The sequence below is a fragment of the Streptomyces sp. NPDC013317 genome (assembly GCF_055563155.1).
In genome coordinates this window covers 107,037-154,589 of sequence record NZ_JBVHDX010000009.1, presented here as the reverse complement: position 1 = coordinate 154,589, position 47,553 = coordinate 107,037, and the positions used below count along the sequence as shown (strand labels likewise).

At 72.8% G+C, this 47,553-nt stretch carries 40 protein-coding genes and 3 tRNA genes; 18 read left to right on the top strand and 25 right to left on the bottom strand.

Annotated elements, in window-relative coordinates; all coding sequences use genetic code 11:
• Nucleotides 1-188 precede the first annotated feature (188 nt).
• Nucleotides 189-683: a DUF3145 domain-containing protein gene (locus tag ACZ3IJ_RS23445; protein WP_391797472.1), complete on the bottom strand. Its 495-nt coding sequence runs from the start codon at nucleotides 681-683 to the stop codon at nucleotides 189-191.
• 270 nt (nucleotides 684-953) lie between these two features.
• Between ACZ3IJ_RS23445 and ACZ3IJ_RS23440 the strand changes: the two genes are divergently transcribed.
• A complete protein-coding gene (locus ACZ3IJ_RS23440; protein ID WP_467471111.1) occupies nucleotides 954-1,841 on the top strand; it encodes an SGNH/GDSL hydrolase family protein in 888 nt (295 codons plus the stop codon).
• Between the two features lie 11 nt (nucleotides 1,842-1,852).
• Nucleotides 1,853-2,788 carry an aldose epimerase family protein gene (locus ACZ3IJ_RS23435; RefSeq protein WP_467471109.1) on the top strand — a complete coding sequence of 312 codons (936 nt, stop codon included), beginning with the start codon at nucleotides 1,853-1,855 and terminating at the stop codon, nucleotides 2,786-2,788.
• Nucleotides 2,789-2,861: 73 nt separating this feature from the next.
• Here the strand turns inward: ACZ3IJ_RS23435 and ACZ3IJ_RS23430 are convergent, their stop codons facing one another.
• Nucleotides 2,862-5,306, bottom strand: coding sequence for a glycoside hydrolase family 3 protein (locus tag ACZ3IJ_RS23430; RefSeq protein WP_467471107.1), 2,445 nt, complete (start codon nucleotides 5,304-5,306; stop codon nucleotides 2,862-2,864).
• 157 nt (nucleotides 5,307-5,463) lie between these two features.
• On the opposite strand from ACZ3IJ_RS23430, the gene ACZ3IJ_RS23425 reads away from it, so the two are divergent.
• The 3 genes from ACZ3IJ_RS23425 (at nucleotide 5,464) to ACZ3IJ_RS23415 (ending at nucleotide 8,151) form a co-directional block, all read left to right on the top strand.
• Nucleotides 5,464-6,033 carry a TetR/AcrR family transcriptional regulator gene (locus ACZ3IJ_RS23425; protein WP_467471106.1) on the top strand — a complete coding sequence of 190 codons (570 nt, stop codon included), beginning with the start codon at nucleotides 5,464-5,466 and terminating at the stop codon, nucleotides 6,031-6,033.
• A gap of 104 nt (nucleotides 6,034-6,137) precedes the next feature.
• A complete protein-coding gene (locus ACZ3IJ_RS23420; RefSeq protein ID WP_467471398.1) occupies nucleotides 6,138-7,382 on the top strand; it encodes a pyroglutamyl-peptidase I in 1,245 nt (414 codons plus the stop codon).
• A 52-nt stretch (nucleotides 7,383-7,434) separates the two neighbouring features.
• On the top strand, nucleotides 7,435-8,151 hold the full coding sequence (locus ACZ3IJ_RS23415; protein ID WP_467471104.1) for a carbon-nitrogen hydrolase family protein: 717 nt from the start codon (nucleotides 7,435-7,437) through the stop codon (nucleotides 8,149-8,151).
• A 92-nt stretch (nucleotides 8,152-8,243) separates the two neighbouring features.
• Here ACZ3IJ_RS23415 and ACZ3IJ_RS23410 read toward each other — a convergent pair whose 3' ends face one another.
• The 3 genes from ACZ3IJ_RS23410 to ACZ3IJ_RS23400 form a co-directional block, all read right to left on the bottom strand.
• Complete coding sequence (locus tag ACZ3IJ_RS23410) at nucleotides 8,244-9,053, bottom strand: EI24 domain-containing protein (RefSeq protein WP_467471102.1); 810 nt, start codon at nucleotides 9,051-9,053, stop codon at nucleotides 8,244-8,246.
• Nucleotides 9,054-9,148: 95 nt separating this feature from the next.
• Nucleotides 9,149-9,571: an organic hydroperoxide resistance protein gene (locus ACZ3IJ_RS23405; RefSeq protein WP_352189301.1), complete on the bottom strand. Its 423-nt coding sequence runs from the start codon at nucleotides 9,569-9,571 to the stop codon at nucleotides 9,149-9,151.
• A gap of 63 nt (nucleotides 9,572-9,634) precedes the next feature.
• Nucleotides 9,635-10,654, bottom strand: coding sequence for an NADP-dependent oxidoreductase (locus ACZ3IJ_RS23400; protein ID WP_467471100.1), 1,020 nt, complete (start codon nucleotides 10,652-10,654; stop codon nucleotides 9,635-9,637).
• 97 nt (nucleotides 10,655-10,751) lie between these two features.
• Here ACZ3IJ_RS23400 and ACZ3IJ_RS23395 point away from each other — a divergent pair, with 97 nt between their 5' ends.
• Entirely contained in the window at nucleotides 10,752-11,183 is a 432-nt protein-coding gene (locus tag ACZ3IJ_RS23395) for a MarR family winged helix-turn-helix transcriptional regulator (RefSeq protein ID WP_391797464.1), read from the top strand.
• A gap of 92 nt (nucleotides 11,184-11,275) precedes the next feature.
• Here the strand turns inward: ACZ3IJ_RS23395 and ACZ3IJ_RS23390 are convergent, their stop codons facing one another.
• Nucleotides 11,276-12,124, bottom strand: a complete 849-nt coding sequence (locus tag ACZ3IJ_RS23390) for an SCO2400 family protein (protein WP_467471098.1) — start codon at nucleotides 12,122-12,124, stop codon at nucleotides 11,276-11,278.
• Between the two features lie 122 nt (nucleotides 12,125-12,246).
• Here ACZ3IJ_RS23390 and ACZ3IJ_RS23385 point away from each other — a divergent pair, with 122 nt between their 5' ends.
• From ACZ3IJ_RS23385 to ACZ3IJ_RS23360, 6 genes are all read left to right on the top strand, one after another.
• On the top strand, nucleotides 12,247-12,798 hold the full coding sequence (locus tag ACZ3IJ_RS23385) for a hypothetical protein (protein ID WP_467471096.1): 552 nt from the start codon (nucleotides 12,247-12,249) through the stop codon (nucleotides 12,796-12,798).
• A 363-nt stretch (nucleotides 12,799-13,161) separates the two neighbouring features.
• Entirely contained in the window at nucleotides 13,162-14,205 is a 1,044-nt protein-coding gene (locus ACZ3IJ_RS23380; protein ID WP_467471094.1) for a rod shape-determining protein, read from the top strand.
• Between the two features lie 36 nt (nucleotides 14,206-14,241).
• Nucleotides 14,242-15,906 (top strand): GAF domain-containing protein, encoded by a 1,665-nt coding sequence (locus tag ACZ3IJ_RS23375; protein ID WP_467471092.1) that lies wholly within the window; start codon nucleotides 14,242-14,244, stop codon nucleotides 15,904-15,906.
• A 147-nt stretch (nucleotides 15,907-16,053) separates the two neighbouring features.
• The gene (locus ACZ3IJ_RS23370; protein ID WP_467471396.1) at nucleotides 16,054-17,241 is read left to right on the top strand and encodes an MFS transporter; all 1,188 of its coding nucleotides are present in this window, start codon (nucleotides 16,054-16,056) and stop codon (nucleotides 17,239-17,241) included.
• 49 nt (nucleotides 17,242-17,290) lie between these two features.
• Nucleotides 17,291-18,859 (top strand): acyl-CoA synthetase, encoded by a 1,569-nt coding sequence (locus ACZ3IJ_RS23365; RefSeq protein ID WP_467471090.1) that lies wholly within the window; start codon nucleotides 17,291-17,293, stop codon nucleotides 18,857-18,859.
• Nucleotides 18,852-20,261: a carboxyl transferase domain-containing protein gene (locus ACZ3IJ_RS23360; RefSeq protein WP_467471088.1), complete on the top strand. Its 1,410-nt coding sequence runs from the start codon at nucleotides 18,852-18,854 to the stop codon at nucleotides 20,259-20,261. The genes ACZ3IJ_RS23365 and ACZ3IJ_RS23360 overlap by 8 nt, the downstream gene beginning before the upstream one ends.
• 66 nt (nucleotides 20,262-20,327) lie before the next feature.
• Here the strand turns inward: ACZ3IJ_RS23360 and ACZ3IJ_RS23355 are convergent, their stop codons facing one another.
• The 4 genes from ACZ3IJ_RS23355 to ACZ3IJ_RS23340 all read right to left on the bottom strand — a co-directional run bounded on the left by ACZ3IJ_RS23355 (nucleotide 20,328) and on the right by ACZ3IJ_RS23340 (nucleotide 26,490).
• On the bottom strand, nucleotides 20,328-23,996 hold the full coding sequence (locus ACZ3IJ_RS23355; RefSeq protein WP_467471086.1) for a S8 family serine peptidase: 3,669 nt from the start codon (nucleotides 23,994-23,996) through the stop codon (nucleotides 20,328-20,330).
• 124 nt (nucleotides 23,997-24,120) lie between these two features.
• A complete protein-coding gene (locus tag ACZ3IJ_RS23350) occupies nucleotides 24,121-25,380 on the bottom strand; it encodes an MFS transporter (protein ID WP_467471084.1) in 1,260 nt (419 codons plus the stop codon).
• The gene (locus tag ACZ3IJ_RS23345; protein WP_467471082.1) at nucleotides 25,377-25,823 is read right to left on the bottom strand and encodes a GNAT family N-acetyltransferase; all 447 of its coding nucleotides are present in this window, start codon (nucleotides 25,821-25,823) and stop codon (nucleotides 25,377-25,379) included. Before ACZ3IJ_RS23345 ends, ACZ3IJ_RS23350 begins: the two co-directional genes overlap by 4 nt.
• Nucleotides 25,824-26,007: 184 nt before the next feature.
• A complete protein-coding gene (locus ACZ3IJ_RS23340; protein WP_467471080.1) occupies nucleotides 26,008-26,490 on the bottom strand; it encodes a MarR family winged helix-turn-helix transcriptional regulator in 483 nt (160 codons plus the stop codon).
• A 107-nt stretch (nucleotides 26,491-26,597) separates the two neighbouring features.
• Between ACZ3IJ_RS23340 and ACZ3IJ_RS23335 the strand changes: the two genes are divergently transcribed.
• A complete protein-coding gene (locus tag ACZ3IJ_RS23335) occupies nucleotides 26,598-27,014 on the top strand; it encodes an organic hydroperoxide resistance protein (protein WP_352190772.1) in 417 nt (138 codons plus the stop codon).
• Nucleotides 27,015-27,109: 95 nt separating this feature from the next.
• Here ACZ3IJ_RS23335 and ACZ3IJ_RS23330 read toward each other — a convergent pair whose 3' ends face one another.
• The 5 genes from ACZ3IJ_RS23330 to ACZ3IJ_RS23310 all read right to left on the bottom strand — a co-directional run bounded on the left by ACZ3IJ_RS23330 (nucleotide 27,110) and on the right by ACZ3IJ_RS23310 (nucleotide 30,680).
• The gene (locus tag ACZ3IJ_RS23330; RefSeq protein ID WP_467471078.1) at nucleotides 27,110-27,616 is read right to left on the bottom strand and encodes a hypothetical protein; all 507 of its coding nucleotides are present in this window, start codon (nucleotides 27,614-27,616) and stop codon (nucleotides 27,110-27,112) included.
• A complete protein-coding gene (locus ACZ3IJ_RS23325) occupies nucleotides 27,613-29,178 on the bottom strand; it encodes a hypothetical protein (protein ID WP_467471076.1) in 1,566 nt (521 codons plus the stop codon). The genes ACZ3IJ_RS23330 and ACZ3IJ_RS23325 overlap by 4 nt, the downstream gene beginning before the upstream one ends.
• Nucleotides 29,175-30,014 (bottom strand): ABC transporter ATP-binding protein, encoded by an 840-nt coding sequence (locus tag ACZ3IJ_RS23320; RefSeq protein ID WP_467471074.1) that lies wholly within the window; start codon nucleotides 30,012-30,014, stop codon nucleotides 29,175-29,177. Before ACZ3IJ_RS23320 ends, ACZ3IJ_RS23325 begins: the two co-directional genes overlap by 4 nt.
• Nucleotides 30,001-30,273, bottom strand: a complete 273-nt coding sequence (locus ACZ3IJ_RS23315) for a hypothetical protein (protein WP_361434901.1) — start codon at nucleotides 30,271-30,273, stop codon at nucleotides 30,001-30,003. Before ACZ3IJ_RS23315 ends, ACZ3IJ_RS23320 begins: the two co-directional genes overlap by 14 nt.
• A gap of 83 nt (nucleotides 30,274-30,356) precedes the next feature.
• Nucleotides 30,357-30,680 carry a hypothetical protein gene (locus ACZ3IJ_RS23310; RefSeq protein ID WP_467471072.1) on the bottom strand — a complete coding sequence of 108 codons (324 nt, stop codon included), beginning with the start codon at nucleotides 30,678-30,680 and terminating at the stop codon, nucleotides 30,357-30,359.
• Nucleotides 30,681-31,013: 333 nt separating this feature from the next.
• On the opposite strand from ACZ3IJ_RS23310, the gene ACZ3IJ_RS23305 reads away from it, so the two are divergent.
• Nucleotides 31,014-31,676, top strand: coding sequence for a response regulator transcription factor (locus ACZ3IJ_RS23305; RefSeq protein WP_361434902.1), 663 nt, complete (start codon nucleotides 31,014-31,016; stop codon nucleotides 31,674-31,676).
• A gap of 157 nt (nucleotides 31,677-31,833) precedes the next feature.
• Here the strand turns inward: ACZ3IJ_RS23305 and ACZ3IJ_RS23300 are convergent, their stop codons facing one another.
• The 5 genes from ACZ3IJ_RS23300 to ACZ3IJ_RS23280 all read right to left on the bottom strand — a co-directional run bounded on the left by ACZ3IJ_RS23300 (nucleotide 31,834) and on the right by ACZ3IJ_RS23280 (nucleotide 34,727).
• Complete coding sequence (locus ACZ3IJ_RS23300) at nucleotides 31,834-32,772, bottom strand: sigma-70 family RNA polymerase sigma factor (RefSeq protein ID WP_467471070.1); 939 nt, start codon at nucleotides 32,770-32,772, stop codon at nucleotides 31,834-31,836.
• Between the two features lie 74 nt (nucleotides 32,773-32,846).
• A complete protein-coding gene (locus ACZ3IJ_RS23295) occupies nucleotides 32,847-34,037 on the bottom strand; it encodes an NAD(P)/FAD-dependent oxidoreductase (RefSeq protein ID WP_467471068.1) in 1,191 nt (396 codons plus the stop codon).
• A 286-nt stretch (nucleotides 34,038-34,323) separates the two neighbouring features.
• Nucleotides 34,324-34,400, bottom strand: a tRNA-Ile gene (locus ACZ3IJ_RS23290).
• A 176-nt stretch (nucleotides 34,401-34,576) separates the two neighbouring features.
• Nucleotides 34,577-34,649 (bottom strand) — tRNA-Asn (locus tag ACZ3IJ_RS23285).
• Between the two features lie 5 nt (nucleotides 34,650-34,654).
• Nucleotides 34,655-34,727, bottom strand: a tRNA-Asn gene (locus ACZ3IJ_RS23280).
• 169 nt (nucleotides 34,728-34,896) lie between these two features.
• On the opposite strand from ACZ3IJ_RS23280, the gene ACZ3IJ_RS23275 reads away from it, so the two are divergent.
• From ACZ3IJ_RS23275 to ACZ3IJ_RS23260, 4 genes are all read left to right on the top strand, one after another.
• Nucleotides 34,897-35,199 carry a YtxH domain-containing protein gene (locus ACZ3IJ_RS23275; protein ID WP_391797450.1) on the top strand — a complete coding sequence of 101 codons (303 nt, stop codon included), beginning with the start codon at nucleotides 34,897-34,899 and terminating at the stop codon, nucleotides 35,197-35,199.
• Nucleotides 35,200-35,325: 126 nt separating this feature from the next.
• A complete protein-coding gene (locus ACZ3IJ_RS23270) occupies nucleotides 35,326-36,765 on the top strand; it encodes an FGGY family carbohydrate kinase (protein ID WP_467471066.1) in 1,440 nt (479 codons plus the stop codon).
• Nucleotides 36,766-36,855: 90 nt separating this feature from the next.
• Nucleotides 36,856-38,589: an ABC transporter ATP-binding protein gene (locus ACZ3IJ_RS23265; protein ID WP_467471064.1), complete on the top strand. Its 1,734-nt coding sequence runs from the start codon at nucleotides 36,856-36,858 to the stop codon at nucleotides 38,587-38,589.
• Complete coding sequence (locus tag ACZ3IJ_RS23260) at nucleotides 38,589-40,517, top strand: ABC transporter ATP-binding protein (RefSeq protein WP_467471061.1); 1,929 nt, start codon at nucleotides 38,589-38,591, stop codon at nucleotides 40,515-40,517. The genes ACZ3IJ_RS23265 and ACZ3IJ_RS23260 overlap by 1 nt, the downstream gene beginning before the upstream one ends.
• Nucleotides 40,518-40,523: 6 nt before the next feature.
• Here the strand turns inward: ACZ3IJ_RS23260 and ACZ3IJ_RS23255 are convergent, their stop codons facing one another.
• The 5 genes from ACZ3IJ_RS23255 to ACZ3IJ_RS23235 form a co-directional block, all read right to left on the bottom strand.
• Nucleotides 40,524-41,639: an RNA polymerase sigma factor gene (locus tag ACZ3IJ_RS23255; RefSeq protein WP_467471394.1), complete on the bottom strand. Its 1,116-nt coding sequence runs from the start codon at nucleotides 41,637-41,639 to the stop codon at nucleotides 40,524-40,526.
• Between the two features lie 109 nt (nucleotides 41,640-41,748).
• Nucleotides 41,749-43,671 carry a DNA primase gene (dnaG, locus tag ACZ3IJ_RS23250; protein WP_467471059.1) on the bottom strand — a complete coding sequence of 641 codons (1,923 nt, stop codon included), beginning with the start codon at nucleotides 43,669-43,671 and terminating at the stop codon, nucleotides 41,749-41,751.
• A 67-nt stretch (nucleotides 43,672-43,738) separates the two neighbouring features.
• On the bottom strand, nucleotides 43,739-44,998 hold the full coding sequence (locus ACZ3IJ_RS23245) for an NAD(P)/FAD-dependent oxidoreductase (RefSeq protein WP_383225507.1): 1,260 nt from the start codon (nucleotides 44,996-44,998) through the stop codon (nucleotides 43,739-43,741).
• A 142-nt stretch (nucleotides 44,999-45,140) separates the two neighbouring features.
• Nucleotides 45,141-46,454 carry a deoxyguanosinetriphosphate triphosphohydrolase gene (locus tag ACZ3IJ_RS23240; RefSeq protein ID WP_467471057.1) on the bottom strand — a complete coding sequence of 438 codons (1,314 nt, stop codon included), beginning with the start codon at nucleotides 46,452-46,454 and terminating at the stop codon, nucleotides 45,141-45,143.
• 106 nt (nucleotides 46,455-46,560) lie between these two features.
• The gene (locus ACZ3IJ_RS23235) at nucleotides 46,561-47,529 is read right to left on the bottom strand and encodes a sirohydrochlorin chelatase (protein ID WP_467471054.1); all 969 of its coding nucleotides are present in this window, start codon (nucleotides 47,527-47,529) and stop codon (nucleotides 46,561-46,563) included.
• Nucleotides 47,530-47,553: the final 24 nt, after the last annotated feature.

Below are 47,553 nucleotides of genomic sequence, written 5' to 3'. Positions count from 1 at the left end.
GTGTGACGCGAAGCCACCAGCGAGGCCCACTCCGTGCCCGGGGTGGGCCTTCGCCACATCCGCCGGACGGAGTCCGGCACAGCGCTGCGAAGCCCGTTCCGCACGGTCTGACTCACCCCGACACGCCGAAGGCCCCACCCCACGGCGGGGTGGGCCTTCGGCGTGTCGGGTTCCGGGGGAGGCGAGGGTCAGACGACCTGGTGGAGCCAGCGGACCGGGGCGCCTTCGCCGGCGTAGCGGAAGGGTTCCAGTTCGTCGTCCCAGGGCTTGCCCAGGAGCTTGGCGATCTCCGACTCCAGCTCCGTCTCGCCGCGCACCGAGCGGGCCAGCGCGGCCCGCAGGCGGTCCTCCGGGATGAGGATGTCGCCGTGCATGCCGGTGACGGCGTGGAAGATGCCCAGATCGGGCGTGGCGCTGTAGCGCTCACCCTCGGCGGTCGGGCAGGGTTCCGCGGTGACTTCGAAGCGGAGCATCTGCCATCCGCGCAGCGCGGACGCGAGCTTGGAGGCGGTGCCGGTCTGGCCCTGCCAGGAGAACTCGGCTCTCCAGGTGCCGGGGGACGCCGGCTGGCGGATCCAGTCGAGCTGGACCCTCGCACCGAGGACACCCGCCACCGCCCATTCGACGTGCGGGCACAGCGCGCGCGGTGCGGAGTGAACGTACAGGACTCCACGTGTCGTCACCGGGACCTCCAGTGTGGGACGAGGTTCGCCTTTCCCAGCGGCCTCAGTAAACAGCATCGGGAGTGAAACTCCGTAAACCCCCGAAAAGGGGACAGCATGTGACGTGATGTAATTTACCGGAGCCGATTGGCAAAGGTGCCTCTGGTTCGACGGGGGAAAAGCTACCGTGCCGCACCGCCCTTGGGGTGACGTACGGTCGGTCCGGGGTGGGGTGGACACCAAGCTTTCACCCGCCAGGACGCCGAACGGACGCCGAGGAGGGGCCGAGAGATGCGCGGCAGAGGCCGTTTCCGTACCAACGTCGCCGCCGGTGCCGCCCTGCTGCTGTGCGCGGGCGCCCTGACGGGGTGTGAGACGGCCGGACCGGCCGCGACGGCGCCGAAGCCGACCCCGCGGCCCACACCCGTCTGGGACCGCACGCCCGCCTCCGTCGCCGCCGTCGGCGACTCCATCACCCGCGCGTTCGACGCCTGCTCGGTCCTGGCGGACTGCCCCGAGGTGTCCTGGGCGACCGGCACGGACACCACCGTCAACAGCCTGGCCCTGCGGCTCCTCGGCGCCGAGGGCGTCGCGGACCGCAGCTGGAACCTGGCGCGGACCGGCGCGCGGATGGCGGAGCTGCCCGGCCAGATGACGCGGGCGGCCGCGCGGAAGCCGGAGCTGGTGACGGTGATGATGGGTGCCAACGACGCCTGCCGTGACCGGGTCGAGCTGATGACGCCGGTCGAGGAGTTCCGCGCGGACTTCGAGGCGTCGCTGACCGCGCTGCGCAGGACCGCGCCCAAGGCACAGGTGTACGTGACGAGCGTGCCGGACCTGAAGCGGCTCTGGTCGCAGGGCAAGGACAGCCCGATGGGCCGCCAGGTGTGGAAGCTGGGGATCTGCGCCTCGATGCTGGCCGACGCCGAGGACCTGAGCGCCTCGGCCGAACGGCGCAGGTCACTCGTGCGGGACCGGGTGGTGGCGTACAACACGGTCCTGGAGGAGGTCTGCGCGAAGGACCGGCGCTGCCGGTACGACGGCGGCGCCGTGTTCGGCTTCCGCTTCGACGGCCGGCAGCTCAGCCCGTGGGACTGGTTCCACCCCAGCAGGAACGGACAGGCGCGGCTCGCGGAGATCGCCCACCGGCAGGTGACGGCGCCGGAGCCGCCCGCGTAGGGTTCCGGATCATGAGGATCACGGGTGAACCCTTCGGTTCGGTCGACGGTACGGACGTCTCGCGCTGGACGCTCCAGCACGGCGCGGTGCGGGTACGGGTGCTGACGTACGGCGGCGTCGTGCAGTCGGTCGAGACCCCCGACCGGGACGGTGTCCCGGACGACGTGGTCCTCGGCTTCCCCGGTCTGGAGGGATATCTGAAGCACCCGGAGCCGTACTTCGGCGCTCTGGTGGGCCGTTACGCGAACCGGATCGCGGGCGGGGCGTTCACCCTGGACGGCACGGCGTACCGCCTCGCCCGCAACGGCGGTCCGCACTCGCTGCACGGCGGGGAGCGGGGTTTCGACAAGCGGGTGTGGGACGCGCAGGAGGTCGAGGGCGGGGTACGACTCTCCCGGGTGAGCCCGGACGGCGAGGAGGGCTTCCCGGGGCGCCTGGAGGTCTCGGCGACGTACACGCTCGACGACGAGGGGGCGCTGCGGATCGCCTACCGGGCGGAGACCGACGCGCCGACGGTGGTGGCACTGACCAACCACACGTACTGGGACCTGGGCGGCGGGGCGCACGAGTTGCGGATCGCCGCCGGGCGGTACACACCGACCGACGCGACGGGCGTGCCGACCGGGGAGTTCGCCGAGGTCGCGGGGACGGAGCTGGACTTCCGTGCCGGCAGGCCGCTCGGGATCCCGCTGGACCACAACTTCGTGCTGGACGGTGGCGGCCCTGCAACGGCCGCTGAGCTGTACGCGCCGGCGACCGGCCGGACGGTGACGGTGGAGACCACCGAGCCGGGGCTGCAGGTCTACGCCGACAGGAACATCGGCGGGGTCGCCCTGGAGACCCAGCACTTCCCGGACTCGCCGAACCGGCCGGAGTTCCCGTCGACGGTGCTGCGGCCGGGCGATGTGTACGCCTCGGCCACCGTCTTCCGCTTCGGAACGCGCTGACGGAGGCCGGGGACGACCGGGTCGAGCCCCGGGGCGGTTGTCAGGTTCCGCCCCGGGGCCGGTCATGGGGAGGTCAGACCTCCAGTTCCAGCGCGGCCGTGAGGCGCGTGTCGCCGAGCGAGTGCGCGGCCCTGACCTCGTAGGCGCCGGGGACGAAGGTCCAGTCGTTCTTCTCCTCGTCCCAGATCTCGAAGGCCCGGCGCGGCAGCGGGATCTCGACGTCGACGGACTCGCCGGCGCCCGCCTCGACGGAGGCGAAGCCCGCCAGCCAGCGCTCCGGGCGCTCCACGCCGTCCGCGGTCGGCGCCAGGTAGATCTGGACGACCTCGCGGCCGGAGCGGGTGCCGGTGTTGGTGACGCGGACCTTCGCCGCCGTCGGGGTGGCTTCGAGGGAGTCGTACCCCCAGGTGGTGTAGCCGAGGCCGTGGCCGAAGGGGTAGGCGGGGGTGACACCGGCCTTGTCCCAGGCGCGGTAGCCGATGAACACGCCCTCGGTGTAGACGAGTTCACCGCCCTTCGGGGTGACGTCGGCGACGGGGACGTCGGCGAGGGCGACGGGCCAGGTGGTGGGGAGACGGCCGCCGGGCTCGGCGGCGCCGGTGAGCACGTCGGCGAGGGCGGCGCCGCCCTCCTGGCCGGGGAACCAGCCGAGGAGCACCGCGGCGACGTCCTCGCGCCAGGGCATCTCGACCGGGGAGCCTGCGTTGACGACGACCACGGTGTTCGGGTTGGCGGCGGCCACGGCCCGTACGAGGTCGTCCTGGCGGCCCGGCAGGGCGAGGTCCTTGCGGTCGAAGCCCTCGGACTCGACGCGCTCGGTGGTGGCGACGACCACGACGGCGGCGTCGGCGGCGCGGGCGGCCTCGACGGCTTCGGCGATCAGTTCGTCGGGGTCACGGCGCGGCCCCAGGTGGACGAACGAGAACATGACCGCCGGGAGCGGGGCCGCGAACTCCTTGTCGAGCGGGTGGAGCAGCGACACCTCGACGGTCTCGCCCGCGGTGAGGGCGACCGTGGCGCGTTCGACGGGGGCGCCGAAGAAGGCCTCGAAGGGGTCGGTCTCGGCGCCCATCGCCTGGACGCCGTCGAAGACGGTCTCGCCCGCGACGCGGAGCGTGAAGGCGCCGAGGCCGCGGGTGCCGAAGGAGTGCTCGCCGGACTCGCGCGGGGTGAACGTGCCGGTGACCTCGATGGAGTGCAGGTTCTCGTGGGTGACGCCGGCCGGGAGGTCGTCGCCGATCCACTGGACCTGGCCGTTGGGCAGGGTGCCCTCGCCCAGCACGGTGCCGTCGGCGCTGCGGCAGACCGCGCGGAGGGTGAAGCCCTGGTCGGCCGGGGTGAGTTCGTCGCTGGGGTCGGCACCGACGGAGAAGGTGAGCGCACCGTCGGGCAGTGCGGCGGTGAGTCCGGCGAGCGGGGAGACGGTGTGGTCGGGGAAGACCTGGGCGGAGCCGCCGCCGAGGATGCGGGCGTCGCGGGCGGCGGCGCCGGAGAGGGCGACGGTGCCGCTCGCGTCCAGCGGAAGGGCGGCGTTCTCGTTCCGTACGAGGACGAAGCCGCGGTGGGCGATCTCGCGGGCGAGCGCGTCGCCGTCGATGGTCTCCGGAACTTCGGTGACGACCGGCGGGGCGCCGTCGAGCGCGCCGACGCGGGCGGCGAGCCGCAGGACGTTCCGTACGGCCGCGTCGACGGCCGACTCCTCGACCTCCCCGGCGCGGACGGCGGCGGCGAGCGCTTCGCCGTAGACGGTCTGCGGGCCGGGCATGACGATGTCGAGGCCGCCCTCGATGTCGCCCTTGGTGGAGCGGGCGGCCATCCAGTCGGAGACGTTGGCGCCGTCGAAGCCCCACTCGCCGCGCAGGACCTCGTTGACGAGTTCGTGGTGCTCGCTCATGGTCACGCCGTTGACCTGGTTGTAGGCGGTCATGATGCCCCAGGGGTGGGCGTTCTTGACGATGGCCTCGAAGGGGGCGAGGTAGAGCTCGCGCAGCGGGCGCGGGGCGACCTTGTTGTCGACGGTGAAGCGGTCGGTCTCGGCGTCGTTGGCGACGAAGTGCTTGACCGTGGTACCGACGCCGCCGTCCTGGACGCCCTGGACGTAGCCGGTGCCGATGACGCCGGTGAGGTACGGGTCCTCGCTGTAGGCCTCGAAGTGGCGGCCGCCGAGCGGTGAACGGTGCAGGTTGACGGTGGGTGCGAGGACGACGTGGACGCCCTTGCGGCGGGCCTCCTGGGCGAGGAGCCGGCCCGCGCGGCGGGCGAGGGCGGGGTCCCATGCGGCGGCGAGCGCGGTCGGGGACGGCAGGGCGACCGAGGGATCGTCGGCGGTCCAGCGGACGCCGCGGACGCCGATCGGGCCGTCCGACATCACGACCGACCGCAGCCCGATCCCGGGCACGGCCGGCAGCGACCACATGTCCTGGCCGGCGAGGAGCCGTGCCTTGGTGTCCAGGTCGAGCTTGGCGAGCGCCGCCTCGACGGCCTGCTCCCGGACGGACTCCGCACTGATCTCCGACACGGCCGTACCTCCTTGTTGACGTCGTTGTGGCGCCCATGGTGGACCGGATGCCTGTAGAGCGGTAGGTTATGTTACCGCTTCGTGACCTTGAGATGTCGTACGGTCTCCCCCGGGACGGATCGTTCCGGCGGACGGCGGCAAGGAGGGGGCCACGGCGATGGTGCGGGCCAGGAGCGAGGAGCGGCGCTCGGACATCGTGCGCGCGGCTCTCGAGGTGATCGCCGAGCGCGGCTACCGGGGCGCGTCGCTCGGCGCCGTCGCCGAGCGCGTCGGGCTGACGCAGCAGGGGCTGCTGCACTACTTCCCCACGAAGGAGGCCCTGCTCGTGGCGGTCCTCGCAGAGCGCGACAAGTGGGACACCAGCGGGGCGGGCTCGCGCGAGGGCTGGCGGCTCGACCTGATCGACTCGCTCGTCGAGTACAACGCGATGCGGCCGGGGATCGTACAGACCTTCTCCGCCCTGCTCGGCGAGAGCGTGACCGACGACCATCCGGCCCGGACCTTCTTCACCGAGCGCTACACCCAGGTCCGCGCCGAGATGGCGAACGTGCTGCGCCTGGAGTTCGGCGAGCGGCTGCCGAGCGGGCTGACCCCGGAGCGGGCGGCGCCGATCCTGACGGCCGTGATGGACGGGCTGCAGTACCAGTGGCTGCTCGACCCGTCGGCTGTGGACATGCCGCAGGCGTTCCGGGACTTTCTCCGCCTCCTGCACGGAAGCGACAAGTGAGGGCACCGTAGCGGGAGTTGCGGGTGAGTGGGGATACTGCGCGGGCCGGTCGCCGACCTGTGCTCCCGGCCCGTGTTCCCGACCCGACGGAGGGCTCGCCCGTGCTGTCCCGGATACGCCATGCCTCGCTCGGTCTCGCCCTGATCACCGCGACGCTGGTTGCGGCCGCACCACCCGCCTCGGCCGACGACGTCACGGAGATCGCCTCCGGGACCGTCGAGGAGGCGCGGCTCGACCGGGCCGCACCGCAGGAGATCCTGCGGCGAGGCGGTTTCGCCTCCGCGGCACCGGAGTTCGCCCGCGCGCTCGCGGGCGCCACGTCGTACGGGGAGGCCGAGCGGGCGGTCGTACGGCACGGGGCGGGGCTCTGGCGGGACGCCGTGGACCGGGCGCAGGGGCGTCGCGTGCGCGGCGACCTGAGCCGCGACGACGACCGGCCGCTCTACTGGGCGCGGCTCGCCATGACCCGTGAACTGCGCTCCTGGGAACCGGGGTTCGGCCTCACCCCGGAGGGACGGGCCCGGCTGGTCGACCGGCTGGAGCGCACGTCGCGCGGTCAGGACGCGATCCGGTTCCCGCTCGGCACGGGCGTGAAGCGGATTGTGATGACCGGCTTCGATCCGTTCACGCTCGACCGGGACGCCCGGATCTCCAACCCCTCGGGAGCCACGGCGCTGGCCCTGGACGGCACATGGATCCGGACGGCCGACGGCGGCCTCGCCCGGGTCGAGACGGCCGTCTTCCCCGTCCGCTGGCAGGACTTCGCCGACGGCACGGTCGAGCGCACGCTGCGCGAGCAGTTGCCGCAGGTGGACCTCTTCACCACGGTCAGCCAGGGCCGTATCGGCCGCTTCGACGTCGAGCGGTTCAACGGGTCCTGGCGGGGCGGGTTCCCCGACAACGAGAACCTCTCGCACACCGGGACCGTCCCGGTGGCCGACCCGGCCACGCAGCCCCAGTGGACGGCGACGACCCTCCCCCACGCCGCGATCGTGGCGGCGGACACCGGGCGCTTCCCGGTCCGCGACAACACGGCCGTCACGGAGATCCCGGCGGGCGGGACCGGTCCCGTGGTCAGCCCGGAGGGGCCGACGGCGGGCTCGACGGCCCGGGCGGGCGGTGGCGGGGACTACCTCTCCAACGAGATCGCCTACCGAGCGACCCTGCTGCGCGACCGGCTCGGCCTGCGGGAGCTGCCGGGCGGCCACGTCCACACCCCGGTACTGCAGTTCGGGGCCGGCAACACGGACCCGGCCACGGGCGCGGTCACCGACCCCGAGTTCGTACGCAACCGGCTGGACATCATCGGCCAGGTGCGGGCGATCATCGCCGTGGCGGCGGCCTCCTGACCGGTACCCCGCCGGGGTTCCCGCGCCCGTCGGCGGAGGGGAGGATGAGGCCATGATCGTCGCAGCAGCGCAGTTCGCCCCGGTCGCCGGGGACATCGACGCCAACGTCCGTACGACGGCCGGTCTGGTCCGGCGGGCCGGCGCGGAGGGCGCGCGGGTCGTCGTCCTCCCCGAACTGGCCCTCACCGGCTACGAGCCGACCCTCATCCACCGGAACCCCGCCCTGCAGCTCACCGAGGACGACGGACGGCTCGATCCGGTACGGGAGGCCTGCCGGGCGGTGGGCGCGGCGGTAGTCGTCAACGGACCGGTGCGCACGTCCGGGGGCCGGCCGCCGGGCCTCACCTCGCTCGTCCTCGGCCCGGACGGCGGCCTTCTGACCCGCTACGACAAGACGCGTCTGTACGGCCTGGAGAACGAGGTCTTCACGGCGGGCACCGCCGACGGCCGCTTCACGCTCGACGGCACCCGGTTCGCGCTCGCCACCTGCTACGACAACCGGTTCCCCGAGTTCGCGGAGCGGGCTGCGGCCGACGGCTGCACGGTCTATCTGGCGAGCTCGGTGCTCACGGCCGGCAACGACGCGTTCGAGACGGTCTATCCGGCCCGGGCCAGGGACTTCGGGCTGTACGTCGCCATGGCCAACCTCTTCGGCGAGAGCGAGGAGGGCACGTGCGAGGGCCACAGCGGTGTCTGGGGCCCGGACGGCGAACTGATCGCCGACGCGGGCGCCGGCGTCGAGGGCTTCGCCCTCGCCGAGGTGGGCTGAGCGGCCGCGGGAGCCGGAGCGGGCGCGCGGGCACCGACCCGGGCGCGGGGGGGGCGGGCGCCCAGGGGCTTGGCCCGAGGAGCCGGGGCGGGTCAGCCGCCCGGGTGGTAGGGGTGCGGGGCGCCCGAGGGGACGGGGGCGTGCTTGGCGTCCTCGGCGGCTGCCGACTCGCCGTTCAGGTCGCGGGCCATCAGCGTGGCGCCCGCGACCGCGCCCGGCATCAGGAACACGGCGACGAACGGGACCAGGAAGGAGAGGGTCAGCGGGACGCCGAAGCCCAGGGCGAGCATCCGGCGGCCGCGGAGCATGCCGAGGCGCTCCTTCAGCTCGATGCCGCGGCGCTGGAGGGCCACGGCCGTCAGCTCCTGGGCGAGGAAGAAGCCGGAGACGCAGAAGCCCAGGACCGGGACGACCGTCTGTCCGACGACCGGGATGAAGCCGCAGGCGAAGAGCAGGATGCCGAACAGCACGACCCGCAGCAGGACGCGCAGGCTGTCGCGCGCCGAGATCCACAGCTCGCGCCAGAGCGGCAGGCCGGACTCGGGGACGTCGCCGCCCTCGGTGCGGTCGACCTGTTCGGAGAGCGACTCGTAGAACGGCTGGCCGACCAGCAGCGTCACGGCGGTGAACGTGATGACGGCGACGAAGAGCCCGAAGGCGAAGACGAGGCCGGTGAGGAAGCCGCGGAGGATCCCCTGCCAGGGAGAGGTCCAGTCGTCGGCGAACGGTGTCGCCCAGGCGGTCAGGTCGTCGGCGCCGTAACCGAGACCGACGATCGCGCCGACGTACAGCAGGAGGGTCACGAGCCCGGGCAGCAGCCCGAAGCCGAACCACCGGCCGTGCCGGGCCACCCACTTCTGTCCCTGTACCAGATAACCGAACCCGGACCCGAAATCGCGCATGTCGATCACCCTATCGGGCGTCCCGCGCGGGCCGGGACGCAGAAGACCGCACCCCGGTCGGTCGGGGTGCGGTCCTCTTCAGCCTACGCGCAAAATCAGACGGCCAGTTCGACCGTGATGTTTCCGCGGGTCGCCTTGGAGTACGGGCAGACCTGGTGGGCCTTCTCGATCAGGCTCTTCGCGGTCTCCACGTCCACGTTCGGGATGGTCGCCGAGATCTTGACGATGATGCCGAAGCCGTCGTCGTTCTTGCCGATGCCGACCTCGGCGGTGACCGTCGAGCCCGAGATGTCGGCGTTCTCGTTGCGGGCGACGACGCCCAGCGCGCCCTGGAAGCAGGCGCTGTACCCGGCGGCGAAGAGCTGCTCGGGGTTGGTGCCCGCACCGGAGCCGCCCATGGCCTTCGGCGGGTTCACGACGACATCGAGCTGACCGTCGTCGGTCGCCACACGGCCGTCCCGCCCGTTCTCGGCGGTCGCGACGGCGGTGTACAGGACGTCAGACTGCTGGATGGACATCTGGGTCTTCCTTCTGCTGGTTCGCCGCGACTCGCGCCCACGATCGCGACGGCTGAGGGAAGACTAACGGGTCGGCGAAACGATCATCTTTCCGGTGTTCTCGCCGCGGAGCAGTCCGAGGAAGGCGTCCACGCCGTTCTCGATGCCCTCGACGACGGTCTCGCCGTACTTCAGCTCGCCGGAGCGCAGCCAGCCGCCGACCTCCTGGACGAACTGCTGCTGCAGGCCGTAGTGGTCGCCGACGAGGACGCCCTGGAGGCGCAGCCGCTTGCCGATGATCATGGCCATGTTGCGCGGACCGGGCACCGGCTCCGTGTCGTTGTACTGCGCGATCATGCCGCAGATGGTGGCGCGGCCGTGCACGTTGAGCGAGGAGATCGCGGCTTCGAGGTGGTCACCGCCGACGTTGTCGAAGTAGACGTCGATGCCGTCCGGGGCGGCCTCGCGCAGCTGGTCCTTGACGGGCCCGTTCTTGTAGTTGAACGCGGCGTCGAAGCCGTACTCCTCGACGAGGAGCTTGACCTTCTCGTCGGAGCCGGCGGAGCCGATGACCCGCGAGGCGCCCTTGAGCTTCGCCATCTGGCCGACCTGGCTGCCGACGGCACCTGCCGCGCCGGAGACGAAGACCGCGTCGCCCTCCTTGAAGGAGGCGACCTCGAAGAGTCCGGCGTAGGCCGTCAGGCCCGTCATGCCGAGGACGCCGAGGTACGTGGAGAGGGGCGCGAGGTCGGGGTCGACCTTGGTGGCGTGCTGGGCGGGGACGTCGGCGTACTCACGCCAGCCGAGACCGTGCAGGACGTGGTCGCCGACGGCGAAGCCCTCGGCGTTCGACGCGATGACCTCGCCGACCGCGCCGCCGTCCATGGGGTGGTCCAGCTTGAACGGGGGGATGTACGACTTCACGTCGTTCATCCGGCCGCGCATGTACGGGTCGACGGAGAAGTGCAGGTTCTTGACCAGGATCCGGCCTTCGGCGGGCTCGGTGACGGGGGTCTCACGGAGCGCGAAGTCCGCGGGGGTGGGCCAGCCGTGCGGACGGGCGACGAGGTGCCACTCACGGTTGGACGCGGGAAGAACGGACATCAGCACTGCCTCCTGAAACGGAAAATTACTTCACTACCTGAAACAACCATGCTCCTGGATATTTCATGTTGTCAAGTATCTGGGTACGATGAACCCCATGGCCACCTCACGCACAGACCCCCTGACCCTCGAAGTCGTCGAGCTGATCGGCGCGGTCGTGGCGCGGTACCACCAGGAGTACGAGCAGGCGGCCTCGGAGCACTCGCTCACCGGCGCCCAGGCCCGTGTCCTCGGGCTTCTCTCCCTGGAGCCGGTACCGATGCGCAAGATCGCCCAGAAGCTCCAGTGCGAGCCGTCGAACGTCACCGGGATCGTCGACCGCCTCGAATCGCGCGGCCTGGTCGAGCGGCGCCCCGACCCGGCCGACCGTCGCGTCAAGCTGGCCGCGCCGACTCCGGAGGGGGTGGACACCGCCCGCCGGCTCGGGGAGTCGCTGGACTTCGCCCGCGAGCCGCTGGGGCAGCTCACGGACGTCGAGCGGACGCTGCTGCGGGATCTGCTGAGGCGGATGCTGGGCGAGGACGTCTAGGGGCGGCCACGGAGGCGGCCGGCTCCGGCAACCGCCCGCCCGCCCCGGGAGTCGTACGCCCATGGAGTCGTACGCGCCGGCAGCCGTCGGCCCTAGAAGCAGAAGATGAACCAGCAGCTCTTCTCGGGGCTGGGTGTGGCGGTCGGGGTCGTCGGCGCCGGGGGTTCACCCGGCGGCGTGGCCGTGGCACTGCCGCTGCCGGTGGGGGCCGGCGTGGTGCCGGGCTGCGGCTCCGACGCGGTGGGCGAGGTGCTCGGCGCGGCGGTCCCGCCCTGACCTCCGTCGCTTCCGGCGCCGGTGCCGCCGACCGCACCCCCGCCGCCCCCGCTTCCGGAGCCGGACCCGCCGGACCCGCCGGACCCGGCGCCGGGTATGCCGGTGTGGCCGGGCGCGGGCGTGTCCGTGTCCCGGGGCTCGGCGGACTTCGTGACGTGGACCGGAGTCGTACCGCCCGTCGGCGGGGCGGTCTGGGAGGGCAGCGGCGGGAGCGAGGTCTCGACGGCCTCCTCCTCCTGTACGGCGGTGGCGGCGCCGCCCTCGGCCGGGGGTTCGAGCGCCATCCTGGCCATGCTCAGCGCGCCCGCCGCGAGGACGATGCCGAGGGTGCCCACCACGACGTTGCGCCCCTTGCGGCTGCGCGCACGGCGGCTGCGGCGGGCACCGGCCCGCCCGGCCTGCACGGCGCCACGGCGGGCTGCGGCCCGGCCGCCCTGCGAGGCCACGCGGGGCGGTTCGAGCGGGTCCAGTTCGTAGACGTGCTCGGCCCGGCCCTCGCGCTCCGCGCGCGCACCGTGCTCGACGTGTTCGACACGCTCGGCCGCGACCGCGCGGGGCGCGGCCGCTTGCGGGGTCTCGTACCGCAGCTCCTCGACGGGGGTCCCGCATCCGGCGCAGGCGAGTGCGCCGTTGAGGTGCCGTCGGCACTGGTGGCAGTAGTCCATGGCTGCCGCAGAGTATGTGTCGACGGGACACCTGAGGTAGGCGAGTACGTGAGGATCCTGTGAGGAAACCCCAGGTCGGCGGCGTGTCGTCGTGAATCTCCCGCTTCGGGCAGGATGGGCTCATGACACCGTCCGAGCCGTTCGGGCCACGCGAGTTCCAGCTCGTCCTGCTGCGCCGTATGGCCGACCACCAGCCGGACCTGGCCGAGGACGCGCTCCGGGACCTGAGGGCGACCAGGGCCGAGTCGCGTGAGGCGAACCGCCGCTGGCAGGCGTGGGCGCACGGCCGCCGGGGCCCGGGCGAACTGTCCCGCTACCGGTCCGCCCTGGGTGAGCCCGTGGCGCGGCGCCCGGTTCCCGACCTGACGGCGGAGCTGCTGGAGTGGGAGCTGCCGCTCTGGCCGGAGCTGCGGTGGCAGCTGATCGTGGGGGCGCGGGCGGCGGTCTGGGGCAGCGGGCTGGTCCGCGCGCCGGGCGCGCCGGTACCGGAGCTGCGCGACGAGGCCGACCTGCGTCCGTGGAGCTGCACCCTCGCCGAGGTCGGCAACGCCTTCCCGCCGGCCCGGGCCCGGGACGGCAGCGCGCCCACGCGCCTCCGCCTGGACTTCACCCTCCCGGACGGCACGCCCCGCGCGGCGGAGTTCACCTGGGGCCTGCTCCAACGCCTCCTCTGACCCGAGGCGACGCGCCCCCGGGCCGGGGAGCTCAGGAGGCCGCCGCCGCAAGCACGCAGCCGGCGGCCCGCGGCAGGCAGCCGTCGCGGGCGCCTGCCGCCGCGGTCACCCGTCGCCACGGGAACCCGCTCCGACGGCGCCCGTCGCCACGAGCACCCTCAGCCGCCCCCGCGACACCCCTCGGCGCGTCCGCCCGGGACGTCCCTCCCCCGCGCTCCCGCTGAGCCGCCGTCAGGCGGAGGCGCACCCCCGGGCGGCTCAGCCCAGCGCGCGCCGGGGGTGCGTCGGTCGCACGATGCGAACAAGAGCGCCTCAGCGCTCATGCCTCGCTCCGTGCCAGCACCGCACTCCGGAGGATCTGCCGTGACCGTCAGCCTTGAGCAGCTGCGCCGTTGCCATGTCGCCGTCGACCTGGGGGCCGCCCGGACCCGGGTCTTCGTCAAGGGCGCCGGGCTCGTCGTCGACGAACCCAGTGTCGCCGCCGTGAACACCCGTACCGGCGCCCTGATCGCCGTCGGCGCCCTCGCCGAGAAGATGACCGGCCGCACCCCCGACTACATCCGCGTCGTACGGCCCGTCTCCGGCGGCACCGTCGTCGACATCGAGATGGCCCAGCGGATGCTCCGTCACCTCCTCGGCGAGAAGCTCCGCCGCCAGCTGCGCCGCAAGCCCCGGCTGCGCGCCGCCGCCAGCACCCCGCACGACAGCGACCCGCTCGCCCAGCGCGCCACCGTGGAGACCCTCGTCGGGCTCGGCGCCCGGCGGGTCGAGCTGGTGGACACTCTGATCGCGGCGGCCGTGGGCTGCGGGCTCCCCGTCGAGCAGCCCACCGCGACCATGATCATGGTCTGCGGGGCGGCGACCACCCAGGTCGCCGTGCTCTCGCTCGGCTCCATCGTGACCGCCGAGCGGATCCCGGTGGGCGGTGACGCCATCGACCACGCCGTCATCCAGCACCTGCGCCACCAGCACGAGCTGATGCTGCCCAGCCAGTCGGTCCGCCCCCTGCAACTCGCTCTCAGCGGCAACGGCCTGACGCTCCAGGGCCCGAGCTACACCGAGATCCACGGCCGCGACGTGGCCACCGGGCTCGCCCGGTCGGTGACCGTCGACACCGCCGCCGTGCGGCAGGCGATCCACACCCCGCTGACCGCCGTCCTCGACGGCATCGGCAAGATCCTGCGCGACTGCCCGCCCGACCTCGTCGCCGACCTGGCCGAGCGCGGCGTGATGATGGTGGGCGGCAGCGCGCTGCTCCCCGGCCTCGACCAGATGCTGCGCGAGGCGACCGGCATGCCCGTGCACATCGCCGAACGCCCCGACGTGTGCGCGATCCTCGGGCTCGGCGCGATGCTGGAGGCCAAGATCCAGCCGATGGTCCTCGACCCGCTGGCCAAGGCCGACTGACGGTCGTGATCTGCCGGTCTGCTGGACAATGACCCCATGTCACTCATGGACAAGGACGACGAACCGGCTCCCCGTCTGCCCCTCCTCCTCCAGGCTGTCCTGAGTGTCGGCACCGAACTCGAACTGCGGGCCACACTCCAGCACATCGTGGATTCGGCGATCGAACTCATCGGAGCGCGCTACGGAGCGCTCGGGGTCGTCGACCCCGAGCGCGGCCGGCTCACCGAGCTGTTCACCGCCGGGATGACGGAGGCGGAGCGGCAGCGGATCCCACGGCCGCCCGACGGGCACAGCGGACTCATCGGCGCGCTCGTCCAGGACCCCCGGCCGCTGCGGCTCGACGATCTGACGACCGACCCGCGCTCCGGAGGGGTACCCGAGGGACATCCCGAGATGCACTCCTTCCTCGGTGTCCCCATCCGCGTCCACACCGAGGTCTTCGGCAACCTCTACCTCGCCGAGAAGCACGTCGGCCGCTTCACCGACGAGGACCTGGCCATGCTGCGCGTCCTCGCCTCGCAGGCCGGGATCGCCATCGGCAACGCCCGGCTGTACGAGACGGTGCGCCAGCGCGAGCGGTGGATCGAGGGCGCGGCGGCGGTGACGACGGCGCTGCTCACCGGGGAGCCGGCGGCGGACGCGCTGATGACGGTCGCCGAGCGGGCACGGCTGCTCGCCGACGCCTCGGCGGGAGTCGTCCTCCAGCCCACCGAGGAGGGCGGGATGGAGATCGTGGCGGCGTCGACGGTGGACGACCCGGGCGATCTGGTCGGTACGACGATCGCGGCGGGCTCGCCCGTCCTGGAGCAACTGCTGGGCGGGGAACCGGTCTTCGTCGACGACTCGGCGACCGACCCGCGGATGACGACGCACGTACGGTCGCGGTTCGGGCCGTCGATGATGCTGCCGCTGCAGAGCGGCGGCCGGCTCATCGGCACCCTTGCCCTCCCCCGGCGGCGCGGCGGGCGCCCGTACACGGCGGTGGAGCGGCTGCTCGCCTCGCAGTTCGCCTCCCAGGCGGCGCTCGCGCTGGTCCTGGCGGACGCGCAGCACAACCGGGAGCAGCTCGCGGTCTACGAGGACCGCGACCGGATCGCGCGTGACCTGCACGACCTCGTGGTCCAGCGGCTCTTCGCGACCGAGATGATGCTGGAGTCGACCCGGCGGCGCGCGGCCGACGCCCCGGCTGCCGGCCCGGGTGCTGCGGGCACCGACCGCGATGCGGCGGGCACCGGCCCGGATGCGGCGGACGTCCCGGACGGCCCGGATGCGGCGGACGTCCCGGACGGCCCGGATGCGGCGGACGTCCCGGACGGCCCGGACGAGGAGGGCCTCCTGCTCGCTCGGGCCGTGGACGAGCTCGACTCCACCATCCAGGAGGTACGGACGGCCATCTTCGCGCTCCAGCAGCCGCCGGCCGACGCACCGGCGACGTTCCGGGGGCGGGTCCTGCGCGAGACGGGCGGCGCGGCGGCGCTGCTCGGCTTCCAGCCCTCGGTGCACTTCTCCGGCGCGGTCGACACCCTCGTCGGACCCGTCGACGCCGACCGGCTCCTGTCCGCTCTGCGCGGCGCTCTCGCGGCCGCCCACCGCCGGCCGGGCGTCACGGCGATCACGGTCGAGGTGGCGGCGACCCGGGAGGGCCCGCACCTGGTGGTGGTGGACGACGGCCGCCCGCCGACGACGGTCGCCTGGCCGTAGCGGGGCCGTCGGAGGTCCCCGCCCCGCCCCCCGTACGGCCCCGCCTCGTACGGCCCAGTCAGGCGCGCCCCGCCCAGGCCCGCGAACTTGACTGATCACGTGGACACCCTCGAGAAGCCCTCCGGCGCCGCCTACCGGAACCTCGTCATGGCCACGATCGGGTTCGCGCTCACCTTCTGGGCGTGGGACCTGATCGCGCCGCTGGCCGCCGACTACGGGGACCGGCTGAACCTCAGCTCGTTCCAGCAGTCGCTGCTGGTCGCCATCCCGGTCCTGGTGGGCTCGCTGGGCCGGATCCCCGCCGGGGCCCTCACCGACCGCTACGGCGCCAAGGTGATGTTCCCCCTGGTGTCGGCGCTCACGATCGTGCCCGTGCTGCTGCTCATCCCGGCGAGGAACTCGTACGGCGCGATGCTCGCCGCCGGTTTCCTCCTCGGCCTCGGCGGAACGACCTTCGCCATCGGCATCCCCCTGGTCAACTCCTGGTTCCCGCCCGCGAAGAGGGGCCTGGCGCTCGGTGTCTTCGGCATGGGCATGGGCGGTGTGGCACTCTCCGGGTACTTCACCCCGCGCATCGCCGAGCACGGTGACAACCTGCCGTTCCTCGTCGTCGCCGTCGCCCTCGCCGCGTACGCCGTCCTCGCCGTGTTCCTGATCACCGACCGCCCCGACCGGCCGGTCCCCACGGCGTCCCTCGCGACCCGGCTCGGCTCGGCGGGCCGGCTGCGGGTGACGTGGGAGCTGTCCGCGCTGTACGCGATCGGCTTCGGCGGCATCGTCGCGTTCGGGGTCTACCTGCCGACGTATCTGAAGACCTGGTACGACCTCGACGCGACCGACGCCGGCACCAAGGCCGCCGGTTTCGCCCTGGTGACGGTCGTCTTCCGGCCGTTCGGCGGCTGGCTCTCGGACCGGATCCACCCCGCCGTCGTCACCGCCGCCGCGCTCGGCCTCGTCGCGCTCCTCGCCATCGTGCAGGCCTTCGACCCGCCCCTGAACCCCGGCGGCACGATCGCCCTGCTCTGCATGGCCGCCGGGCTCGGCACGGCGAGCGGCTCGGTCTTCGCGCTGGTCTCGCAGGTCACCCCGCAGCCGCAGGTGGGCAGCGTCACCGGCATCGTGGGCGCGATGGGCGGACTCGGCGGGTTCGTCCCGCCGCTGGTGATGGGGGCGATCTACAGCGCCAAGGACTCCTACTCGATCGGCTTCATGCTCCTCTCCGACCTGGCGCTCGCGGGCTGCGTGTACGCGTACGGGCGGATGCGGACGCTCCGGCCGACCGGGGACGGCGGCGACAGACCCGAGGTGAGCAAGGTCGCAGCGCGCGGCTCCTGAGGCGGGGGAAGAATGCCTCTCGCATCCCGCTACGCGAGGAGGACGACCGTTGAGCGCGCTCTTCCCGGCCCTGGTGGCCGGCTCGGACCGGCCCGCGCTGCGCTTCGGCGCGGACGCCCTGACGTACGAGGAACTGGCCGAGGCCGCCGGGGCCCTGGCCGCCCGGATCGGGGGCGCGGGACGGGTCGCCGTCTGGGCCACGCCGACCGCCGGGACGGCGGTCGCGGTGGTGGCCGCGCTCCTGGCCGGCGTTCCGGCGGTCCCGCTCAACCCGCGCACCGGGGAGCGGGAGCTGGCCCACATCCTCGCCGACAGCGCTCCGAGCGTGGTCCTGGCGGGTGCGGAGGACGAACTGCCGTCAGGGTTGGCGGGGGTGCGGCGCGTCGACGTGGACGTGCGTGGGGGGCGTGAGGCAGGGCGGCCCGACGGGCCCGGCGCCGGGGCGGCAGGTGCCCCGGACGCGGGCCGGCGGCCGGGCGGGCAGGGCACACACGCGGACCGGCGGCCGGGCGGGCGGGCCCCGGAGGCCGCCGGGGGCGGCGCCGCCGGGCCCGAGTCGCCCGCTCTCGTCGTCTACACCTCCGGCACCACCGGGCCTCCCAAGGGCGTCGTCCTCTCCCACCGGGCGATCGCCGCCTCCCTCGACGCGCTGGCGGAGGCCTGGGCGTGGACCGAGGACGACGTGCTCGTGCACGCGCTGCCCCTCTTCCACGTCCACGGGCTGATCCTGGGGATCCTCGGGCCGCTGCGGCACGGCGGATCGGTACGGCACCTCGGCGCGTTCTCCGTGGAGGGCGTGGCACGGGAACTGGGCGCGGGCGGCGGCACGATGCTGTTCGGCGTACCGACGATGTACCACCGGATCGCGGACGCGCTCGGGGACGATCCGGGACTGGTGCGGGCGCTGGCCGGCGCGCGGCTGCTGGTCTCGGGTTCGGCGGCGCTCCCGGTCCACGACCACGAGCGGATCACGGCGGCGACGGGCCGGACGGTGATCGAGCGGTACGGCATGACCGAGACCCTGATGAACACCGGCGTCCCCGTGGGCTCCCGCCCGCGCCCCGGCTCCGTCGGGCTCCCCCTCAGGGGCGTGGAGCTGCGGCTCGTGGAGGAGGACGGCACGGAGCTGACGGCGTACGACGGGGAGAGCGTCGGCGAGATCCAGGTCAGGGGCCCGAACCTGTTCACGGCGTACCTGAACCGGCCGGACGCGACGGCCGCCGCATTCGACGGGGACTGGTTCCGCACCGGCGACATGGCGGTCCGTGAACGCGACGGGTACGTACGGATCGTGGGGCGCAAGGCCACGGACCTGATCAAGAGCGGCGGATACAAGATAGGCGCCGGCGAGATAGAGAACGCGCTCCTGGACCATCCGGCGGTCCTGGAGGCCGCGGTGACCGGTGCGCCGGACCCCGATCTCGGCGAGCGGATCGTGGCCTGGGTGGTGCCGGTCGACGCGGAGAGGCCGCCGACGGCCGGGGAGCTGGCGGACCATGTCGCGGGGCTCCTCGCCCCGCACAAGCGCCCGCGCACGGTCCACTTCCTGCGGGCGCTGCCCCGCAACGACATGGGCAAACTGCTGAAGAAGGAGCTCCCGGAGGCCCTCCGTGGGTGAGCGGCTCACGGCCCGCGAGGTCGTCGCGCTGGTCACCGGCGACTTCACCGCGCTGCGGCCCCCGGCGTCCGAGGCGGCGCCGCCCGAGGGTCCGATCGGCTGGGCCGGGTACGCCGCCGCACGCGCGCGTGCGGCGGCGAGGACCGGCGAGGAGGAGTCCGTCCTGTACGGCAGGGCGACGGTCGGCGGGCGCCCGGTGGTCCTGGTCGCCTTCGAGTTCGGCTTCCTCGGCGGCTCGCTCGGGCAGGCGGCCGGGGACCGGCTCGTCGCCGCGTACCGGACCGCGCGCACGGACCGGGTCCCGCTGGTGTCGCTGGTGGCGACGGGCGGGAGCCGGATGCAGGAGGGCATGGTCGCCCTCGCCCAGCTGCAGCGTGTGGCCGAGGCGACGGTACGGCTGCGGGAGGCCGGGGTCCCCCACGTCACGGTGTTGCGGGACCCGTCCACGGGCGGTGGCTGGGCGACCGTGGGCGCGGGCGCGGACGTGGTCCTCGCCCTCCCCTCGGCGCAGGTGGCCTTCGCCGGCTCCCGGGTCCGCCCGAGGGACGCCGACCCGGCGGCGTACACGGCCGAGAGTCAGTGGGAGCACGGCCATGTGGACGCGCTCGTCGCACCGGAGGACCTGCGGACGACGCTCGCGCTCTGGCTCCGCCTGCTGACGCCCGCCGAGCCCCAGGCCGAGCCCCACGCCGAGTCCGAGGCCGGGCCCGGCGAGCCGGCCGGCGGCGCCCCCCGCGCGCCCTCCGCACCCGCTCCCCCGCCGCGGGCGCTCGCCGAGGCCGCGCCGCCCGGGAGCGGGTGGGAGGCCGTCGTGCGGGCCCGGGACGCCGGCCGGCCTCGTGCCGGGGCCTATCTGGACGCCTACTTCACGGCGCGGGCCTCCCTGCGCGGGGACCGGGCGGGCGGGGTGGACCCCGGGGTGGAGTGCGGCTTCGGGCTCCACGAGGGGCGGCCGGTCGCGTACGCCGCGCAGGACGGCTCGGCGACGCGCCCCGCGGGCTTCCGGACCGTCGCACGGCTCATCCGGCTCGCGGACCGGCTCGGGATCCCCGTGCTGACGCTGATCGACACCCCGGGAGCCGCCAACGACGCCGAGGCCGAGCGGGCCGGAGCGGGACCGGCCATCGCGGAGGCGTTCACCGCCGTCGCCGAGGCGCGGGTCCCCGTGACCTCGCTCCTGGTCGGCGAGGGAGGCTCGGGCGGGGCGCTGGCGCTGGCCGCGCCGGGCAACACCTGGGCCACGCCGGACGGTTACTTCTCCGTCATCGCCCCCGAGCTCGCCTCGGCCATCCTCAAGAGGCCGGAGGACCAGGCCCCTGCCACCGCCGATCAGCTCGGCCTGCGGCCCCAGGACCTGGTGGAGCTGGGCATCGTGCGCGGGATCGTCACGCGCGAGGCATGAGACGAAGGGAGTCCCGGCACGGCTCGGCGCCGCGCCGGGACTCCTCCATGTCCGGTGGGAACGGGGCTACTTCACCCCGACCGCCCGGATGATCTCCTGCCCGACCGAGCCGCCCCGGTCGTCGGACGCGCCCGCGCGGAAGGAGACGAACCGCGCGCCGTCCGGCACCCGCAGCTCACCCGTCCAGGACACGCCGCTCCACGACTTCTTCAGCGTGACCTTCTGCCAGGTCGCGCCGTCGTCGTACGAGACCTCCAGCGTGCCGCCGCCGATCCGGCCGGTGTCGGCCGCTCCCTTCACGTACTCGGCGTAGATCCCGACCGGCACCCGGCTTCCGCCGCGTACGTCGCCCTTGAGGTCGGTGTCGATGTCGAAGCCGAGGTTGATCAGGGGGAGGTGGGTGAGACGGTCGGAGGGGGTCTCCTTGGAGCGGAAGGTCCACTCCGCGTGGCCCTTGGTCGACAGCCGCCAGCGCTCCGGGTCCATCGTGGTGTCGGTGACGACCTTGTAGGTCGCCTCCTCCGCCGGGGCGTCCCAGGCGTAGGCGCCGGAGCTCATCTTGCGGTCGACCCGGGTCCCGTTGACGTACACCTCGGTGAACTGCGTCTGTGTGTCGTCGCTCCACACGTTGCCGAAGCCGGTGTGGTCGGGGCCGGAGTCGCCCCAGCCGGGGGTGTTGAACTTCAGGTCGTTCCCGATCCGCTCCTGGCCCCAGCCGAGGCCGGTGCCGAGCCAGGGGTGCCAGACCGGCTCGAACCAGTCGAGCGAGCGGGTGGTGCCGCCCCGGTAGGAGTTGATGCCACCGCGCTGCTCCAGGGAGTCGGCGAGGTCGACCGACTCGTGCCAGCCCTGGCCGGTGCCGGTGGAGACGTACTCGGTGCGCTCGGCCGGGAAGGCGATGTACTCCTTGAAGCCGAACCCGACGGGGAAGGCGTCGGTGATCGAGTAGCGGAACTCGCCGCCCAGCTCCTTCCTGCCGGTGGGCATGTGGAACGCCGAGCGGATGGTGGCCAGTTCGTCCCGGTCGGGCCGGAAGACGAGGTCCTTGCCGATCGCGCCCGGGTGGCCCTCGGAGAGGTCGTAGGTGTACGGGGTGAAGCGGGTGCCGGTCAGGTCGATCCGCTTGCCGCGCTTCGCGGCCTGGGAGAGGTGTGCCGCGTCGGCGGCGTTGACGGTGGCGACGGCGAGCGGCCGGGCCTCGTACTCGGCGGTGCCGAACCAGGACATCAGGCGTCCGGGCCGGTCGTCGGTGACGAACAGCGCCGTGGCGCCGGCGTCCTGGGCGTTCTGGGCCAGCTCCGTGTTCGGGACCGCGCCCGCTCGGACGAGGACGGCCTTGCCCTTGACGTTCCTGCCCGCGTACTCGGCGGCCGTGCCGGTGCCCGCGTCGACGACGTCGAGCCGGTGGCGGCCTTCGAGCATGGTGGTGCCGGCCTGCACGGTGGCGTCCGACAGCCGGTCGCCGTCGGCGCTCGCCTCCAGGAGCGGCTTGCCGAGCCGCCAGACCGTGCGGTACTCGAAGGTGCCGTGGGCGGGCTTGCGGGTGGGGGCGGCGAAGATCGAGTCGTACGTCAGCGGCACCTGCACCGCGCCGCCGTAGGAGGCGCCGTGGGCGTCACGGTCGAACTCCATGAGGAGCTGGCGGGTCTCCGTCCGCTGCTCGACCTCCGCCCGGATCTCCCGTAGCTGCCGTCCGTCGAGGGTGATCTCACGGTCGCGGTCGAGGACGATCTCCGGGTCGGTGAGGAAGCCGAGACCGAGGGAGTCCTCGCCCTTGGAACCGCGCACGTCGAGGAAGGTGTCGACGGTGTACGTGTCGGGCTTCAGCCGCAGCTGCACGGTGCCCGAGTCTCCGACGGCGACCGGGAACGGGTCGTACCGGCCCTCGGCGAGCTGCTTGACGATCACGGTGGCGGGGGCGGGGGCGCCGTCACGGTCCTTGACGTGGATCGTGAGGTTGTAGCGCTCCTCCTCCTTCACCAGGCCGAGCGCGGTGTGCGCGACGGGCGTGCCGGCGGCGGAGGCGACGATCCGTCCGGAGGCGTGGCCGACGGGGGCCTTGGCGCCGTCGCCGGTGACCGAGGTCTGCGCGGTGCCGTGGGCCGGGACGGTGAGGGTGGTGTCGGCGAGGGTCGCGACGCCCGCGGGCATCCCCTCGACGGCGAGGTTCAACTCGACCGCTGAGTCCGAGTGGTTGGTGTACGTGACGGTCTTCGTGACCGGCTTGTTCCCCTCGTACGGCCAGGCGAAGAAGCCGAGGTCGGCGGAGCCGGTGGCGGTGACGTTCGCGGCGACGGCGGCGGCCACGTCGACCCGGCCGGCGCCGAGCGCGTAGGCGGAGTCGGTGAGCGTCTTCGACGTGGACATCAGGGCGTTCTTGAGCTGCGCGCCGGTCCAGTCGGGGTGCTTCTCGGCGAGCAGGGCGGCGACGCCGGCGACGTGCGGGGTCGCCATCGACGTGCCGCTCATCGTCGTGTAGAGGCCGGTGCCGGGGGCCAGCTGGGAGCGGGCGGCGAGGATGTCCACGCCGGGCGCGGAGAGGTCGGGCTTGAGGGCCTGGTCGCCGAAGCGCGGTCCCTGGCTGGTGAAGTAGGCGGCCTGGTCGGCCGCGTCGACCGCGCCGATGGTGAGCGCGGAGTCGGCGGCGCCGGGCGAGCCGATGGAGCCGGGGGCACCGCTGTTTCCGGCGGCGATGACGAAGAGGGCGCCGGTCTCGGCGCTCAGCGTGTTCACGGCCTGGGCCATCGGGTCGGTGCCGTCGCTTGCCTCGCGCGAACCGAGGCTCATCGAGACGATCTTGGCGTCGATGTCCTTGGCGGCCCACTCCATGCCGGCGATGATCTGCGACTCGGTGCCGGAGCCCTCGTCACTGAGCACCTTGCCGACGGCGAGGGTCGCGCCCGGCGCGACACCCTTCTCCAGGCCGTCCGAACCGGCGCCGCTGCCACCGACGGTGGAGGCGACGTGGGTGCCGTGGCCGTCGCGGTCGGCGACCTCCTGGCCTTCGATGAACGACTTGGACTCGGTGACCCGGCCGGCCAGGTCGGGGTGGCCGAGGTCGGCGCCGGTGTCGAGGACGGCGACCTTCACGCCCTTGCCGGTGAGCCCGGCCTCCCAGGCCTTCGGGGTGCCTATCTGGGCGTTGGACTCGGCCATCGCGGCCTCGACCTTGCCGTCCAGCCAGACCTTGCCGCCCGCGGAGCGGGTGGCGGGCGACGTGAACGACCGCCAGAACGCGGCCGGGTCGGTCGCCTCCACCGCGGCGCCGCCGATGCTGGGCAGGGCGCGGACGGTCTCGGTGCCGCGCGGCGCGGCGGCGCGCGCACCCCTGCCCTGGGTGACGATCAGGGGCAGCTCGTCGGTGACGCCCTGCGCGATGAGGCCGCTGACGTCGAAGAGCCGGCGGTCGAGGACGCCCGAGGCCAGGTAGGGACGGGCCTCGTCGGGGACGACGGTGATCCGGCCGTCGGAGATCTCGCTGCGTACGGCGCCGGTGGCGCCTTCCGCCCGGTCGACGGTGACGGTCTTCCGGCCGCCGCCCAGTTCGGTGACGGTGACCCGGTCGCCCGTGATGAGGGTGACCGTCGCGCTCGCGTCCGTCGCGCCCTTGAAGGTGTCGGGTACGGCGGGGGCGGTGGTTCCCCCGGCAGCGGCGGTCTGCCCTGCCGTGAGCAGCACCAGGGAGATGCCGGCGGCGAGCAGCCCGGCCCTTCCTCCTGCGGAAGGTCTGATCATCGACGCACTCCTCGGCACCCGGGGGAAGGGGTGGTTCCGGGCGCCGCGAGGAGTCTGTTCCGGTCGGAGGCCGTTGAATACGGTACGGCCTGGCGGCTATGCGCCGTGGCGGCCAACCGCCAGCTCAGGCTGTGGGACGACGTGCGTCGTACCGGCGGAATTCGCTCCCGTACAGGGCGAGAAGACCGACGGCGAGCACACAGGCGATGCCGCCTCCGGTGACGGCGACGGCGGGCGAGGTGAGGTCGGCGACCGAGCCGGCGAGGAAGTCGCCGAGCCGGGGCCCGCCCGCGACGACCACGATGAAGACGCCCTGGAGCCGGCCGCGCATCTCGTCGGGGGCGGCGACCTGCATCATCGTGTTGCGGAAGATCATGGAGACGGTGTCGGAGTAGCCGGCGAGGGCGAGCAGGAGCAGCCCGAGCCAGAGGTTGCGGGTCAGGCCGAAGACGGCGATCGCCGTTCCCCAGCAGGCCACGGCGAGCAGGATCGCCTGTCCGTGGTGGTGGATGCGCCCCTGCCAGCCGCTGAGGACCCCGCCGAGGAGCGCTCCGGCGGCCGGGGCGGCGGCGAGGAGACCGGTGGTGGTGGCGTCGCCGTCGTACCAGAGGACGGCGACGACGGGGAACAGCGCGCGGGGGTGGGCGAGGATCATCGCGCAGAAGTCGGAGAAGAACGTCATGCGCAGATTGGGGCGGGTGGCGAGGAAGCGCAGGCCGTCGAGGACGGAGGCGCGCTTCGTGCCGGTCCGCTCGGGGAGCATGGCGGGCAGCCGCCACATCGCGTACAGGGCGGCGGAGAAGGCGACGGCGTCGATGAGGTAGGCGGTCTGGAAGCCGCCGACGCCGACGAGGAGGCCGCCGAGGCTCGGGCCGACGAGCGTGCCGAACGTCATCGTCATCGAGTTGAGCGCGTTGGCGGCGCGCAGCTGTTCGGCCGGCAGCAGGCGCGGGATCATCGAGGTCCGGGCGGGCGAGTTGAGCGCGGCGCAGACGGACTGCAGGGCCACGATCGCGTACAGGAACCAGACCTGGTGGAAGCCGGCGAACGCGGCCGCGGCGAGGGCCGCGGACAGCACGGCGGAGCCGGTGGCGCTGGCGAGGCCGAGCCTGCGGCGGTCGACGGTGTCGGCGATGGCGCCGCCGTAGAGGCCGAAGACGATCAGCGGGACCAGGGAGAAGAGCCCGACGAGTCCGACGGAGAACGGCGAGCGGGTGATGTCGTACACCTGGAGCGAGACCGCGAGCGCGGTCATGCCCTGGCCGACCCAGGAGACGGTGTTGCCGAACCAGAGGCGGCGGTAGTGCGCGGAGGTACGGAGCGGGGTGAGGTCGGCGAAGACGCGGCGGCGGTCGGCCTGTTCGGCCTTCTCGGCGGTGCTCACGCGACGTCGAACCGGAGCTCGGGCCTGGCCCAGTGGATCCGGCCCGCGGGCTCGACGGTGCCGGTGCGGCGGGCTCCGGTCCGCAGGTAGAACTCCTCGGCGGGCGGATGCGCCACGACCCGTACGGAGGTGAGCCCGGCGGCACGGGCCTGCGCCGTCATGTGCTCCATCAGGAGCCGTCCTGTGCCCTGTCCCTGTGCCTCGTCGGCGACGAAGGCGAGGTCGAGCTCGGCCTCGTCGAGGAGGAGGGCGTAGAACCCGAGGACGAGGTCGCGCTCGTCGACGGCGACGAAGACGGCGTGGTGCTCGATGTAGCTCCCTCCGACGACATAGCCGTCGACCATCGAGGCGTAGTCGCCGCGATAGGCGGCGGACTTCCGGACGAGCCGGCTGAGCCGACGCGAGTCGTCGGCGGTGGCGCGCCGGAGGGTGAGGGAGGACATGGTCGGAGTATAGGGGCGCGACCGGATTCGGATCCTTACATTTTCGTTGCGGGAGGATCGCTCCCACGCGGTGCGCCCACCGGTCCGGGAGCCCGCGACGCCACCGCCGCCCCCGCCGCCCCCAGCAGCACCGCCGCCGCCTCACCCCGCCCGGCCAGGGCCGCCGCTCCCGCCGGCGCGGGCCCTACTCGCAGGGGCCGAGGTCGTCCGGGTCGACGCTGTCGAGCCGGACCGCCAGCTCGTCGAGCCGGGCCCGCATGGCGCGCATCTCCTCCAGCTCCATGCCGGTCGCGGCGGCGATCCGCCTGGGCACGGCACGGGCCCGTTCCCGCAGGGCGGTGCCGGCCTCGGTGGGGCGGGCGGTCACGGACCGCTCGTCCTCCGCGGAGCGGCGCCGCTCGACGTATCCGGCCGCCTCCAGGCGCTTGAGCAGGGGGGACAGCGTCCCGGAGTCCAGGCGCAGGTGCTCGCCGATCCGCTTGACCGGCAGCTCGCCGTGCTCCCAGAGCACCAGCATGACCAGGTACTGGGGGTAGGTGAGCCCGAGGTCCTTGAGCGCGGCGCGGTACACGCCGTTGAAGGCGCGGGTCGCGGCGTGCAGCGAGAAGCAGATCTGCTGGTCGAGGCGGAGGAAGTCCTCGTCCCGGTTCGTGTCGAGCGTCTCCATGGCTCCCAGGGTACGGGACATCTCATGGCGAGCCATTAAGTTGTGCACAACTGAATTGCGCGCTACTGTCTCTCTCAGACCCCGACCGCACAGGGAAACGAGGACCCATGAACGCGATCTACACCGCCGTCGCCACCGCCAACGGCCGCGAGGGCCGTGCCGTCAGCTCCGACGGCCACATCGACCTCCCCCTCGCCCACCCGCAGGCCCTCGGCGGCAACGGCCAGGGCACCAACCCTGAGCAGCTCTTCGCCGCCGGCTACGCCGCCTGCTTCGCCAGCGCGATGGGGCTCGTGGCGCGCCAGGAGAAGATCGACATCGCGGACGCCTCCATCACCGCCGAGGTCTCCATCGGCAAGGACGAGACGGACGGCGGCTTCGGCCTCGCGGTCGTCATGCGCGCCGAGTTCCCGGACCACCTCCAGGGCGAGCCGGGCCGCGAGCTGCTGGAGAAGACCCACGCGTTCTGCCCGTACTCCAAGGCCACGCGTGGCAACATCCAGGTCGAGCTCGTCGTCGAGTAGTCCTGACGCGGTCCCGGCGCCCGAAACGCCGACGAGGGCCCGTACGTGTCGGTCGACACGTACGGGCCCTCCCTGTCTCGCGGCACCCCGCGCCCTCAGGCCGCGGGTTCCCGCTCGGCCGGCACCCGGGCCGCCAGCCACTCGCGGGCCTGGTGGCGGCACGTCCGCCCGTCGTGACCGGGCGGGATCAGGGTGCTGGCGGGGAAGGCGACGATCGCTCCGAGCAGGACCAGGGGCTGCCATCCGTACAGCAGGCCGACGGTCACGAAGGCCCCGCCGACCACTCCCGAACCCGCGGGTCCGCCGAGCGCCACCGCCAGGTTCCGCCCCGCCCCGAGGCTCTCGTGCGACACGGCCATCGAGCCGCCCCGCCACTCGGCCCGCAGTTCTCGGGCCCCGAGGAGGAGCGCCGTCCGGGCGTGGCCGTACTCGTGCACGACGACGCTGAGGGGGACGGCGACGAACCCCGCCAGTACGAAGAACCGGAACGTCCAGCCTGCCGGCCAGACGCAGACCAGCATCAGCCCGGTCGCGAGCGCCAGCCAGGCCATCGGCCTGCGGCCGTGGACGAGGGCGACCAGCACCAGGCGCAGCAGGATCACCGCTCCGCCGTCCGGGCGAAGTCGCGGTCCTTGACCCGCATCACCTGCTGGACCGCGCAGAGGGCCGCCCCGCTGACGAGCAGCCAGTGGGCCGCGGTCGCCGCGGCCGTCGAGAGCGCGTCGACGGAGGAGGCCAGCCAGAACAGCGCCCCCAGGGTCGCACCGCTCGACAACCCGCTGACCAGCAGGGTCACCCGCTTCTCCGCGAAGTCGGCGGTGACCGTGGCGAGTCCGTACAGGACACTCAGCGCGCTCCCGGCCAGCGCCATGGTGAGGATGACCAGGTCCCGGCCCGCCTCGAAGGGCACCAGGCTGACCACGCGTACGGCGACGACGGTGGCGAGACCCGCGGCGATCGCCCCGAAGGCGTTCTGCCGGCCCCAGCGGGAGAAGCCCCGGGGGTGGATGGCGTAGAGCCAGGCGTTTCCTGCGAGCCGGAACGGGGCGAGACCGGTGATGAGGGAGGAGATGCCGCAGACGGCGAGCAGGAGCAACGAGGCCGTGGCGTCCTGGAGATAGTCGAGGTGGTACAGGACCGCGATGGCCGCCGCGGCGGCGAGGGAGACGGACGTGGCGGAGATGTAGAGCGGGTCGCGCAGCAGTTGGCGCGCCTCCGTCCGGGCGCCGCGTCCCGGCAGCCGGACGAAGCCCAGGCGCCACGGCGCGCCGCTCTCGTTGTTGCGGGCCGTCGTGCCGGCGAACGAGAGGACGTACGCACAGAGCACGCCCCAGGCAAGGCCCGCGACCACCGCGAGGAGCACGCCGGGGAGGGTCTCGGGGACGCCTCCGGTCACGGCCAGCGGCGGGCACAGGACGTACAGGCCCCAGGTGCGGCCGGCGAGGACGAGACCGATTCCGGTGATGAGGAGGACGCCGCAGAGGGAGGCGCTGACGGACTTCACGCCGAGCGCGTCGTTCGACGACCGCATGATCAGCGCCGTCAGGGCCTGGACCGCCAGCGTGGTGACGGTGGCGACCAGCGCGGTGAGCGCGGTGAACAGCAGGGCGACGGCGAGCGCGAGCCAGAAGCCGGTGCCGCCGGTGGCCTGCACGCGCGTGAGCGACAGCACGGTGACGGGGCCGACCAGGAAGGAGGCCACGGTCATCGCGGTGACGTACGGGGGGATCAGCTCGCCCAGGGCCCGGTTCCAGCGGCCGACCCCCTTGGAGACGGCGAGGACGCGGACGCCCGCGGGCTGGAGACCGAGGATGTCCAGGATCAGCGTGGCCCCCGACGCCGCGGCCGCCATCCCGGCGAGCGCCGCCCGGTTGACCTCCTTCAGCTGGCGGTCCTGGAGGGCGGTGAGGGTCTGCTCGTGGACCAGCGGGGCCAGGGCCTGGACCTGGAAGGCGACCATCGCGAGGCCGAACACGACCAGGGCCAGCAGGACGGCCGAGGTGACGACCGGGGAACGGCGCAGCATCTGGCGCACGGTGTTGCGCTGGGACCGTGCGGTCGCCCCGGCGATGGCGAGGGAGGGCCGCAGGGAGCGCCGGTTCGAGGGCCGCGGGGACGCGAGGTGGAGCCCACGCGCGCCGGCGGAGACGGGGGCGGCCGTCATGAGCCCGGCCCCATGAGCTCGGCGAAGATGTCGTCCGCGGTCTCGGAGACGTTCTCCAGGCCGCTCAGGCGCAGCACCGCGGCTTCGAGCGAGGACGTCCCTGCCACCTCGCTGATGGACCGGGGCGCGCCCTGCGCCACGAGCCGGCCGTCGGACAGCACCACGATGAAGTCGCATTCGCGTTCGGCGGTGTGCAGGTCGTGGATGGTGACCAGCGCGGAGCGTCCGGATCGTGTCCAGGTACGCAGCGCGAGCCGCAGGAGCACGGAGCCCTCGACGTCGAGGCCCGAGAAGGGCTCGTCGAGGATGAGCAGCGGGGCGTCGCTGCTGAAGGCTCCGGCGAACTGCAGGCGCCGCTTCATGCCGTGGCTGTACGAGCCGACGAGCTTGGTGAGGGCGCCGTCGATGCCGAAGATCTCGGCCAGCCGCTCCGCGTTCCGCATCAGGTCCCGCGGGCGGTCCTCCAGACCGGCGATCAGACCCAGGTACTCGTGGCCGGTGAGCATGTCGGGCATGGGCAGTTCGTCGGGCGCGTACGACACCAGGCGCTTCGCCGAGTCGGTACCGAGCTTCTCCCCGAAGACCCGTCCGGTTCCGCCGCTCGGTTCGGTCAGCCCGATGACGCAGCGCAACAGGGTGGACTTGCCCGCTCCGTTGGCCCCCACCAGTCCGCACACGGCGCCGGCGGGCATGGTCACGGTGACGTCGCGCAGGGCGTGGCGGCCTCCGAACCGCTTGCTCAGGCCCTCCAGAGCCAGGGGGATCTCGTACGGGGAGTCCTCGGCACGGGTGGGCGCCGCAACGCTGTCGACGACGGCGGAGTCACCGCGCGGCATGGCCGTCACCCCGCTTCCTGGACAGCGCGCCGTAGGCCACGGGGAAGCAGGCGACACCCAGCGCGACGATGACGAGCGGGAAGTACCCCGAGGGCTGCATGCTCAGCTGGGCGTCGGTCTGCACGTAGTCGATGAGGCCCGGCACACTGACCGAACCGTCCCGGGACATCGCGTACATCATGGAGAGCACCAGAGCCGCCAGGCTCAGGCCGGCCCCGCCCAGGAGCGCCAGGAGGGCGGACTTGACGATCTTCTTCACGCTGGGTCCAAGAGGTCGTGGTACGGGTGAAGGGGAGGCCCGCCCCCACGTCGGGGGACGTGGGGGCGAGCCGGGCGTCAGACTCAGTACTTCTCGCAGATGATCTTGAACTCCCAGACGCGCCAGCCGTTCGGGCCGCTCCACTTGACGCGGTCGTAGCCACGGCTCACGCACTGGTACGCGACCAGGGCGTAGGACACGATGCCGGCGACCAGGACGACGGCGATGGCGACGATCAGGACGATCTGCCAGATGCGGTGCGCGAGGAAGCGCGGCTCGTCCTCGGTGCCCTTGGCCTTGGCCAGCGCCAGGGAGGCGTGCTGGGTCAGGGCCGCGGGGGCGGTGGTGGCGAGGATCTGGGCCTGGGTGGCAAGACGCAGCGGCGTCTCGCGCAGGGCAGTGAGCACCTGTCGTTCCTTTCGATGGGATCGATACGATCGAGCAGGTGCCCGCCCCGATTGGAGCGGGGCGGGCACTCCCCCGGTGGCGGGGCCGCCGGGATGCCCTGATCCTCCGCGCTCGGCGCGGCCCTGCACACTGCCGATCGCGCGCCTCCTTTGGTTGGTCCGCGGGACAAGTCGGCCGATACGTCACCGTCCGCGCGAACCCGGTTCGTCAGGCCTCAGGACCGCAACCGTTTCTGATCGAATTCCCTCTTAACTGTCTCTGGGGCGTGGCTGATTGTCTGGGGTAGGTTTCCTCCCGACCACGGCTTATTGCAGTACTCAGGGGGATTCACCATGGACCACGTCACCCTCATTCATCACCATCCATGGATTCGCAGAGGGCTCGAACAGGCATTGACCGAAACAGGGGAGTTCACCGTCACCGTGTGCTCGTCCGCGGAGGCGGGAACCGCCGCGGTGCGCGATCGGCCGCGGACGAGCGTGCTCGCCGCCGACCAGCTGCCCGGGCTCGATCTGTTCCTCACGGCCCTGCGAGGGCGGGAACTCCGGCGCGTGCCGGTCGCGTTGATCGGCGACCCGGACAGCATGGCGAGCCGGCCCCAGCCCCTGCCACCGGGCGTTTCGGGCTACTTCCCCGAGGGGGTGGACCCCCGGGCCTTGGCCCACGCCGTGCACACGATGGCCGCCGGCGCGGCCGTGCTGCCGCTCGCGATGCTGTGGTGCTCGTTTCTGCCGGGCCCGAAGCTGGGCGGCCGTGAAGAGAAGCCGCTGCCCGCGTTTCTGACATTGCGTGAGCGCGAGATTCTGGCTCTGATCGGGGGCGGGTTGACGAACGTGGAGATCAGCGGCCGACTGGGGCTCACGGCGTCGACGGTGAAGGCGTACGTCAGCAATATCTACTGCAAGATCGGCGTCGACAACCGGGTCCGCGCCGCCCTCTTCGCCCACGGCATCGACCTGCCCACGGCGCCGGCCGCTTACGCTCCGCTGATGTAGGCACGCGACCGGCCGCGCGAGGGCCGCCCGAGTCCGCGCCGCGCCCCGCGGGCGGCCCTCGCGGATTCCGGCGGCTCAGGTCACCTCACCCTGCGCAGACGCGTCACCACGGTTCGGCGCGTCACCCCGATTCGGCGCGTCACCGTGTTCCGGCGCGTCACCATGCGTCGATGACCGGGGCGTCGGGCTCGTGCCGGCTCCAGGCACCGCTGAGCCGTCCGAGCCGCTCCGCCGCGGCGATGCCGTGCAGGGAGGCGACCTGACCGTCGCTCACCCCGAACGCGACGGCGCCCACGACCCGGCCGTCGAGCACCGCGAGCACGGCCGGCGAGCCGTTGACCGTCGCGATGTGGAACGCGGGCGAGCCGCCGGCCAGCCGCCGCTTGGCCGCCGTGGGCTTGAAACCGGCCCGTACGAAGGAGGCGACGCGCTCGGGCGTCCGGACCCGCAGCAGCCGCCTGGCCAGTCCCGCGCCGTCCGAGACCGCCGACACGTCGTCGGTGAGCAGCGCCACCAGCCGTTCGGTGCGCCCCGACACGGCGGCGGCGAGGAACTCCTCGACGACCAGGCGGGCGGACGCGGGGTCGGTCTCCGCGCCACGGCGTCGCCCGGCGCCGACCCGGGCCCGGGCACGGTGGAGGTGCTGCTGGCTCGCGGACTCGGTGATGTCGAGGATCCCGGCGATCTCGGCGTGGCCGTACGAGAACGCCTCGCGCAGGACGTAGACGGCCCGCTCGACCGGCGAGAGGCGCTCCATCAGGGTCAGTACGGCCAGGGACACCGATTCGCGCTGCTCGAAGGTGTCGGCCGGGCCGAGCATCGGGTCGCCCTCCAGGAGGGGTTCCGGCAGCCAGGCACCGGCCGTGCGCTCGTGGCGTGCCCGGGCCGAACGGAGCTGGTCGAGGCAGAGGTTGGTGACGACCTTGGTCAGCCACGCCTCAGGCACCCCGACCCGCGCGCGATCCGCGGCCTGCCAGCGCAGGAACGTCTCCTGCACGGCGTCCTCGGCGTCCGCGGCGGAGCCGAGCAGACGGTACGCGAGCGAGGCCAGCCGGCCCCGGCTGGCCTCGAACCGATCGACGGCTGCGCTGTCCATGCGGAACACCCTAGGGCGCGTCACGAAGGTCCCGCCCGCCCCGCGGACGGACGGTGCCGCTTCCGTGACACGCCTCAGGCGGCGACCCCCACACCGGGGACGGCGGGCGCGGCGGCCAGGCGGCGCCTGCGCTTGGGCATGCCGAAGGTCGGATGGGCGATGCCCCACCCGGCCCCCTTGAGCACGCCCGCCTTGAGCCGCGCGGCGGTCCGGCCGCCCAGGTACCAGGACTTGGACCGGACCTCCCCGTCGACCATCTGGAAGATCGCGTCCCGCCGTCCGAGACTGATGTGGTTGCCGTGGTACTTCAGCCCGGTGGTCGGGACCTCGTCGCCGGTCAGACGGGCGATGATCGCGGCGGTCGCCTGCATGTTGGTGAATCCGGCCGAGGCACAGGACATCGGCAGCGGCCGACCGTTCTCGCCGATCGCGTAGGCGGCATCACCGGCGGCGTAGACGTCCGGGTGCGAGACCGAGCGCATGGTGCGGTCGACGACGATCTGGCCGGTCTCGGCCACCTCCAGGCCGCTCGCGGCGGCGATGGGGTGGACGGCGAACCCGGCCGACCACACGGTCACGTCCGCCGGGATCGACCTGCCGTCGGCGCAGATCGCCCGCGACGGCTCGACCGCTTCGACGCCCATGTGCTCGTGGACCGTGACGCCGAGCCGGTCGAAGGCCCGGCGCAGATGGCGGCGGGCCTTCGGGGAGAGCCAGGCGCCCAGCTCGCCGCGGGCGGCGAGCGCCACCTCGAGGTCGGGCCGGGACTCGGCGAGCTCGGTGGCGGTCTCGATGCCGGTCAGCCCCTCGCCGACCACGAGCACGGTGCCGCCCGCGCCGAGCCCGTCCAGGCGCTCGCGCAGCCGCAGCGCCGAGGCGAGGCCGGTCACGTCGAAGGCGTGCTCGGCCACGCCGGGGACGCCGTGATGGGCGGCGGAGCTGCCGAGCGCGTAGAGAAGGGTGTCGTACCCGAGCTCGCCGTCGCCCTCCTCGCCGGTCACGGCGACGGTCCTGCGCTCGGGGTCGACGCCGGTGACGCGCGCCAGGCGCAGCCGGACGCCGGTTCCGGCGAAGACGTCGGCGAGCTTGCGGACCGCGAGGTCCTGGCCGACGGCGAGCTGGTGGAGCCGCATCCGCTCGACGAAGTCGGGTACGGCGTTGACGACGGTGATCTCGGTGTCGGCGGGCGACAGCCGGCGCGCCAGGTTCCCGGCGGCGAAGGCCCCGGCGTATCCGGCGCCGAGTACGACGATGCGGTGCTTCATGGCGTTGCTCCTGTCTCGTTCGCGTACCCCCTTGACGAGACGGGGCCCCGACAGCTGACAGAAGCGTGGTGTGACGCCGGTCACCCTGTGCGGGCTGTCACGAGCGCCGGGGGAGGGGGGTGGCCGAGGGTGCGGCATCCGAGTGACGTGGGCGTGTCGGACCGCTCGCGTCGACGCTCGGTACGCACACTGGGAGGGACGCGCGGGCAAGGCCCGTCGCGGTCGTGGAGAGAATCGTCCGACCAGGGAAAGCGCCTGGTCAGAACGATTCTGCTTCACCATGCGGTGGTGGGGCGGGTGGGACTCGAACCCACGGCCGACGGATTATGAGTCCGCTGCTCTAACCGGCTGAGCTACCGCCCCTTTACGTGTGGCGCGTACATGTGTGCGCGCCGTCTGCCGCAGCATAGCCGCTCATACGATCTCCTGCTCCGGATGGTCGGGCTCTGCCGCGCACTGCTCGACCATGAGGACCGCGCAGCGTGGCGCATGGTTCCCGGACATAAGAAAAAGGACCCCGAAGGGTCCTCTTTCGTCTGCTCCCCCGGCTGGACTCGAACCAGCAACCCTCCGGTTAACAGCCGAATGCTCTGCCAATTGAGCTACAGGGGATCGCGCTCCCCCGACTGGACTCGAACCAGTAACCTGCCGGTTAACAGCCGGCTGCTCTGCCAATTGAGCTACAGGGGATTGCTGCGTTGCACCGAACGGATCCACCTCGGGTGTTCCCGGGCGGCGCTCGCTCGCTGCGACACATACATTAGCGCAAGCAGGGGGGTGCTCCGCCAATCGGTATGCCGTGGGCGCTCGTGGGCACCAGTGAAGGATCAGGGAAGCTCAAGGGAAGGGTGGTGCCGCCGTGCGGTACAAGCTGACGTTCGTCGTGGGACTGGCCGTCGGTTACGTCCTCGGCACGCGCTCCGGGCGCGAGCGCTACGAGCAGATGAAGAAGTCCGCGCGGGACTTCTCGCAGAACCCGGCGGTGCGCAACGCCGCCGAGTCCGCGGCGCAGACAGGGCGGCAGGTCGCCGGCAAGGCGTTCCACGTCGTGAGCGACAAGGTCGGCGACAAGCTGCCGGTCTCGGTCACCGACCGGATCCACGCGCTGCGCCACCACAACGGCCAGGTGACCGAGGACGACTGGGGTGTGAGCAACACCTAGCCGGGCGGGCTCCGGCACGGCGTCGGCGGCCTAGCCGGCCGCCGAAGGGCCGCCGTATGCCCGAAAACGCCTCTCCTACCCCGCACGCGCTCCCCGTACTCCCCCGCGTGCGGCAGAATCTCCTTCATGGGGATAGTCGCCGGCTTGGACAGCTCTGCCGAGTTCACACGCATCGTCGTCTGCGACGCGGACACGGGTGCCGTGCTGCGCCAGGGGTACGCCCCGCACCCGGGTGAGCCCAAGGCCACCGACGTCGACCCGCAGGCCTGGCTGCTCTCGCTCGGCGAGGCGGCCGGCGGCGGGCTGCTCGAAGGGGTGCAGGCCATCGGTGTCTCCGCCCAGCAGAACGGCCTCGTGCCGCTCGACGCGCAGGGCGGCCTCGTGCGGCCCGCGATGGTCGGCAACGACAAGCGGGCGCAGGTCGCCGCCGCGGATCTCGTCGAGGCGTTCGGCGGGCGGCAGGCCTGGGCCGAGGCCGTCGGCTCCGTGCCCCAGGCCGGGCAGCCCGTCACCAAGCTCCGCTGGCTGGCCAGGTCCGAGCCGGAGAACGCCCAGCGCGTCGCGATGCTCCTCCAGCCGCACGACTGGCTGGTCTGGCAGCTCCTCGGACGCCCCGTGCGCCGCACCACCGACCGCGGCGCCGCCTCCGCCACCGGCTACTGGTCGGCGGGCACCGGTGCCTACCGCCCCGACCTGGTCGAGCTGGCCCTCGGCCACCAGGCCGTGCTCCCCGAGGTCCTCGGCCCGGCCGACGCCGCCGGGACCACCCCCGAGGGGCTGCTGATCTCCGCCGGTACGGGCGAGACGATGGCCGCCGCGTTCGGGCTGGGGCTCGCCGCGGGCGACGCGGTCGTCTCCCTCGGCGCCTCCGGCTCCGTGATGGCCGTGCACCACGAGGCGCTCGCCGACCCTCAGGGCCTGATCACCTCCTTCGCCGACGCGACCGGGATGCACCTGCCCGTCGTCCACACCTCCAACGCGGTACGGGCGCTCCGCGGCACCGCCGAGATGCTCGGCGCGGAGAGCCTGGAGGAGCTGTCGGCGCTGGCCCTCAAGTCGACGCCCGGTTCCTCCGGGCTCGTCCTCCTGCCGTACCTGGAGGGCGAGCGCACCCCGCAGCTGCCGCACACCGCCGGCACGCTCAGCGGGCTGCGCCGCGAGTCGATGAAGCCCGAGCACCTCGCGCGGGCCGCGTTCGAGGGCATGCTCTGCTCGCTCGCCGACGCCATGGACGTCCTGCGCGGGCGCGGCGTCGAGGTCCGCAGGGTGTTCCTGCTCGGCGCCGCGGCCGAGCTGCCGGCCGTCCAGGCGATCGCCCCCTCGGTCTTCGGCGCGCAGGTCGTCGTCCCGCAGCCCGCGGACTACGCGGCACGCGGCGCCGCGCGGCAGGCGGCGTGGGCGCTCGGCGTCGCGCGCGGGACGCTCTCCCCCGCCGCTCCCCCGGCCTGGCAGGGCGCCGCCGCGCAGGTCTTCGAGCCGGGTGAGGAGCTGGCGGTCGGCCAGGCGGTGCGGCAGCAGTACGTGGCCACGCGGGAGCAGACGCATCCGGGCGCGTTCGGCGCGTAGCGGCGACGGATTCGGCTGGTAGCGGAGTCCGTTCAAGGTTCGACAAAACCGGCTCGTAACGTCCCGGGAGCGCGGGCGATAGTAGGACCCGTGCTCCTACGACTTCTCCGAACCTTCCTTCGACCGTACAAAAAGCCCATCGGACTGCTGGTCCTGCTGCAGTTCCTGCAGACCTGCGCGTCCCTCTACCTTCCGAGCCTGAACGCGGACATCATCGACAACGGTGTCGTGAACGGTGACACCGGCTACATCCTGCTCTTCGGCGCCGTGATGATCGCCGTCTCGGTGGTGCAGGTCGTCTGCAACATCGGCGCGGTGTACTACGGGGCGCGCACCGCCTCCGCCCTCGGTCGGGACGTCCGAGCCGCGGTCTTCGAGCGGGTGCAGTCCTTCTCCGCCCGCGAGGTCGGGCAGTTCGGCGCGCCGTCGCTGATCACCCGGACCACCAACGACGTCCAGCAGGTCCAGATGCTGGTCCTGATGGCGTTCACGCTGATGGTCTCCGCGCCGATCATGTGCGTCGGCGGCATCGTCATGGCGCTCGGTCAGGACGTGCCGCTGTCCGCGGTCCTGCTCGCGGTCGTGCCGGTCCTCGGCGTCTCGGTCGCGCTGATCGTGAAGCGGATGCGCCCGCTGTTCCGGACCATGCAGGAGCGGCTCGACACGGTGAACCGGGTGCTGCGCGAGCAGATCACCGGCAACCGCGTGATCCGCGCCTTCGTGAAGGACGACTACGAGCGCGACCGGTTCAAGGTCTCGAACACCGAGCTGACCGACGTCTCGATGGCGACCGGCCGGCTGATGGCGCTGATGTTCCCGACGGTGATGACGGTCGTGAACGTCTCCAGCGTCGCGGTGGTCTGGTTCGGAGCACACCGCATCGACAGCGGCGGGATGGAGATCGGCGCGCTGACCGCCTTCCTCGCCTATCTGATGCAGATCGTGATGGCCGTGATGATGGCCACCTTCATGTTCATGATGGTGCCGCGGGCCGAGGTGTGCGCCGAGCGCATCGAGGAGGTCCTCGCCACGGAGAGCAGTGTCGTGCCCCCGGCCGAGCCGGTGCGCGAGCTGGGCCGACGCGGCCACCTGGAGGTCCGGAGCGCGGAGTTCCGCTACCCGGGCGCCGAGGAATCGGTCCTGCGGGACGTGGAACTGGTGGCGCGGCCGGGCGAGACGACGGCGATCATCGGCTCGACGGGCAGCGGCAAGTCGACGCTCCTCGGCCTGGTGCCGCGGCTGTTCGACGTGACCGGCGGCGAGGTGCTCGTCGACGGAGTGGACGTACGGAAGCTGGAGCGCGCGCTGATGGCGCGCACGGTCGGGCTCGTCCCGCAGAAGCCGTACCTCTTCTCCGGCACGGTCGCGACGAACCTGCGGTACGGCAATCCGGACGCGACCGACGACGAGCTCTGGCACGCGCTGGAGGTCGCGCAGGCGGCCGACTTCGTGAAGAAGCTGGAGCACGGTCTGAACGCCCCGATCGCGCAGGGCGGCACGAACGTCTCCGGCGGGCAGCGGCAGCGGCTCGCGATCGCGCGGACCCTGGTGCAGCGGCCGGAGATCTACCTCTTCGACGACTCGTTCTCCGCGCTCGACTACCAGACCGACGCGCTGCTGCGGGAGGCGCTCAAGGCGGAGACGGCGGATTCGACCGTCGTGATCGTCGCCCAGCGGGTGTCGACCATCAGGGACGCCGACCGGATCGTGGTCCTCGACGAGGGCCGGGTCGTGGGCACCGGGCGCCATCACGAGCTGATGGCGGGCAATGAGACGTACCGGGAGATCGTGCTCTCCCAGCTGACCGAGGCGGAGGCAGCCTGATGGCCGGTCCTGGCGGACGAATGATGGCCGGCGGAGGCCCCGACCAGCGGTCGATGGACTTCAAGGGCTCGGGCAAGCGGCTGCTGAGGCAGCTGGCGCCCGAGCGGGGCGCGCTCTGGCTGATGCTGATCACCTGTGTGCTCAGCGTGGCGGCCTCGGTGGTCGGCCCGAAGATCCTCGGCAAGGCGACCGACCTGGTCTTCGCGGGTGTGGTCGGACGGCAGATGCCCGACGGCACGACGAAGGCGCAGGCGATCGAGGGCCTGCGGGCCAAGGGCGACGACGGCATGGCGGACATGCTGTCCGGGGTGGACTTCACCCCCGGGCAGGGCATCGACTTCTCGGCCGTCGGCGAGGTGCTGCTCTGGGTCCTGGCGATCTATGTGGCCGCCGGTCTCCTCATGCTGGTGGCGACCCGGATGTCGATCAAGGTGATCAACCGGACGGTCTACCGGATGCGGGAGGACGTCCAGGCGAAGCTGGCGCGGCTGCCGCTGTCGTACTTCGACAAGGCCAAGCGCGGTGAGGTGCTGAGCCGGGCGACCAACGACATCGACAACATCTCGCAGACGCTCCAGCAGTCGATGGGGCAGCTGATCAACTCGCTGCTCACCATCGTCGGTGTGCTGGCGATGATGTTCTGGATCTCGCCGCTCCTCGCCCTGGTGGCGCTGGTGACCGTGCCGGTGTCGGTGGTCGTGGCGACCAAGGTCGGCAAGCGGTCGCAGCCGCACTTCGTGCAGCAGTGGCGCTCCACGGGCACGCTCAACGCCCATGTGGAGGAGATGTACACCGGGCACGCGCTGGTGAAGGTCTTCGGGCGGCAGGACGAGTCGGCGGCGGACTTCCGCGAGCAGAACGAGGCGCTGTACGAGGCGGGCTTCAAGGCCCAGTTCAACAGCGGTGTCATGCAGCCGGTGATGTTCTTCATCTCGAACCTCAACTACGTGCTCGTCGCCGTGGTCGGCGGGCTGCGGGTGGCGAGCGGCACGCTGTCGATCGGTGACGTCCAGGCGTTCATCCAGTACTCGCGCCAGTTCTCGATGCCGCTGACACAGGTCGCGTCGATGGCGAACCTCGTGCAGTCGGGCGTCGCCTCGGCCGAGCGGATCTTCGAGCTGCTCGACGCGGCGGAGCAGGCACCGGACGCGCCGAGGAGCGAGAGGCCCACCGAGTCGCTCGGCAAGGTCGCCCTGGAGGAGGTGTCGTTCCGCTACGAGCCGGACAAGCCGCTGATCGAGGACCTGTCCCTGACCGTGGAGCCGGGCCAGACGGTCGCGATCGTCGGCCCGACCGGCGCCGGCAAGACGACGCTGGTCAATCTGCTGATGCGGTTCTACGAGGTGACGGGCGGCCGCATCACCCTCGACGGTGTGGACGTCTCGGCCATGACCCGCGAGGACCTCAGGTCCGGCATCGGCATGGTCCTCCAGGACACCTGGCTGTTCGGCGGGACCATCGCCGAGAACATCGCCTACGGAGCCGGTGGCGAGGTCAGCCGGGAGCGGATCGAGGAGGCGGCGCGCGCCGCGCACGCGGACCGCTTCATCCGGACCCTGCCCGACGGCTACGACACGGTCATCGACGACGAGGGCGGGAACGTCAGCGCGGGCGAGAAGCAGCTGATCACGATCGCGCGGGCGTTCCTGTCCGACCCCGTGATCCTGGTCCTCGACGAGGCGACCAGCTCCGTCGACACCCGCACCGAGGTCCTCATCCAGAAGGCGATGGCCCGGCTGTCCCACGGGCGTACGTCGTTCGTGATCGCGCACCGGCTCTCCACCATCAGGGACGCGGACGTCATCCTGGTGATGGAGAACGGCTCGATCGTCGAACAGGGCACCCACGAGCAGCTGTTGGCGGCGGACGGCGCGTACGGGCGGCTCTACGCGGCCCAGTTCGCCCAGGCGGTCGCCGAGGTCGACTGACCGCGGTCAGTCCAGGTAGCCCCTGAGCTGGTCCGCGAAGGCGTGGTCCCGCAGCTTGTTGAGGGTCTTCGACTCGATCTGGCGGATGCGTTCGCGCGTCACGCCGAAGAGCCGGCCGATCTCCTCCAGGGTGCGGGGCCTGCCGTCGTCGAGGCCGTACCGGAGCTGGACGACCTTGCGTTCGCGCTCGCCGAGGGTGGAGAGGACGGCCTCGAGGTGCTCGCGCAGCAGCAGGAAGGCCGCCGACTCCACGGGGCTCGTGGCGTCCCCGTCCTCGATGAGGTCGCCGAGCGCGACGTCGTCCTCCTCGCCGACGGGGGCGTGCAGGGAGACCGGCTCCTGGGCGAGGCGCAGCACTTCGCCGACCCGTTCGGGGGCCAGGTCGAGCTGGGCCGCGACCTCTTCCGGGGTGGGTTCGTAGCCGCGTTCCTGGAGCATGCGGCGCTGGACCCGGATGACCCGGTTGATCAGTTCGACGACATGGACGGGGACGCGGATGGTCCGGGCCTGGTCGGCGAGGGCCCGGGACATCGCCTGGCGGATCCACCAGGTCGCGTACGTCGAGAACTTGTAGCCCCGCGCGTAGTCGAACTTCTCCACGGCGCGGATCAGTCCGAGGTTCCCCTCCTGGACCAGGTCGAGCATGGTCAGCCCGCGTCCGACGTACCGCTTGGCGACGGAGACGACGAGCCGCAGGTTGGCCTCGATGAGCCGGCGCTTGGCCATCCGGCCGAGGACGACGAGCCGGTCGAGGTCGAGCGCCAGCTGGGAGTCCAGGTCGGGGGTGGACGCCAGCTTCGCCTCGGCGAAGAGCCCGGCCTCGACGCGGCGGGCGAGCTCGACCTCCTCGGCGGCGGTGAGCAGCGGGATGCGGCCGATCTCCCGCAGGTACTGGCGGAACAGGTCGGAGGAGGGCCCGTTCCCGCCCAGGTCGACGCGGCGCGGTACCGGCTCCGGTTCCGGTGTGTCGTCCACGAACTCGGCGGGCTCGGGCGGGTCGGCCGGCTCGGCCGGGTCCGCGGAGGCCGGCGCCTCCGGGTGATGGACGGCCGGGCGCTGCCCGGGCACGAGATCCGTCGGGGACAGGGTCTGGGTCTGCACGGGGGCGACCTCCAGGGTGATCGCTGCCGGTGCTCCGGGGGCTCAGGCACCGCCCCCCAGTGTGGGGTACGACACATCACCGCCACGAGGGGCGTGCGGTGACTTTTTGAGTTCGCGAGGTGACCGAACGTCAGAGCGCGTCGGCGCCGTTGGTGCGCAGTGACTGGGCGTACTGGGTGAGGACCCACAACTCGTTCTGCACGGCGGCCAGTTGTGCGGGGTCGCCATGGGTGCCGAGGCGGGCCAGGCTGCCCTGGATGTCGCGTACGCGGCGGTCGACGGCCCGCAGGCGGACCGAGACGAGCTGGGCGCCCGCGTAGACCTCGTCGACGACCTTGGCGAAGATCGTCTCGACGGCGAGTTCGGTGACGAGCGCGCGGACCGTGTCGTCGGGGGCGGCCTCGCGGACGGCGGACAGGTAGTCGTCGGGGGCGCCGGTGGCGCCTCCGGCGTCCTGGACGCACTGGCGGACGGCCGCGTAGGGCGGGGCGGTGAACTCGTCGACGCCGTACGCGTCGAAGGCAGGGGAGACCAGCTCGGGGCGCTGGAGGGCCAGCTTGAGCAGCTCGCGCTCGGTGCGGTGCGCGGGGCTGCGCAGGTTGAGCGCGGGCCCGGAGGGAGCGGCCGGGGCCGGCGCGCTGTATGCCCCCGTAGTCCTTCCGGACGGGGAGGCGCCGCCGTGCTGCGGGGCCGCCGGCGCGGCGGCGCCCCGGCCGCCGCGGTCGCGCTGCCAGCGGGCGATCTGGCCGACGCGCCTGACCACGAACTGGGTGTCGAGGATGCCGAGCATGCCCGCGAGCTGGACGGCGACCTCGTGCTGGGAGGCGATGTTCTTGATCCGGGCGACGATCGGCGCGGCCTCGTCGAGGGCGGCGGCCCGGCCGGCCGGGGTCTCCAGGTCGTACCGCCGGACGATCTGGCGCAGCGCGAACTCGAAGAGCGGGGTACGCGGCTCCACCAGCTCGGCGACGGCCTGGTCGCCCTTGGCGAGCCGCAGGTCGCAGGGGTCCATGCCGTCGGGGGCGATCGCGATGTACGTCTCGGCGGCGAACTTCTGGTCGTCCTCGAAGGCGCGCAGGGCGGCCTTCTGGCCGGCCGCGTCGCCGTCGAAGGTGAAGATGACACGGGCCGAGCCGTTGTCCATCAGGAGCCGGCGGAGGATCTTGATGTGGTCGCCGCCGAACGCGGTGCCGCAGGTCGCGATGGCGGTGGTGACGCCGGCCAGGTGGCAGGCCATGACGTCGGTGTAGCCCTCGACGACGACGGCCCGGCTGACCTTGGCGATGTCCTTCTTGGCCAGGTCGATGCCGTAGAGCACCTGGGACTTCTTGTAGATCGGCGTCTCGGGCGTGTTCAGGTACTTGGGCCCGTTGTCGTCCTCGCGGAGTTTGCGCGCGCCGAAGCCGACGACGTCGCCGCCGACGTCCCGGATGGGCCACATGAGCCGGCCGCGGAAGCGGTCGATGGGGCCGCGGCGGCCGTCCTGCGAGAGCCCGGAGAGGATCAGCTCCTTGTCGGAGAAGCCCTTGCCGCGCAGGAAGCGGGTGAGGTAGTCCCAGCCGGCCGGGGAGTAGCCGACGCCGAAGTGCGCGGCGGCGGCCTGGTCGAAGCCGCGTTCGGCGAGGAACGCGCGGCCGATCTCGGCCTCGGGCGAGTCGAGTTGGTCGATGTAGTACTGGGCGGCGACCTTGTGCGCCTCGACCAGGCGGATGCGCTCGCCCCGCTGGTGGCCGGGGTTGTAGCCGCCTTCCTCGTAGCGCAGGGTGATGCCCGCCTTGGCGGCGAGGCGCTCGACCGTCTCCGAGAAGGAGAGGTGGTCGATCTTCATCACGAAGGCGATCGTGTCGCCGCCCTCCTGGCAGCCGAAGCAGTGGAACAGCCCCTTGCTCGGGCTGACCTGGAAGGAGGGCGACTTCTCGTCGTGGAAGGGGCAGAGACCCTTGAGGTTGCCACCGCCGGCGTTGCGGAGCTGCAGGTACTCGGACACGACGGCGTCGATCGGGACCGCGTCCCGTACCGCCTTCACGTCGTCATCGTTGATCCTGCCTGCCACGCATGAATTCTACGGGCGGGCGGGCGGGTCCTCCCCCAGGAGGACGCCGCCGGCTGCGCCTGTCTCCTCAGATCAGGCTCTCCAGAGGGACGGACGGGTCCGCGAGGGCGTCGGTGTCCACCGGGGACTGGGCGCGGATGAGGCGCTGGATCGGCTCTGTGACGTCCCACACATTCACGTTCATCCCGGCCAGCACCTTGCGGTCCTTGAGCCAGAACGCGATGAACTGCCGTTTGCCGACGTCGCCGCGCAGCACCACCTGGTCGTACGAGCCGGGCGGAGCCCAGCCCGAGTACTCCATGCCCAGGTCGTACTGGTCGGAGAAGAAGTACGGCACGCGGTCGTACGAGACGTGCTGTCCCAGCATGGCGCGGGCGGCGGCCGGGCCGCCGTTGAGGGCGTTGGCCCAGTGCTCGACGCGGAGCCGGGTGTGCAGGAGCGGATGGGCGGCGGCGGCGACGTCCCCGGCCGCGAAGATGTCGGGGTCGGAGGTGCGCAGCGACTCGTCGACGGCGACACCGCCGCCGTGGGCCCGGTCGACCAGGGCGAGCCCCGCCGCCTCGGCGAGGGCGGTGCGCGGGGCGGCGCCGATCGCGGCGAGGACGGCGTGGGCGGGGTGCTCCTCGCCGTCGTCGGTACGGACGGCGAGGACCATGCCGTCCTGGCCGACGATCTCGGTGAGCCGCGCGCCGAAGACGAAGCGGACGCCGTGCTCTGTGTGGAGATCGGCGAAGAGCTGGCCGAGCTCGGGGCCGAGGACCTGGTGGAGCGGGGTGGGCTCGGACTCGACGACGGTGACCTCGGCGCCGTAACCGCGGGCCGCGGCGGCGACCTCCAGACCGATCCAGCCGCCGCCCGCGATCACCAGATGGCCGTTGTCCCGGCCGAGGGCGGCCAGGACCTGGCGCAGCCGGTCGGCGTGGGCGAGCCGGCGCAGATGGTGGACGCCGGCGAGTCCCGTACCCGGGATGTCGAGGCGGCGCGGCTCGGATCCGGTGGCGAGCAGAAGCCGGTCGTAGCGGATCGTGGTGCCGTCGCCGAGGCGTACGGTGCGGGCCTCGCGGTCCACGACGGTGACGGGCTGCCCGAGGTGCAGCTCGACCTCGGCGCGGGCGTACCAGGCGGGCTCGTGCACGAAGACGCTCTCCCGCGCCTCCTTGCCGGCCAGATAGCCCTTGGAGAGCGGTGGGCGTTCGTAGGGGTGGTCGCGCTCGTCGCCGATGAGGATCACGCGGCCGGTGAACCCCTCGGAGCGGAGCGTCTCCGCCGCCTTGGCCCCGGCCAGTCCCCCGCCGACGATGACGAAGGTCTGATCTGCGTCGACCACTTGATGCCTCCTCGTTGCGTCCGCTTCCACGCTACGCCTCCGGGCGTTCGGCGAGCCGTACCGCCTCGGGCGCTCCGCCGAGCGTCCCGCACGGAGCGTGATGGCGAAAGAGGGCGAGCGCGCCGGACGGCCGGGGCGGACCCTAGGGGCGGTGGGGCCTGAGGCGGGCGTGGAGGGTGGAGGCGGCGGCGTCGGTGAGCGAGGCGATCTGGTCGATGATCACCCGCTTGCGTGACCTGTCGTCCTCCGCCGCGTCGAAGAAGGCCCGGAACTGCGGGTCGAGCCCCTCGGGGGCACGGGCGGTGAGCGCCTCGGCGAGTTCGGCGAGGATGATGCGCTGGTCGGCGCGGAGCGCCTCCTGCTCGGCGCGCTGCATCACGTACCGGTCGGCCACGGCCTTGAGAACGGCGCATTCGTTACGGGTCGCGCGGGGGACGACGAGCTCCGCCGCGTACCGGGTGAGCCGGCCGCTCCCGTAGGCCTGGCGGGTGGCGCCCTCGGCGGCGAGGCAGAAGCGGCCGATCAGCTGGCTGGTGGCGTCCTTGAGCCGGGCCTGGGCGACCGCCGATCCGTCGTAGCCGTGCGGCCACCAGTCCTGGTCGACGAGGCGGTCGAGGGCCTCGGCGAGCTCCTGCGGATCGGTGTCGTGCGGTACGTACCTGCCGATGGCGACGGCCCAGATGTCGGCGCGCTCGGGCTCGGCGAAGAGCATGTTCGGGTCGATGTGGCCGGCGTGCAGACCGTCCTCGAAGTCGTGGACCGAGTAGGCCACGTCGTCGGACCAGTCCATGACCTGCGCCTCGAAGCACTTGCGGTGCGCGGGGGCGCCCTCGCGGGCCCAGTCGAAGACGGGCAGGTCGTCCTCGTACACGCCGAACTTCGTCGAGCCGGGGTCCTCGGGGTTCCCGCCGCGCGTCCAGGGGTACTTGGTGGCGGCGTCGAGCGCGGCGCGGGTGAGGTTGAGGCCGACGCTGACGGGGCGGCCGGTGGAGGCGTCGGCGATGAACCGCTTCGGCTCGATCCGGGTGAGCAGCCGCAGCGACTGGGCGTTGCCCTCGAAGCCGCCGCAGTCCTTGGCGAAGTCGTTGAGCGCGACCTCTCCGTTGTGCCCGAAGGGCGGGTGGCCCATGTCGTGGGCGAGGCAGGCGGCCTCGACGAGATCGGGGTCGCAGCCGAGCGCGGCGCCGAGCTCGCGCCCGACCTGGGCGCACTCCAGGGAGTGGGTGAGCCGGGTGCGGGGGCTGGCGTCCCAGGCGTGACTGCGCGAACCGGGGGTGACGACCTGCGTCTTGCCGGCCAGTCTGCGCAGGGCGCTGGAGTGCAGCACGCGCGCCCGGTCCCGCTGGAAGGCGGTCCGCCCGGGCCGCTTGTCGGGCTCGGCGGCCCAGCGTTCCGTCGCGTCGTCGTCGTAGCCGGGGGTGTCCGTGATGCCGGGGGTGTCCGTGAAGCCTTCCATGCACCGAAGGTAACGGGCGGGACGGACAGTGGGGCGAGGACGTGCGGTCGAATTCGGCCCGTGCGTGCGCGGAGGGGGCGTTCGCCGGCGCGGGAGCGGGATTTCCTCAGGCGGAGGCGAGTTGTCGCCAGGTGGCGGCGGGGGCGGCGAGGGACCGGTCGTAGCGGTGGAGTATCAGGCGGGCGAGGGCCGGGTGATCGCCGAGCGGGGGCGCGGCGATCCAGGGGGCGTGGGCGGCGGCGCGGCCGGCGAAGAGGCCGGGGGCGGTGAAGCAGGAGGCGACGGCGACCCGGTGGCGGCCCCGCGCGGCGAGGGCGCGCACCGCGTCGGGGACGGTCGGGGTGGCGGCGGAGGCGTACGCGGGCAGGACGGGCACACCGCCGAGCCGGTCGGACAGGGCGGCGGCGATCCGGCGGACGGCGGCGAGGCCTTCGGGATCACGGGACCCGGCCGCGGCGAGGACGACGCCGGTGGTGCGCGAGGTGCTGTCGGCGGAGGTCCACCCCGCTTCGGCGAGCCGGTCGGCGAGGGCCTCGACGAGCAGCGGATGCGCGCCGAGGGGCGCGGCGATCCGGACCTGGCCCTCGGGCAGCGCGGCGGCCGCGGCGGGCAGGTCGTGCTTGACGTGGTGGCCGGGTCCGAAGAGGAGCGGGACGAGGACGGCCCCGGGTCCGGTCGCTTCCCGCCCCGTGACTCCTGCCGGGACGCGCGCCGTGGCCTCATCGGTGGCGCCGGGCGTGACGCGCGCCGTGCCGCCCGGCGTGGGGCGGGCCGTGACGCCCGACCCGATGTCCGTCGTGACGTCGGCGAGGACGTCCGGCAGCAGCGGGGCGTTCAGTTCGATGTGTGCCAGGCGGACGTCGAGGCCGGGGCGGAGTTCGCGGATGCGGTCGACGAGGTGGGAGAGGGTGACGGCGGCGCGTGGGTCACGGCTGCCGTGGCCCACGGCGACGAGGGCGGGGCGGCGGCGCCGGACGTCGTACGGGCGGACCCGGCTCAGGCGCTCCCCGAGCCGCGTGGTGATCGTGCCGAGCAGCTCGGCCGTGCTGTCGAACGTACTGTCCCGCTCCGTCATGCACCGATCCTGACGGCGCCGCGT

Bases quoted from the DNA above. Each gene is read 5' to 3' on its own strand.
- ACZ3IJ_RS23440 (WP_467471111.1), top strand. From the start codon at position 954: ATGCGCGGCAGAGGCCGTTTCCGTACCAACGTCGCCGCCGGTGCCGCC.
- ACZ3IJ_RS23435 (WP_467471109.1), top strand. From the start codon at position 1,853: ATGAGGATCACGGGTGAACCCTTCGGTTCGGTCGACGGTACGGACGTC.
- ACZ3IJ_RS23425 (WP_467471106.1), top strand. From the start codon at position 5,464: ATGGTGCGGGCCAGGAGCGAGGAGCGGCGCTCGGACATCGTGCGCGCG.
- ACZ3IJ_RS23415 (WP_467471104.1), top strand. From the start codon at position 7,435: ATGATCGTCGCAGCAGCGCAGTTCGCCCCGGTCGCCGGGGACATCGAC.
- ACZ3IJ_RS23410 (WP_467471102.1), bottom strand. From the start codon at position 9,053: ATGCGCGATTTCGGGTCCGGGTTCGGTTATCTGGTACAGGGACAGAAG.
- ACZ3IJ_RS23405 (WP_352189301.1), bottom strand. From the start codon at position 9,571: ATGTCCATCCAGCAGTCTGACGTCCTGTACACCGCCGTCGCGACCGCC.
- ACZ3IJ_RS23400 (WP_467471100.1), bottom strand. From the start codon at position 10,654: ATGTCCGTTCTTCCCGCGTCCAACCGTGAGTGGCACCTCGTCGCCCGT.
- ACZ3IJ_RS23395 (WP_391797464.1), top strand. From the start codon at position 10,752: ATGGCCACCTCACGCACAGACCCCCTGACCCTCGAAGTCGTCGAGCTG.
- ACZ3IJ_RS23390 (WP_467471098.1), bottom strand. From the start codon at position 12,124: ATGGACTACTGCCACCAGTGCCGACGGCACCTCAACGGCGCACTCGCC.
- ACZ3IJ_RS23385 (WP_467471096.1), top strand. From the start codon at position 12,247: ATGACACCGTCCGAGCCGTTCGGGCCACGCGAGTTCCAGCTCGTCCTG.
- ACZ3IJ_RS23375 (WP_467471092.1), top strand. From the start codon at position 14,242: ATGTCACTCATGGACAAGGACGACGAACCGGCTCCCCGTCTGCCCCTC.
- ACZ3IJ_RS23370 (WP_467471396.1), top strand. From the start codon at position 16,054: ATGGCCACGATCGGGTTCGCGCTCACCTTCTGGGCGTGGGACCTGATC.
- ACZ3IJ_RS23355 (WP_467471086.1), bottom strand. From the start codon at position 23,996: ATGATCAGACCTTCCGCAGGAGGAAGGGCCGGGCTGCTCGCCGCCGGC.
- ACZ3IJ_RS23345 (WP_467471082.1), bottom strand. From the start codon at position 25,823: ATGTCCTCCCTCACCCTCCGGCGCGCCACCGCCGACGACTCGCGTCGG.
- ACZ3IJ_RS23340 (WP_467471080.1), bottom strand. From the start codon at position 26,490: ATGGAGACGCTCGACACGAACCGGGACGAGGACTTCCTCCGCCTCGAC.
- ACZ3IJ_RS23335 (WP_352190772.1), top strand. From the start codon at position 26,598: ATGAACGCGATCTACACCGCCGTCGCCACCGCCAACGGCCGCGAGGGC.
- ACZ3IJ_RS23325 (WP_467471076.1), bottom strand. From the start codon at position 29,178: ATGACGGCCGCCCCCGTCTCCGCCGGCGCGCGTGGGCTCCACCTCGCG.
- ACZ3IJ_RS23320 (WP_467471074.1), bottom strand. From the start codon at position 30,014: ATGCCGCGCGGTGACTCCGCCGTCGTCGACAGCGTTGCGGCGCCCACC.
- ACZ3IJ_RS23305 (WP_361434902.1), top strand. From the start codon at position 31,014: ATGGACCACGTCACCCTCATTCATCACCATCCATGGATTCGCAGAGGG.
- ACZ3IJ_RS23300 (WP_467471070.1), bottom strand. From the start codon at position 32,772: ATGGACAGCGCAGCCGTCGATCGGTTCGAGGCCAGCCGGGGCCGGCTG.
- ACZ3IJ_RS23295 (WP_467471068.1), bottom strand. From the start codon at position 34,037: ATGAAGCACCGCATCGTCGTACTCGGCGCCGGATACGCCGGGGCCTTC.
- ACZ3IJ_RS23270 (WP_467471066.1), top strand. From the start codon at position 35,326: ATGGGGATAGTCGCCGGCTTGGACAGCTCTGCCGAGTTCACACGCATC.
- ACZ3IJ_RS23260 (WP_467471061.1), top strand. From the start codon at position 38,589: ATGGCCGGTCCTGGCGGACGAATGATGGCCGGCGGAGGCCCCGACCAG.
- ACZ3IJ_RS23240 (WP_467471057.1), bottom strand. From the start codon at position 46,454: ATGGAAGGCTTCACGGACACCCCCGGCATCACGGACACCCCCGGCTAC.
- ACZ3IJ_RS23235 (WP_467471054.1), bottom strand. From the start codon at position 47,529: ATGACGGAGCGGGACAGTACGTTCGACAGCACGGCCGAGCTGCTCGGC.